Origin of the sequence: Paraburkholderia oxyphila NBRC 105797 (genome assembly GCF_000685075.1) — a bacterium.
Lineage (GTDB): Bacteria > Pseudomonadota > Gammaproteobacteria > Burkholderiales > Burkholderiaceae > Paraburkholderia > Paraburkholderia oxyphila.
Genome location: NZ_BAYD01000010.1, coordinates 57,281 through 114,951, shown reverse-complemented (window position 1 = coordinate 114,951; position 57,671 = coordinate 57,281). Strand labels below are relative to the sequence as shown.

Here is a 57,671-nt window from a genome sequence, read left to right as displayed (position 1 = left end):
CCGTTGGACATGGCGGCACCGGCGCGATGCGTATGTGACGGATGTGACGACGAACCAGCCAGTGTTAGGCTCTGCGCTTCTTTTCAACTCGTGCGTCAAGCGTAACGTCTGCCCAGAACCACAACTGCAAGGAAACTTCCAAACCCGGGTTTTTCGGGCACCGCTGCCGATGTCCTCGTCACCGGGGCGCGCCGGCACGACTTGCGTCATGGACATCGCGCCGGATTCGGTGCTCGACGCCGATTCACGCACACACGGTTGCCAATCGGTCGCGGAACTCAAAGTAACAGGCGGTCACAGCGGCCGGGGCCTGAACTTGCGGGTAGTGTCCGACGCCAGGCAATTCCGTGACATCGGAACGGGGCACCAGCTCGCGATAGCGCTCGACCATGTGGCTACCCGAGATAGGGTCAACAGGGCCGACGATCAGCTTGAGCGGAATCTCCGCCGCCTGGAGCGCGCCAACCCATCTTTCCCGATGCTCGATGCGATCAGGGATGTAATTGATGAGTTTGTGCATGATCCGCTCGCCATGCTGTTCACGCAGCACATCCCACATGGAGTCGAGCGTTTGCGCATCCGCCGGATATTGACTCCCGAATACCGCGCTCATGTTTTCAGACAGCTTTCTTCGGGTCGTCAGCAAGGAGACGAGCGGCCCGATCGGCGAAAGCAGGAGCGACTGAAAACGCACGCGCCTGTGCGTTTCAGGGAAAAGGCCACCATTGAGGAAACAAACACTCCGCAGTCGTGGTCGATCGGAGCATTCAATATCTCTGGCTAACATTTCCTGCGCCACCGAGTCCCCGTAGTCATGAGCCAGAATGTGGAATTCACCGACGCCACGCATTGCCAGGAATCGATCGTAAAGATCGGCCTGATCGAGGATCGAGTAGCGGTAATCACGCGGCTTGTCCGAATGACCGAAACCGATCATATCTAGCGTGAGCAATCTATAACGCTTGAGCAGATCCGGCCAGACGTGTAGCCAATCCCACGAAGCCGTCGGAAAGCCATGGATTAAAAGGAGAGCAGGGGCATCCGCTCTCCCTTCCTCGCGCCAGAAGATCTTGTGGCCACGGTAGGTAAAGTGGTCTCCCCTGGCTTTCCAGGCGTCTGTGCTTTGGGTCATGTCTCTTTCCTCGAACGGGCAAACTCGATGGGTTCGCCTTTATATTCTGGACTGCGTATCGTTGTTGCGGAGATCCGCCAATCGATGCGCGATCACGATTATCAGGTGGGCCATTTCAATGCGCGCTTCGGGTACATTCAGCGCGCGTATTCATCGAACGCGAGAATGGGAGAGCTCCCTCTCCCGAAAAATTCGTGTCCGCCCCGGACCGACTCCCTACGAACGATAACTGTCGTCAACCCGGTCGAGTTTGCGAATCAGCGCCGGCCACACAAACGAGCCTCCGACTCCGTCCGTCTGAACATCTTTCGCCGAAGCCGCTGTGGCCAGAATATCCCGGTCCACAAGCGTCAGTTCGCCTCCCGCCTGTGCTGACAACTGGATCTGGCACGCAGTCTCGAAGATGTACATGCTCAGAAATGCATCTGCAATGGTCCTTCCGACGGTCAGCAAGCCATGATTCCTGAGCATCAGATAGTTGGCGTGCCCAAGGTCGTCCTGAAGGCGCGGTTTTTCGTCATCTCGAAGCGCTACGCCCTCGTAATCGTGATATCCGAGTGAGTCGAGCACGAACGTCGATTGCTGGGAAATCGGCAACAGGCCGTTCTTCTGCGCACTGACGGCTACGCCCGCGCGGGTATGTGTGTGCAATACGCACTGCACGTCCTCGCGTGCAGCATGAATCGCGCTATGGATCACAAACCCAGCGCGATTGACCTCGAACTCCGAGTTCGACAGCCGCTGGCCTTCGGTATTGACCATGATGAGCGACGATGCGGTGACCTCTTCGAACAGGAGCCCGTACGGATTGATCAGGAAACGATGGTCGGGACCAGGCATTCGCGCGCTGATGTGCGTAAAGATCAGATCGGTCCAGCCATGCAGCGCCACGAGGCGATAACATGCCGCGAGGTCGCAGCGGAGTTGCCATTCGTCAGCACTGACGGTATTTTTCAGCGACGGGATTCGCATGATGTCTCCCTGAAATTGTGAAGGTTGGATCGGGAACCGTTGACGGATGCAACGTCGTTGCTTTGAGCGTCAACTTGACCACAGAGTACAAAAGCGCCTATCTTCAGACCGCAAGATATCTTCCAGTTCTCGCGTTTCTTCCGGCCGAATCGAGGTTTCAAATGACTTTCATCGCACAGGCATCTGACGAGATGCGCGCGAATCCCTGGTTCGGCTCGCTGGCTCGGGCCACGCAGCAGGCTCTGCTCGAGGGTTGCTGGACAGTTCAGCTCAAGTCCGGGGAATACCTGTTCCGGCGAGGAGATCGGCGAAACGGGTTCTATGGCGTCAACAAGGGACGTCTGAAGGCGTCCACGCTCAGGGAAAACGGCAGGGAGGCCATTCTTGCCGTTATTGAAGCGGGTAACTGGTTCGGCCAGATGTCGATGATCAGTGGCGCTCCCCACGCGCACGATGTCGTGGCCCTCGAGAATGCAACCGTCCTCGCGGCCAGGCCCCAGACATTCGAAACCCTGATGAACGATGCGGCTTTTGCCAAAGCCATTGCGCAGCTCCAGGCTATCCACACGAGCTGGCTCTATCGAATCATCGACGACTCGGCGGCCTATTCCACGCGGGCGCGTATAGCCAGGAGGCTGGTTCTGCTGGCTTCCGGCGACATGAGCGCGGCCTCGGCGAGTCGCGATGAGATTGCGCTGTCGCAGGAAATGCTGGCGATGATGCTGGATATCACTCGCCAGACTCTCGCTATCGAACTGAAGGCGATGGTTGCCAAAGGCGCGATTTCGCTTCACTACGGCCGCATACAAATACTTTCAAGAGAGGCCTTGCTGAAGCTCCAGGAGGATAACTGACAAACCGCTCAAGCGAGATCTGGCCTTCTTCTCTTTCCTTATCCACGCGGGTCGTCTTTCATGAAAAGCATGACAACGCTAGCAATCAGGAGAAGAACCGAGCAGGAATAGAGCCCGGCATCGAGGCTTCCTGTCGACGTTTTTATCAGGCCAATTGCGTACGGACAGATGATTCCGGAAACGGCGCCCAGGGTGGTAACGATTGCGATACCCACGGCCATTGATTCCCTGCGAAGCACCGACGTCGCCACGGCCCAGAAAACCGGGAACGAGGAGATCACTGCGGCCAGAGCAACGGAGACCAGTGCGATAGAGGTCCAAAGCGATCCTTGCGTCCAGTTGCTGAAGGAAAGCGCCACGGCACAAAGCAGCACGGCAAATGCAAAGTGCCATCGCCGCTCCCGGGTCCTGTCAGAGTGGCGGCTGTACCAGATCATTGCCACAATTCCGCAGGCGTAGGGAATGAGGGAGAGCAAACCAATTCGCTGCAGGCCCACGGCGCCGGCCCGTTCGATCATCGACGGCATCCAGAAGCTCAACGCATAAGCGGCGCAATTCATGGCGAAATAGAGCGCCGCAAGTCTGAAGACGCGCAAATCGCGCAAGACGTCACGAACATGAGTAGTTTCCGCCGGGGCGCTGCGTGAATTTTCTGCGAGGTCTCGCGCAATGGCATCTTTTTCCGCAGCAGAAAGCCATCTGGCAGCGGACGGCTGATCGACCAGCAAAAGATAAGTTGCGATGCCCAGGAAAACCGTCGGCAGGCCCTCCAGCAGAAACATCCACTGCCACCCGCGCAAGCCGTGAACACCGTTCATGTGTTGCAGCAAGTAGCCCGAAACGGGACCCGAAATCAAGCCGGCTGCAACTGTCGCAGCCATAAAGAAAGCAACGACGCGTGCCCGCCGGTCAGCCGGAAACCATAGCGTCAGGTAAAACAGGATACCGGGAAAGAAGCCCGCTTCGAACACACCAAGGAAGAACCTCGCCACATAGAATTCGAGCGGATTCGCTACGAACAGGGTGCCCATTGATACGACACCCCAGCATAGCATGATGCGAAGCATGGTTTTGCGCGCTCCGATTTTTTTCAGGAGCACGTTACTGGGTATCTCAAAGAGCATGTATCCGACAAAGAACATGCTGGCGCCCAAGCCATATATGGCATCCGAAAAATGCAGATCGAATCGCATCTGCAGTTGGGCATAGCCGATGTTGATTCGATCGAGATAGGCAAGCAGATAGCAGAGAAAGAGTAACGGCACAATTTTTCGCGTTACCTTCTGATATGTCCTTTCCAGATCCGTCGAGGAACTCGTGTACGGAAATGCGGCAATGTCTGACATCTGGAGTCCGTCGCTAAATGTGGGCCACGTACAACGTGCTTGTTGTATCGCTGCTTGCGCAGCACGCCCAGGCCGTCTGGCCGAGAAGGGAATTCGATCGCATATCGAATCCGAATACAGGAGCGTCTTGCAACGCACCGCTCAAATAGCCGTTGGCCTCGCCTTGGCCCTGACATCACTCCTCTTCCGTTTCGTAAGGCAAGGGTAATGGGTGCCTTACCGCGCAACTGCAAGATATTTTGCAATTCCGGGTTTATCTGGAATTTGGGGAGCGCGACCAGGGCGTCCGCGCGTATGCGGAGAACATCGTGTTGCCGTCGACGCTCCGATCGCGCCGCGGAAACCACCGATGGACTTCAAACGAAGCCGTTTAGCGGGTTGATTTTGAGAACAATTAGTCCTAATATCGACTCCATGGCTACCTCCGACAGTTCCCGAACCCACGCTCGCTCCCGCTCCGCTCGTCCCGCCGAACGCGGTCGACCGCGGGAATTCGATGTCGACCAGGCGATCGACACAGCTGCCCGCATCTTCTGGGAGCATGGCTACCACGCAACGCCTGTTGACGCGCTGTGCGACGCGACCGGCGTGTTCCGCGGCAGTCTGTACCGAACCTTCGGCGACAAGCACGGCTTGCTTGTCGCGGCGTTCGATCGCTATGCGGACGGCGCCGTCGCGCGGCTGAAGGAGCGACTGGCCGCCGACATGCCGCCGGCTGACGCGTTGCGCGCAGCGCTGCTGCATTACACGCTGGTCAGCGCGAATCTGCTGGATCGGCACGGCTGCTTCATCACAAACGCGGCCATCGAGTTGCTCCCGGACGACCAGGCCATGCGTTCCCACATCGAGTCGACTCTGCACCGCATCGCGACGCAGTTCAGTCTTGCAATCGCGCGCGGCCAACAAGCGGGCCAGTTCGATCGAAGCCTGGATGCAGAGGACGTCGGACGGTTTCTGCTCTGCATCGTTCAGGGGATGCGCGTACTCGGCAAGATCGACATGGATAAGTCTGCACTCACATCGATCGTGGACATGGCGATGCGAGCGCTGGTCTGAGACGAGCGCTCGCATCGGCTCGCGAACACGATTTCACGGGTGTCGGCAGCCGCCGGCATTTTTTTAGTCTATTTTGAGAACGATCAGTCATGAAATCAGACTCCACTTCATTCGCGTCGCCGATGCGTTATTGGAAGGGCGTCGCGTTGTGTCTGTCGGCTACCGCGCTGATGGGCGCGATGTTTCCCGTAATGACCAACGCGCTGACGCAGATCGATCCATTCACTTTCACGTCCCTGCGCTACCTGATAGCCGGGGTCGCATTCGCGATGCTGCTGCGGCATCGCGAAGGAGCCAACGCGTTCGGGGCGGACGGCCACTCGCTCGGGACTGCGTGGTTGCTCGGATCTGTCGGCTTTTGCGGATTCGGCTCGTTCGTATTTCTCGGACAGCAACTTGCCGGACCGGACGGCGCACTTGATGCTTCGATCATGATGGCGACACAACCGATGATGGGCTTGCTTCTTGGCGCGTGGCTACGACGCAGCGCACCGCCAGTGCTTTCGCTTGTCTTCGTCGCGGTATCGTTCTCAGGCGTCGCGCTGGTGATTACGGGCGGTGATCTGCAGGCCGCCATTCACGGCCCGCAGCACTACGCTGCCAGCGGGCTCATAGTGATCGGCGCGCTGTGTTGGGTGGTCTACACGTTCGGCTCTGCGCGGTTTGCACGCTGGTCAGCGTTGAAGTACACGACGATGACGAGCTGGCTCGGGCTGACTACCATTGTCACCGTCAACGTGATCTTGATTGCGCTGCACGCAGTGCCGGCACCGACGTTGTCAACGCTGCGCTCGATCGCGCCGCACCTGCTCTACATGGGACCCGTCGCCGGGTTCGGTGCGATCCTGTTCTGGGTCTCCGGAAATCGGATCCTCGGTCCGATGAATGGGGTACTGTTCATGGATGTGGTGCCGATCACCGCGTTCGTTGTGTCAGCGTTGACGGGAGTCGTGCCGATGTCGGCGCAGATCGCGGGGGCCACGCTGACCGCCGTCGCACTGATCATGAACAACGTATATTTGCGCCGCCGTTCGTTGAGGATCGCAGCGTCGGCCGCGGCGTGATGGCGGAGACTCCACGCTGCACATGATGACGGCAGCATGGCTCAAGGGCGTACTCGGCGAGCAGCGCTTCGGTAACAGCGTCGGCAGCAACGAATAGCTCGCAAGTTAATCCGTGGCGTCTCGGTGGAGGTTCGCCGCGTTGTCGCAGCGCATCTGCAGAGTGGCCACCGATGGACGCTATGTGCGCGGCTTGCGCGATTTGCTGGTCAGCACCATCGCGATGCCCCCAAGAATCGAAGCGGAAGCCGCGGCCAGGCGCGGCGTGATCGATTCCGACAGGAACGCCACGCCGCCAAATGCAGCGATCAGCGGCACCGACAACTGCACAGTGGCGGCTCGCATGGCGGTAAGCTTGCTCAGCGCCGCATACCAGATGACATACCCGATGCCGGACGTGAGCGCGCCGGAGGCAATCGCAAGGGCGACCCCGGCCTCGTTCGCGTAAGCGCGGGCGTTCGTGAGGAACAGCACGCTCAGCAAGAGGGCAATCGGCGCCGCCCTCGCGAAGTTTCCCGCCGTCGCTGCGAGCGGGTCGGCCACCCCGCGGCCGCGCAACGAGTACACGCCCCACGCGACACCCGCGATCGCCATCAACGCCGCGCCGAGGAACGGCGGTGCCGCGATACCCGGCGACACCAGGTAGACAAGCCCTGCGACTGCCAGTGCGAGACCGAGCCATGCGACGGATCCGAACTTCTCGCCGGAGCGCAAACCCACGCTGAACATCGTCAATTGAACTGCGCCGAACAGAATCAATGCGCCCGTGCCTGCGGACAAGGTGAGATACGCGAAGGAGAAGAAGGCGACGTAAGCAAACAGCATGGCGGCGGCGAGCCAGTCGGCATGGCCGGGCGCGGGCCGTTCTGACCTGAACCGCACGATGACGGCGAGCATGATCGCTCCCGAAACCAGCCTGATGCCGGCGAAGCTGACCGGATCGATTTCCCCCCGCAGCAGTGCGAGCCGGCACAGCAGCGAATTAGCCGCGAAGGCGAGCATCGCCACCGCGGTGAGGACGGTCGTTTGCAAGACGAGCAGGCCACCGCGTGCTTCATGCATGGGTCACGACCAGAACGACCGCCCACGCGAGCGCAATCAGCGCAGTCAGAACCGGCAGGAACACGTGAACATGGCGCGAGGCGCGCGACGGCGGTGGGCCTGCCATCGGGCTCATGCGTCGAAGACGAACGTGCTTTGCAGAGCGTTGGGGTTTTTGATGTCGAGGTCGATGCCGAGTGCGGGATTCTTCGATCGATAGGACGGGGCCTTGCCGACAAACACCGGAGCGCCGGGCACGTCGACATAAATCGCGGCAGTCCGGTTGCCTTGCAGGATGTTGCCGGGTACATGGGCGACAGCCGCGATGGTGTTGCCGCCTGCATCGACGCCGTCGACCGTTCCCTTGTCTATATGCCACGCGACAATGGTGGTGCAGGTACCGTTGTCAGGGTCCTCGCCGATCCAGCAGGGGCAAAGCACCTTGCCGTTGCAAACTTCGAGAAGACGACCTTCCAGGTGATAGCTCATACGAACCTCCATTGAAGGCACGCGAACACCGACTTGTCGCCGCGGGGTGCAGCCGCAATAAATTGTAATCTCCCCGCTGCGGGTTGCAACAAGTCAGGTTCGTTGACGGCCAAGCAGTTCGATAACGGTCTGGCCAGCGGTCGAATCGATGCCGAGCGTCCTTTAAGCCAGATTCACGCTGCAGAAGGGCCCGCTGACCGGATGGCAATACGCCGGTGGTGGACAGCCAGCGCTGCCTCGCCGCCGCTCGTGGCGTGAAAGAGTCCAAGCTGCTCGAACTCCTCTTGCTGCAGCGGCGTGATGGCGATATCCGTGTAGGCGTAACGATCCGGTGCCTTTATGACTTCCCTGAGCATGGCCTCTGTCCTGAGGTAGAAGCGCAGATATTTTGTCATCTTGAGAGCGGTCTCACTCAAGTAGCGCGGATAGAAGCGAAGCGGCGATTCGACCGGCAGCCCCCAACGGCGGTCACGGCGGTGTTTCATCCGCAGGGCACCCCCTTCGAGCGGATGCACACCCTCGTGCTCGATCATCAGTCTGAACCAGGCGATGGTGCGCATGATTGTCTTCGGTCGGCCGTTCGGGATCTGCGCTGCCCGCTTGACGATCGTGCGGATGTGGTCGTACGAGTAGAACGCGCTCCAGGCGCACCGATACGCTTCTTCCCATTCAGCGTCCGACATTTTCGGATGGTGCGTGACGCGGTGGTTGGTGTCGTATTTGTTGATGTCGGGGTCCATCCATTCAGCGTTCCTTACCATCGTCTGATGATCCTCGGAACCCGGAAGCGGCGTGAGCATGAAGAATTCGAGAATGTCGATCGGCAATTCACGCTTGATGATCTCGATGTCGCGCAGGATCGATTCTTTCGTGTCCGCCGGGAATCCGATGATATAGCCAGCGTAGGTAATCGCGCCGTGAGCGCGCCACATCTGCAGCATGGCGCGGTATTCGGTGATCTTGTTCTGCCGCTTCTTCGCCGCGATCAGATTCTCGGGATTGATATTCTCAAGCCCGATGAACACGCGACGCACACCCGCGCGCGTGGCCTTCTCGATGAAGCCTGGAATCTTGTGACAGAGCGTGTCGACCTGGATCGTGAAGCCGCAATGAATGCCTTCCTTTTCCCGAAGTTCGATGACGCGGTCGAGAAGGATCTCCCAGTCGTGGTTGCGGGCGAAATTATCATCCGTGACGAAGAACCGGTCGATGCCCTGCTTTGCGTTCTCGCGGATGATCTTCTCGAGATCGTCGGGAGTGCGAAAGCGGCTCTTGTGTCCCTGCACGTTGATGATGGTACAAAACGAGCACTGATACGGGCAACCACGACCGAGGTCGACCGAGGTATAGGTACCTGCCGTGCGTTCGATATGCTTGCGCGGCAAGAAGGGCTGGGGAGCCCCTTCGAGCGAGGGCAACGCGTCCATGAAATTGTACAAGGGCTTCATTGCACCATTCCACGCGTCGAGAAGGACTTCATCAAAACGCTGTTCCTCGGCCTCCCCAGCGAAGAGCGCCACCCCCATTGCTTGTGCTTCCTTCAGCTCAGTGGGCATCTTGGGCAGCATGGAGATGCAGCCAGAAACGTGGAAGCCACCGATCGCAACCGGCAAGCCTGCGGCGCGGAACTGGCGGGCGAGGTCGAGTGCGCGCGGGTACTGGTTCGACTGGACACCGACCAGACCAATCATTGATCTCCCGCCCTTTGCCTTCAGGTCACGAATGATGCGCTCTGGCCACACCCGCTGGTTGGTTTCGTCGCATGTTTCGATGTCGAAGTGAACATCAGGGCCCAGCAGCCTTCGCTTTCGCGCGTCATCAGCGAGCGCATACATACAAGCGAGTGTATTGGAAGGCATGACCGAGCGGAGCCACTGGATCGGATAGCCGTCGTCGTCGTAATGGGTCGGTTTGATGAGGACGAGAGAGAATCGGGAACTGTCAGGAATCGAGTACATCGTGTCCATTGTGTCCATGGTGTGCTCTGTAGCCCTGTCTGGAAGTCACAAAACCGTGAAGGTCGTCCGTCTTCAGAAAATCGGAGATGGATCGTGAACTGGCAAGCAGTACAACAACCCGCATCCTACCCGCCGGGCCGCCTGCTGTGTAAACAATGCCGCAGGCGCCTGGTTTTATGCCTTCCGCATGTGAGACGGCGATTTCGCGGATGGCTTCAGCCGATCACGGCCCGGCCGACTTTATGCAAAGCATCGCCGAGCGCATCAAGCGAAAGCGAGCCGATTGCCAATCGAAGTGCATGAGGCGCGTTCGGCATGGTCGAAAACGGCTCGGCCGTCGTCACCAGAACGCCGTCACGCTCCAGATCGGCCGCGACACGGTCGGCGCGCAGATCGTCGGGCAGCTCGAGCCACAGGTAATAAGACCTGGGGTGCGCGACGATCGATGCGCCGCGCAAGATGCGGCGCGCCAGCACCTGCCTGCGCCGCGCATCCTTGCGCTTTTGATCTTCGAGCGTATCGACGATCCCGCCTTCGATCCACTGACACGCCAAGGCGACGGTGAGCGAGGGCGTATTCCATGTCGACACGCGAATGGCCCGCTCGAGCGCCGGCATCAGGCGCTCCGGCGCCGCCACGAACCCCACCCTCAATCCCGATGCCACGCTCTTTGACAACCCCGATACGTAGACGGTCCGGTCGGGGGCGTGCGTGAAGACAGGCTTGGGTGCGGGTTCGGCAAGGAAAGCGTAGGCGCCGTCCTCGATGATGAGAAAGTCATGCCGCTCAGCGAGTTCAGCCAGGCGAACGCGGTCCGGCTCGCTCATCACCCAGCCTAGCGGGTTGTGCAGCGTCGGCATCGCATAGAGGGCGCGCACGGGACGTTTGCGGCACAGTGCGTCGAGCCGGTCCAGATCCAGACCGCCACCCATGCGCGGGGGCAGCGGCGCGAGGTCGAGCCGGTGCAACTGCGCCATCGCTTTCATCCCGGGGTAGGTCAACGCGTCAATCGCCAGGATGTCGCCGGGCTGGAGCAGCCCCATGACGGTCACGGCCAGTCCCTGTTGTGCACCGTTGACGATCAGGACCTGTGCGCCGGGCACCCGCATGCCGCGATTGCGCAGATGCCTGGCAATCGTCTGGCGTTCGTGACTGCGCCCGCCTTGCGGCGCGGAATGCAGCAGGGCATCGAGATCGCCGGAGGCCGCAAGGTTGCGCAACCCGGTACGCAGCAACTCGACCTGACCCGGCAGCGACGGGTAGTTGAAGGTCAGGTCGATTGCGCCGGAGGGTGCCGGATTCTGCTCCAGCCCCAGCCCGCGCGGCAGCGAGGTATCGCGCACGAACGTGCCTCTGCCCACTTCGCCGACCACCAGCCCGATGGCTTCAAGTTCGCCATACGCGCGCGAGGCGGTCGCCAGGGCGACGCCGTGCAGCTTCATCAGCGAGCGGATGGTGGGCAGCCGCGTGCCAGGCGGCAGTGCGCCCGCGCGAATGCGGGAGGCCAGATCGTCGACGATGGATTTGTACCGGGATTCGCCCATGGCATGTATCTAGAACAATTCTTTGTTTGTATCGCCGGCAAAGATTACTCTGCGACCTCCATCAACGCAAACGCCTCCCCGCATGATCGAGACATCCACCTTATTGGTCTTCGCGGCCGCCGTGATGGCGCTCTTGCTGTCTCCCGGCCCGAACATGGCTTTCGTGATGGTGCATGGCATGGCCTATGGGCCTGGAGGCGGCGCGGCGGCTGCGCTGGGCATTGGCCTGGCTGACCTGATCCTCACCGCGCTGACGGCGACCGGCGTGACCGCGGTGGTCGCGGCATGGCCACCGTCGTTCGACCTGATCCGCTACGCCGGTGCGGCTTACCTGCTGTGGATGGCCTGCAAGGCCGTGCGCCGGCCAGGTGAACTGGAGCAACTGGCCGCGTCCCAGTCAACGCTGCGCTCGGTCTTCGTGCGCGGCGCGCTGAACAGCCTGTTGAATCCGAAGGCATTGCTGTTCTTCATGGTCTTTCTGCCGCAATTCGCCGATCCTGGCAAAGGCCCGGTCGGGCAGCAGTTGGCCCTGCTCGGCTGTACCCTGACCGCTATCGCTACGGTTTTTCACACGCTGCTAGGTGCTGTTGGCGGCTCGGTGTCCCGCTTCCTGGCCCGCCACTCGGGAGCGGCCAGGCTCCAGTCCCGCGGCCTGGCCGCTTTACTGGTGCTGCTGGCGGTTCGGCTGGCCGTGATGTCCCGCCCCCTTTGAGTCGCCAGACGAAGCGGCGCCCAACCCCATCGCATGGAGAACCGTGAATGTACATCGCAGCCTTTATCTACAAGCCGGGCGAGGCCGACGAGGAGTTTCACCGCCTGAGCGCCATGATCGATGAAGTGGCGACCAGCCTGCCCGGCTTTGTCGGCGCGGAATCCTGGCGATCAGCCGACGGAAGCTTGGTGAACGCCAGTTATTACTGGCGAGACGAAGCATCGCTCAAGGCGTTTGCCACGGCTCCACAGCATCTGGACGCCAAGCGACAGTTCCGGAAATGGTACGGCGGATACCACGTCGTGATATCGAAAGTGGAGCGAGCGTATGGAGATGGGGCGTTTGAGCACTTCGTGCCCGACTCGAGGCAGCCGAAAATGCGTTGATTCAAATCGGTCACAATTTTAACGACTCCGGCCAAACACACCGGGCCGCAGCCGTCCATAAATAGCCATTGGACGGCTCGACCAAGAATTGATCGCCATCCAGTGGTCTAAACTTCGTGACAGTTGACGCCTGATTGCATCAGTGCGGGATCGGTCGAGTGCGGGAGCGAGAATGGGCAAGCCCTCCAGAACAGCGTTGTTCTCCGCAGTCCGCATCTGGGACTCGGCAACCGTCGCCGCATTATTGAGCGCGGCACCGGAGCTCGTCGCGGCAAGTGACCCCAATGGAAAAACGGCTCTGCATTGGGCGTGCTCGGTGAAGCCTGGCAGCAGCCCACAACTGGTCGAGCCGAATGGCATCAGGACCGTCAAGATCTTGCTCGATGCAGGTGCGGATCTCGAACAGGCCGTGCCGATGGATGAGGACGAAGGCGATTTTCGCGCCACGCCGCTATGGTATGCGGTTGCCCGTGGAGAGAATTTTCCTCTCGTCGAGTTCCTTCTGCAGCGTGGCGCCAACGCTAGCTATTCGCTTTGGGCGGCCGTATGGCGTGACGACGAACGCGTATGCCGCGCACTGTTGAAATCCAGACCCGAGCTGAATCTCAAGGCCCATGGCGAGACGCCGATCTTTTACGCCGCGAGGCTCAAGCGGCTCGCCACGCTGGCCCTGTTGATCGGCGCCGGGGCGGATCCGTCGATTCCCGATTCAGCAGGTCGCGACAGCGTGGCGATCGCTCGGGAACGCAAGCTACCGAATGAGATGATCGAACAGATGGTTTCGCTACTGCGGCGCAAGTCAGGCGGCCGTGCCTGATCGGTAAATGGCGATGGGCTGTTCATGGCCGGTAGCGGGCCGCTCACGCCATGACCCAACTGGGCGGGCTGTGCCGCTCAGTCGCTCGAAGCGCCAAAGCAGCGGCCGCACGAACGCGCCTGGCCCAAACGCAGGCGCCCGGCACTGACGGTCGCCTCTCCGCCGCATTCGCATCGGCAGACCCACAAGCCATTGCCAGCGTACCGCTCCGTCGTCAACTGGCCGAACACCTCGCCGCCGCGCAGCGCGGGCGAGCCCGGTCGCGACCGCCACACCCGACGCTGCTCGAGGCAGCCGCAATCCCGCGTCTGGCCGCGCTCCACCGCATCCAGCCTGGCGCTCACATAGCCGCCGCATTTGCACCTCCAGAGCCACACCTCAGCGCCGCAGTACTGAACCGCGACAAGTTCGCCGAACCTGCGGCCAGCGACATCGCGGCTCGGCGGGAAGGGCCATGCAGGCGGCAAAGGGGGAGGGATGCGCGGGTTCACGAGAGGTCAATGGGATTCGGCATTCTGCATTCAAGCATAACCGCTTTCGACTCCAGGGCTCGCGGCTGGGCAAAAATGGGGATAGAGCGCTCATGCAGGGTCGATGTGGGGCTGCATCGTTACGGGACGCGCGTGCGCATTATGGCACCGCGCGTATAGCCGCTGTGCCCATGGCGCGTGTCCGGCGTTACCCGCGTTCGCGCAGCGGCTCGAGCAAGCCCTTCAGGCCGTTGTGGTCCATCTCGTGCATCAGCGCGAGCAGGCGGCCGAGTTCGCCCCGTGGAAACCCCTCGCGTGCAAACCAGTTAAGGTAGTTGCCGGGCAGGTCGGCGATGAGTCGGCCTTTGTATTTGCCGAAGGGCATGGTGACGCTGACAAGGCGTTCAAGGTCTTGAGCTTGCATCGGCCTATTATGCCGGGCTTTCCGATTCCCGCGCGCCCGGCCCGGCGATCTACGGCATGCTGGCTGGTCCAGGAATCCCCCATCGGCGCAGGGCCCGAACTGTCGGTACGCCGCAGACAATGGACGGCGAAGCTGTCGGCGCGCCACCACCACTTCGCGGGTCATGGTCATGCGCGCGGCTACCGTGCAGGCCCGACTCGATCGTGCAATGCCGCGTCCCACCCGGGGCGCGGCACACGGCGCGAACATGGCACACCCTGTGCTAAAGGTTCTGTGGCCCCCCCGATATGCTAAGATTTTAAGCATCGCTGCGCGCAAATGTGGCGTGCGATCGATTGCTTTTCTCGGATGTATGAAGAGGAGAAGCGACCATGAAAATCCTATGGGTCGATGACCACGAAATTCTTTGTGTCGCGCTTTCCGAATATGTCCAAACACACGCGTCGGAGCTGAGCGCGACCCCCATCGACATCACGCCCGTCTTTACGCTTGCCAGCGCGCTTGAAGAAGTCAACAAGACGCCTCCACCGGACCTGGTATTCCTGGATCTCAATCTCGATGGCGAGAACCGTGGCGCCGCGACACTCGAGCATTTCCAGGCCGGAAATCCCTCCAACGTTCCCGTGGTCATCTGCACAGGACTGGCGCCTGGAAGCGATCATGAAGTGGAAATTTTGCGCATGTGCATGCGTGACTACGCCGCTCGAGGCATCCTGTTGAAAGGTGGCGCGCACAAAAAAATGTTCATTGGACTGAGCAGGATTCTGGGAGGGGAGCTCTGGATCCCGGAAGAAGTCTTGCTCCGCTTTGCCTGCTCGACACAAGCGCCCTCAGCTAGCCAGAATCAGCATCACCTTGGGCTTTCTCCGCGAGAGTGGGACTTGGCGCGTTGCATTGCACGTGGCCTCTCGGGGAAACAGATCGCAAGAGAGCTTGGCGTTTCCGAGGGACATGTCAGGCAGGTTTCTTGTGTTATTTACGACAAACTTCAAGTCAGAAACCGCGTTGAAGCGGCACTTCGAGTCAACGCCGAGCTAGCCCTTGGAAGAGGGCAAGCCGATACGCGACTGCCGTGACGATCTCTGCTACACCGCGCTCCCTGGTCCCCTGCCATCACCTTTACGCGCCTTCGGCCGACGTTTTGGGCTTGTGTTTTGCAAGTGTGGTCAATAAGGTCCGTTCAGAAACCGGTTTCGACAAAAGCTTCATGCCACTGACGGCGACTGTCTTGAGCACAGCTGACGAGGTGTCGCCCGACCACAGGATCGCAGGGATCGACGTGTCGGTAGCCGCGCGGACCGCCGTGATCGCAGCAATACCGTCCTCGTTTTCCAGCCGGTAGTCGGAGAGGATGAAGTGTGGGCCGCTTGCCAAAGTCGCGATGCGCAACTGCCCGATGACGTCGGATGACGATGCCCCTGCCACGACGTAGCAGCCATGCTCGATCAGGCGCATCGATATTTCGATCCTCAAGTCGCGATTGTCTTCGATGATCGCCACGACCATATTGGTCAAGTCCGGGTCGCCGTCTTCAACCGTTTGAACCTCGAGCAACTCCGGCGGTATGAGTCCCATGAACGGGACCGTAACCGAAAAGCGCGATCCCCGCCCGGGTGTCGAGTCCACCTCCAGTTTGTGACCCAGAAGGTTCGCGAGCCCCTGGACAATCGACAGACCCAGCCCGAAGCCTTTTTCGCGATTCCGCTCGGGATTACCGACCTGTACATAGCTCTTGAAGATATCCGCCTGCCTGCCTTCAGGAATACCGATCCCGTTGTCCCACACGCTTATCTTTACGCGGCTGTCTCGCCTCTGGCAACTCACCAGAACATGCCCCGTCTTGCCTCCCTGCCCGGAAGGCGTGTAACGGACCGCGTTGATCACCATATTCCGGACGATCCTGTCCAGCGCATGTCGATCGGTACGGACCAGATAGGGGCGGCTATGGAGTCTTAACTTCAGCCCCTTCGCCTCAGCCAGCGGTTGCATATCCACGACGATGCCGCGTAAGAGGGAAGGCAGCGCCACCTCCTGAACTTCTACATTCCAGGTGCCGGACTCGAGGCGGCAGATATCCAGGGCCCCGTTAATCATCCCTTCCATCGCATCCACTTGCCTTTGCGCAAGCGAGACGTCTTCAACCAGACGGGTCGATTTGATGCTCCGCTCGATGAAATTCAGCTTCAGGCCGAGCGTGGTGAGCGGTTGGCGCAAGTCATGGCTTATCGCCGCGATAAGCAGGTTCTTCTCCGCCTTTGCCGCTTCCGCCCGCTCTCGCGCCTCATCGAGAATGATCTCTTTAACACATGCACGTTTCTGCGTGTAGAAAATAAACCAGGCGAGGAAGCAATAGCCAACGAGCTGGGACGTATAAAAAACCAGCATTCCTGGCCGGTAAATCAATAGAGGGGGGGCCAGGCTAAATCCGAACGGGATAGCGCCGAGCAGGAATGAACCTAAATTCGCCCGAAGACTGGGGGCGAGCAGCAGCAAGGTGAATGTATGGCTGATTAGCGTGTACTCGAGGAAGCCAAGACTGGCCAATTTGATGTAAGGCGCATGGCTCGAAAAATCGGGTGGGGTTAGCCCAAAGCTACCCGTCGCCCACCAGAACGATGTCAATGTGACGGCTGCAGCCCATGTCCAGTGCATCTGCTCGACCGCGTTGACGCTGGCGTGCTTCGGGAGCGCCATGGTCTTTTTCAGTAAGTATGCTGCCAGAGGAGTGGCGATCCCCCACAGTCCCAGGACCCACGCGATACGGAACCAGCGATAGCTATCCGACGTTTTGATCCATGATCCATAGATGCACAGCAGCGAGGCTCCAACCGACACTAGCACGGTCCAACATAGCGCTCGACGGGACAGCGACTTCAATAATTTATGTTTGACTAATAGATTCTGCTCGGTGCTGAGTGTTGCAACGGGTCCCAGAAAGGGATTCACCATTTCTGCGAATCTGCGGAGCTCGACTTTGCGAGTCGTTTGACCCGCGCACAGCGACGTTCTGGCATCGGGATTTTCGCCCGCGTCAGAATCGCGAGGTATTCGAGTACAGGACGCCATAGCAGGCCTCCGCGAATCAAGTACAGCGATGCTCCGTTGCGCCGGTTTTGTGTTTCCTCTGCCATCTCTTTCACCGGCCTTCGGTCAATGTTCCTGGCTTATGTTCTGCAAGTATGGTCAATAAGGTTTGCTCCGAATCCGTTCCCGACAAAAGCTTCATGCCACTGGGGGCTATTTTTTTGAGCGCAGTTGACGAGGTATCCCTTGACCACAGGATCGCAGGGATCGAAGCGTCGGTCGCCGCGCGGACTGCCGCGATCGCAGCAGCACCGTCCTCGTTTTTCAGCCGGTAGCCGGAGAGGATGAAGTGTGGACCGCTTGCCAAAGTCTCGATGCGCAACTGCTCGATGACGTCGGATGATGATGCGCCCGCCACGACGTAGCAGCCATGCTCGATCAGGCACATCGATATTTCGATTCTTGAGTCGCTATTGTCCTCGATGATCGCCACGACCATATTGGTCAAGTCCGGGTCGCCGTCTTCAACCGTTTGAACCTCGCGCAACTCCGGCGGTATGTGACCCACAAAGGGAACCGTAATCGAAAAACGCGATCCCCGCCCGGGTGTCGAGTCCATGTCCAGTTTGTGACCCAGAAGGTTCGCGAGCCCCTGGACAATCGACAGACCCAGACCGAACCCTTTTTCGCGATTCCGCTCGGGATTATTGACCTGTACATAGCTCTTGAAGATATCGGCCTGTCTGCCTTCAGGAATACCGATCCCGTTGTCCCAGACGCTTATCCTTATGCGGCTGTCTCGCCTCTGGCAACTCACCAGAACATGCCCCTGCTTTCCGCGCTGCCCGGAAGGCGTGTAACGGACTGCGTTGATCACCATATTCCGGACGATCCTGTCCAGCGCATGCCGATCCGTACGAACCAGATAAGGGCGGCTATGAAGTCTTAACTTCAACTCCTTCTCCTGAGCCAGCGGCTGCATGTCCATGACGATGCCGCGCAAAAGGGAAGGCAGCGCCACCTCCTGAACTTCCACATTCCAGGTGCCGGACTCGAGGCGGCAGATATCCAGGGCCCCGTTAATCATCCCTTCCATCGCATCCACTTGTCTTTGCGCAAGCGCGACGTCTTCAACCAGATCGGTCGATTTGAGGCTGCGCTCGATATAGTCCAGCTTCAGGCCGAGTGTGGTGAGCGGTTGACGCAAGTCGTGGCTTATTGCAGCAATAAACTGGTTTTTCTCCGCCGTTGCCGCTACAGCCTGAGATCGCGCCTCCTCGAGAACAACCTCATTGACACATGTGCGTTGCTGATCGTTGCAAATGAACCATGCGATGACGCAATAGCCAATGACTTGAGCCGAATACCAGTCAAACATGCCTGGCCGGTGAACAAATAGCAGTGGCGCCAGGTTAAATGCGAATGGGACAGTGCCAATCACGATTGCACCTAACGCTGCACGAAAACTGGGTGCGAGCAACAGCAAGGTAAACGCCTGGCTGATCATCGTCATTTCCACGAAGCCATACCTGGCCAGTCTAAAGAAATAACCGTGGAGCATCACAAAGCTGGGTGGGGTTAGCCCAAAGCTGGCCGCCGCCCACCAGAACGATGTCAGCATGACCAGCGCAGCCCAGGCCCAGTGCATCTGCTCGATCGCGCTGACGTCGGCGTGCTTCGGGAGCGTCTTGGTTTTTTTCAGCAAGCAGGCGGCGAGGGGCGCGACCATCGCCCACAGTCCCAGTATCCAGACGATACGGAACAAGAGATATATGTCTGATGTTTTGATCCACGCTCCACATGCGAACCAGAACGGGCTTGCGGCCAACAGTAGCGCGATCCAATAGACCGATCGGCGGGACAGCAATTCCAATAACTCGCGTTTGACGAGGAGATGCTGCTCAGCACTGAGTGCTGCAATCGGTCCGACGAAAAGATTCATCCATTCAGCGAATTTGCGGAACCCGATAGTGTGAGCCGTTTCACCCGCGCACAGTGATGTTCTGGCCCCGGGTTTTTCGCCGGCGTCGCAATCATGTGATCGTCGAGTACAGGACGCCATAACCGGCCTCCGGGAATCAGGTGCAGCTATACCCCATTGTGCTAGCGGTCCGCCAGCAAGTCGATGGACAAGTGTTCTGTTTTTGGCCGAACAAAAGTTCTGGTTCTCGCGGGTGATCGCTACCTGAAACCCGACGTGTGTCACGCTCTCGACAAGTCGCGCTAGCGAATAATCGTCAATCGGCACCGAACATTTATTCGCCCGCAAAGGAACATTTAATGCCGAACATCAAATGATCGACGTCGTTACAACTGACGCGGTTACACGCCGTAATAATGCAACATAATTCGACACAAGGAGGGCGTCAATCACCGTACTTCAGGGAGTTTGACATGATCCGCAAACCGCCCCCGAGTTAAGCCAGCTGAGTCGCGGACGACTCCACACCCCATATCAACCACAACGTCCAGTTGGTCTGCAGACCTGGCTGCGGTGCACTATTAGGTATCCAGATTATTAAGCCAGCAGCAAATCAAGGAGATCCATGATGAAAACCCTTGCATGCCTTGTCATCGCCAGCTGTGCGCTTGCAAGCCCGGTCGTCAGCTTCGCTCAGAGCAGCGCGCCCGTCACCCGTGAGCAGGTGCGCGAAGAACTGATCCGTCTCGAGCAGGCCGGCTATCGCGTGGGCGACGGCGACCATACGACGTATCCCGAGAAAATTCAGGCTGCTGAAGCGAAGGTCGCTGCACAGGACGGCCAGAAGGCGGGCGACAGTGACGTTGGCGGCACGACGACCAACGGTACCTCGGCGTCCGGCGGTGCCATGCAGGTGTCGAAGCCCTCGCCATCGTCGTGCGTCGGTCCCGCCAGTTACTGCAACCTGTTCTTCGGCAATTGACCGCCGATCGCGCGCCCGACAGCGCCCCGACGATCCGGCTAACCCGCCTTCGTCATGGTGTGTCGGGCGCTCAATCGCCCTTGAGTTGATCCAGCAAATACCGAAGTCGTCTGGCCTGGGCGGGCACGATCTGCGGAGTGGACGCCATGCGCTCTACGCGATCGAGCCAATAGCGCCGACCGAATACGGCGATATTGTCATCGACGGCAACCGCGATCTCGAGGTGCGTAATGGCGCCATCGAGATTTTTCGCCGTATAGGGGTTTTCTTCCTGCGCCGCCGTTTTAGCGTTTTGGCGTGTCGTCACACGCTTCGCATTTTGATTGGCGCGCTTCGGTTGCTGAATGGTTTCTGGTTCAATGGCGATTATCATTATTTTGCCTTACGTTCGAATAGTGGCACCGTGCATACGAATTGCGTACTGCATCGCAACCCCGTCGTAATTTCGGCGCGAGCGTGTCGGCAAGAGATCAAGCAATGGTCGTGCCAGTGATCCACGGCCCGTGGCAGTGGGATAAGGCGGCGCGTGAGAGGGCGGCGCAGGACGATTCCGTCCGCGGAAATGGCGCGGAGTGGACGATTTCGACCACTCCGGCCTGACTATTGGCGTGGCCTGGCGGCGTACCTTAACGCCCTGCGGCGGGTGCCTGGACGTCCAGTCCGATAGAAGCTTCGTGGCGGAGTTCGGCTAGCAACGCTATGGCGTCCGCAATGCGGGTGGTCGAATCGGCCGATTGCTCCCGCAAGGCGCGTGCGAGCGTGTCGATCGCTTCGGCTTGGCGACCCGTGGCGCGCAAGAGGGCGGCGAGATGGCGTGCGGCATCCACGCGCGCGGGCACCGACCCCAACGCGAGCGCCGTTGAAAGGGCGGTGCGCAGTCCCTGCTCGGCGGACGTCAAATCTCCGAGCGCCCACTGCGCCCGCGCGCGGGTGACCAGCAATTCGCCAAGATGGGCGCGCTCCTGGCGGGCGATGGTTTCGTCTACCGCGGCGGCCAGCATCGTTTCGCATTGCTGCGCGCGACCGTATCGCAGCAGAATTTCGCCGTGCTGCCACATCTTGAAGGAATAGAAGAGCGTGCCGCCGTTGCAGACCAGGTGATTGTCGTAGCCGTCGAGCATGACGGCCTCGGCTTCCGCGTTCAAGCCTTGCGCGCTGAGATGGGTGCCGCGCAATATCTGGCCCACGCCGCGATAGAAAGCGAAGCCGTTGGCGATCGACACCGATTCGAGCTCGCTCGCCAGCGGCCCGCGCCGCGTTTGATCGTCGAACAGGCAGGCGAGCCACGCGGCCCCCTGCAGATTGACGGCGTGCGCCAATGCGTGCGTACCGGGCTCGCTGGCGCGCAGGATCAGCATTTCCATCGCGCGCCGGGCCTGCCCGAACTCGCCGATCTGGTAGGCGGCCAGGCCTTCGAAGGTCAACGCGAGGCTCGCAAGGTCGATGCCCTGCGAACCCGTGCGCACATCGTCTCGCGTCACGCCGAGCAGGTTGCCCCGCGCGAGGCAGGCGAGGGCTTCTTCGTTGTCGCCGAGCCAGTAGAGCGTGTTGGCCATGGCAACGTGCGCTTCGTCGAGCGACACGCGGTCCCCGCTGTTCTGGGCACGCTGCAGCATGTCCTGTGCGCTCGCGCGCGCCTGCTTGAGTTGGAGCGTCGTCAACTGGGTGGTCCAGATGCCGAACTGGATCGCCGCGAATTCGCCAGGCTCGCAAATCCCGGCGCCAATCTCGAGCGCCGTCGCGTAGCAGGTCGTGGCTTCGGCGTACAGCCAGCCGTGCACGCTGCGCAGGCTCATGCCGAGCAGCCGGTAGGCGTCGAACTGTGCGCGGCGCGTGGTGGCCTCGTCACGGCTGGTTTGCAGCACATCGACGCAACGCCTCAAATGAGGAATGGCCTCGGCGAAGCGCGATGCGTCGATCAGCGCGCGCGCATGTTCCAGACTCTTGTGGGCTTCGCGATGGTGTTCCTCACGCGACTTCAGGCGGCGCTCGACCGTCTTGCGCCCTACGCCGAGCAAGCTGGCGGCGGCGCTCTTGTTCCCCGCGGTGCGTTCCAGCGCGCGATCGATGAGGAGGTCTTCGGCGGCGGCGAGTTTGTCGCGTCCCTCGAGTTGCAGCAGCATGTCCGCGAGCGCCGCGCGCGAAACCTGTCCGGCCGTTTCGCTGAGGAGAAACGGGTCGAGTGTGTCTTCATCGATCAGAGACTTTTCGGCGAGCACGCTCAGCTGGCTGATCAGGTTGCGTAGTTGCCGGATATGACCGGGCCAGCTATGCCGGCCGAGCCGCCGGATGGCGGCCGGCGAAAACTCGATGCGGCGCGCCTGCTGGGAGGCGAAATGGGTGGCGAGCGCCGGGATGTCTTCGGCGCGCTGGTCGAGCCCGGGCACGGCCAGCACGAACACCGCAAGCCGGTAAAACAGGTCTTCGCGAAACAGGCCCAGGTGCGCCAGTTCGCGCAGATCGCGGTGAGTCGAAGCGACCACGCGCCCTTCGAAGCGCAGGCTCGACGAGGCGCCGACCGGTCGGAACGTCCGTGTTTCGAGCGCACGCAGCAGCTTGGGTTGCAGCGCGAGGGGCAACTCGCCAATCTCGTCGAGCAGCAGCGTGCCTTTGCCGACCTGCTGCAAGAGCCCCGGACGACTCTCGCCGGCGCCCGTGAAAGCGCCTTTGACGTGCCCGAAGAGTTCCGCTTCGACGAGATGTTCGGGAATGGCACCGCAATTCACGTCAACGAACGGTTGATCGTGGCGCAAGCTGCGCGTATGAACGCGGCGCGCGACCAGTTCCTTGCCCGACCCCGTTGGCCCGATGATGAGCAACGCGTGGTCGGTGGGCGCGACGCGATCGATCATCCTGACCAGTTGGCGAAACGCCGGCGCTTCGCCAATGAACGCGTCGTAATCCGCTTTTTCCCCTGTAAGGGAAACGAAGGGGAGCGTACTCATTGCCTCGTGATCTCCGGATAAACGCGTGGCATTTTTACTGTGGTTGTCGTGGCGTCGAATCCTTGAGCGCCATGTGAAGCCGGGTCACATTGTAGTCCTGACGCCAGGCTTCAATCTCGCGTATCGCTTCGGAGAGGGATGCGAAGCCGTGCAGGTTCAGGCATGCGTGGAGGAATGAGGGGTTGCCGTCCGGGACTCAACCGAAATATCGGCCCGTGCAGCTCCACAGGACCTGCATTCAACGGGTGCTCTCGGCCAACTGCCGTCACCCGGCAGCGCGCACGAACTGACACTCGAATGGCCGGTGTGCAGTAGCTAGCGGCCTGCCACTTATGGCCATACATCGCGTGCCACATTGGATAACTCAACGGGCGCTCCAGCCACGGCGCGCGCAGGGCGTCTATTAGCAACACCAGTTGCCGAGGCTCATCGACTTGATTGACGTCGCGCGGGAGAAATTTCCCGTCAACTTATCCAGACCAACTTCCCGGGCCGATATTCCCGATCACTGTTGACACGCTTGAGTCCTGAACCGTCCCGACCCTATGAGGCGTGGCGCACATCTTTCACCGCCGTTTAGGTGCATCCTTTCCGACAGTCCGCAGGTTCTTGTCGCGCTGGCAGAAGGATTGAACAAGATGAAGGCAGCTCAGGAAATGTGTGCACTCGTTCTGGTTGTGTCGTCCGCGTTCGGGACGATTCCAGCGTTTGGGCAATCCACCGTCGAGCCGGTTTCAACGGCGGAAAAGCCAATATTCCGGCTCGGTGACAGCTGGATATTCGGACCAACTCCACCGACGCCGGCCACTCCCGAGCAGATGTCGCATCAGAGAGTCATCGAGATGACGCCCCAGCAAACTAGAATCTCGAAGGCGGGGGGCCGTTTCGAAATAGATCTCGACAGTACCAGCAACATGACCCGAGACCATGATGTTGTGTTCAATCCTTCGCGAGACCTTTTGCATTTTCCGATGAAGGTCGGAGACTCATGGAGCGGGAACTACACATACTCGTCAGGCGACACCCATTGGGTCTCGCACCGGGCTTCCGTTGACGCCACTGAGGTCGTGCACGTGGTGGCCGGCGATTTTTTCGCTTTCAGGCTGACGGACTCGGGAACCGTTCAGCGCATGCATAACGGCATGCTCATTCGTGACTACACGTTCGAAGCCACCTGCTGGTATGCGCCATCCGTCAAGCGGGTCATCAAGTGGACGAGCAAAGGATATGCGGGAGCCCAGCCTCAGTACGACAGTCAATGGGAACTACACAGCTTCAGCCTGGCGCCCGATGCGCCCGTCGCTGCTTCTGCAGCGGCCCAACAGACAACAGGTGCTCAATGAATCTGTGGTGGCTCGATGACATCCCGACACGGCGAGCGCTAGCGAACCGGGAGGGAGAAAGACATGAGCGATCTCTCGAGCAAATGCCGAACGTTGCTGTATCGCATGATGTTGCAAACGCCAGACGGTACCCAACGGAGCCATGTTAGCCGTGTATCAACCGACCGCTAGGCGCTCAGGACCCGCCGTTCCGCAGAGACGAGGGTGAATGGCTGAGAAGGGTCGGGAAGACTCATTCGTTGATAAAGAGAGGAGACATTCGTCGGCACGGGTTTGCGATTGTCAGTGAAGCGACCTTCAGCCGCCACACAGCGGCTGATCGGCGACCGTCGGCAAAGGCAGAAATTTACCTGTAGGTCGTTGGGCAGCATTTTGTTGCGGAGCAGCCGCCCGGGCGAAGGCTCCGCTGGGTCGCTGATAGACAATACGAGGCCAGGCCGGGTGCGAACCTCGGTCTCCAAAGCGAGCGTCGAGATCGGGTACCACAATCGAACTCCCATCGTCCCTGTGGGAGACTGCGATGAAAGCCGATCAATCCCGTGAGGCATGGAACAAGGGCAAGCTGGTCGGTCAGAAGCCGCCGCTGAGGCCGAAGGACGTCTGGGCCATCCGGATCTACCTTCAGAACGCTCAGGCGGTCCGCGATCTCGCCCTGTTCAACCTTGCAATCGACAGCAAACTGCGTGGTTGTGATCTTGTCAGTCTGCGAGTCCGCGATGTCACGCATGGCAATCAGGTCCTGCCGCGGGCGCAAGTCATCCAGCGAAAGACTCAGCGGCCTGTCCAGTTTGAACTGACCGAGTCGACGCGGAACGCGGTCGGCGCGTGGCTTGAGAAGGCTGCCCTCAGATCCGAACAGTACCTCTTCCCAAGTCGGCTCTTGGCGTCCCCGCATCTTTCAACCCGGCAATATGCCCGGATGATACGTCGGTGGGCGGGTGCAGCAGGGTTTGATCCGACTGCGTACGGCACGCATTCGATGCGCCGCACCAAGGCAACCCTGATTTACAAACGCACGAAGAATCTCCGGGCAGTGCAGCTGCTGCTCGGCCATAGCAAGATCGAAAGCTCAATCCGTTACCTTGGCATCGAAGTCGACGACGCGCTTGAGATTTCGATCCGACACGCGATGCGATCTCGCCAAGTCGCAGATCGGTCTGCTCGAGTAGTTGAGCGGCAATGCCCATGCGCCAGCGCGTTAGATAGCTGTGCGGTGGTTCACCTACCGAATTGCTGAAGTTGCGGGCGAACGCAGCGCGCGACAACCCAGCTACTTTGGCAAGTTCCTCCAGTGTCCACGCACGTTCGGGTGCTTCGTGCATGCGCGCGAGAACCCGTGTCACGTGCGGCGTGCGCAGAGCCGAAAACCAGTCGTTTGTTGCGGGAGAGGCAGCGTCGGCCCAATCGCGTATGAAGTAGACGAACATGGACGAGAGAAGGTTACGAACCACGATCTGATTCCCGAAGTTCGGCGCCTCCACTTCATTACGAAGCATGCGCAGCGTGTCGCTTAGAGGTGAGCATCCGGGTTCCGTTCCAGCGCGGAGCGACACGGCTCGTGGTAACGCCCGCAGAGCGGGAAGCGCCAGGTGCTGGTCTATGTCGAACTGGCCGCAAATCAGCGTGGTGGCCTTTGGATTGCGGTCGACGACACCATCACGCATAGCCAGGAACACGTCTAGCGGCATGGCTTTGCCTTGCCCAGAAGTCGACATCTTCCGCTTCGATGCCGACGGCAAGATATTGGAGCACTGGGACGTGCTGCAGCCCGTGCCGAAGACGGCTAACAATGCGAATACGATGTTCTGAACCGGTAACCGGTAACCGGTAACCGATAACCGGGAGGCGGTTTCCAGGGATGACCGGATGCCCCAACGTCCGGACTCCGATGACAATGGATGACTTTTCCTGGCCGGTTGCACCCGCTGAGATTTGGCGTCGCAAAGCTGCCGCTAGCGTAGGCCTGATGTTTTCGACCGGCGGCATACGGCGCAGGGAGTGAAGGCGTACAGCAGGCCAGCAAGAGTCACCCGCGCACTGGGCGGCAGTTTCCTGTCTCATCGCTCGAATGCGTTGCTCCCTGAACATGAACGCTCACATTGAATTCCGGTTTCCGCTCGACTAGTCTGGACGAAACGCACTGGTGGAGTTTCCTCACCTGCACCATGTACTCGGAGCGTCATGGGTAACGATCTGGCGCGGAAGTCAGGCAGGGGCGGTCGGCCTTCGCGGCACGACGCGGAGGTTCGCGTGCAGGTCGTGCTCGACGTGGCAAAGGAAAAATTCCTTTCGGCCGGCTATCGGGAAACGAGCCTCGACGCGATCTCGCGCGACGCTGGAGTGGCGAAAAAGACGCTTTATTGCCACTTCGGCAGCAAAGCGGGACTGTTTGATGCCATCGTGCGGACGCTGGCTGATGCGTGGGTCGAGGAACTCCGGAAAATCGTTGCCAACGATAACGGGCCGGTTGCCGTGCTCGAAGCAGTGGCGCTGCGACTTCTCGACGTCGGCACGCAGAGTGACATGATCGAGCTGTACCGGACGCTCATCGTCGAGTCGCGCCGATTTCCGGCCCTTGTCGACGCTTATCTCGACCGCTGCGGCAACCTGGCGGGCGCGGAGCCGCTGACGGATTATCTGCGGCGCACCGTGGAGCGCGGCGAGTTCACGATTGCGGACGTCGATCTCGCCGTGGAGCAGTTCGTCTATCTGGTGCTCGGCGGCGTGCGTGCGCGGATGCTGCTCGGCTGTGCCCCCCGTCCGAACGCGGCAACCCGGCGGCGCATCGCGCGGCAGGCGGTCCGCATTTTCGTGTCTGGCTGCGCAACCTGATTCACCCTTTTGTAAGCTTTGACCTTTCAGTTATATAGGCATCCGAAATACATCATTCGCTTTGTCGGAGTTGCCGTGGATTCTGTAGAGATGCGCATGAAGCAAGATCCGCGCACCGAAGCCTTCGCAGCAAGTGGCACCGCGCGGCGAAGACGGCGGTACCTTCGCGGCGGCGCGCCACTCGTGCTCGCCGTCTGGCTCGCGGGCTGCATGGTCGGCCCCGACTATCGCAGGCCCGAGGTGCAGGTACCCGAGAGCTTCAAGGAAGGCGTGGACTGGCAGCGCGCCCAGGTCAATCCGACGGCCGCGCTCTCCAGCACGTGGTGGCACATGTATCAGGACGCGACGCTCGACGATCTCGTCGAACGCTCGCTGAAGGCGAATCAGTCGATCGCGGTGGCCGAGGCCGCGTATCGCGTCGCGCTCGCCACCGTCGAATCCAACACCGCAAGCCTCTTCCCGATTGTAACGGGCGACCTTTCGGCCTCGCGCACGGGCTTCGGCAAGGGCGTGACCCAGGTGCCCGGCAGCTCGTCGTCCGTTGCGGGCTCGGGCGGGGGCGTGGTCAACAGCGCGGTTGCACAGGTCTCAGCGAGCTGGGAAATCGACCTGTGGGGCTCGATTCGCCGTGAGATCGAATCCTCGCAGGAAAGCGCTCAGGCAAGCGACGCACAGCTGGCGGGCGAGCGGCTCTCGATCGAGGCGAGCGTGGCCGGGGATTACCTCGCGCTGCGCCAGGCCGACTACGATATCCGCTCGCTCACGAGGCAGCAGGAGATCGATGCCAGGATTCTCGAGATGACCCAGGCCTCATACAGCGCGGGCGCGGCTTCGAGCGACCAGGTGCTCGTGGCCCAGGACGACCTCGAAACCGTCGTCGCCCAGTTGCAGCTCACCAAAATATCCCGCGAGCAGGACGAGCATGCGCTGGCCGTGCTGATCGGCGTGCCGCCCGCGGGTTTCGAGATCGCCCCGGATCCGGACCACGTTTTCGTGATTCCGGACGTGCCACTCGGGCTGCCTTCAGAACTGCTCGAGCGGCGCTACGACGTGGTGAGCGCCGAACGCACGGCCGCAGCCGCGAATTCCAGAATCGGCGTAGCCGAGGCGGCGTTCTTTCCCAGCCTGACGCTGTCGGCGGAAGGCGGCTTCCAGCACAACACGTTCGCCCATCTTTTTTCGCTGCCGAGCCGCTTCTGGACGCTCGGCCCCGAGCTTGCCGAAACGATTTTCGATGCCGGCGCACGCACCGCCGCGGTGAGGCAGGCCCGTGCCACTTATGACGGGGACGTGGCGACCTATCGCAACACGGTGCTGACCGCCTTCGGCAGCGTGGAGGACAGTCTTTCAGCGGTCAACCATCTGCGCGTGCAGGCATCCTCGTACGCCGCTATCCTGCAGCGCAACCAGCAACTCTTCGCCAGCGTTCGGGCGCAGCGCGACGTTGGCTCGGCTAGCGAGCAGGATCTGCTCAACCAGCAGCTCACGTTGATCGAGGCGGAGCAGAACCTGCGCGACACCCAATCGTTGCTCGCCCAAAGCAGTGTCACGCTGGTCAAGAACCTCGGCGGCGGCTGGCAATGGGACGACAACAAGGCGGCCTCGGCGACGGGCCACCCCCTGTCGTCGACGGCGTTTTCGTCGATCGATTCGCAGGCGCGCCGGCAGGACGCCGGATCGCCTCCTAACTGAATGAAGTGCTTCTGACTGGAGTCTCCATTTCATGAAGTCACTGCCCGCCAGCGTGCCCGTGCTTTGCGCGAGTCTGTGCCTCATCGCACTCGCGGCCTGCACGAAGAGCAAGCCCCCAGCGCCGCCCCCGCCGCAGGTGGCCGTGACGACGGCGCATCCGCAGACCGTGCCGCTGACGCGCCAGTTCGTCGGACGCCTTTCGCCGTACTACAGCGCCAACGTCACCGCGCGCGTGTCGGGTGTGCTGGTCAGGCGGGTCTATGCCGAGGGCACCGAAGTCCGGCAGGGGCAAGTGCTGTTCGAGATCGATCCGTCGTACTACAAGGCCCAGCTCGACAACGACATCGCGCAGCAGGCGCTGGATCAGGCCACCTACGTCAACGACCGCATCACCGCGGAGCGCAACCGCAAGCTGCTACCCGTCGGTTCGGTGTCGCAGCAGACAGTCGACAACTCCGATGCGGCCGAGCGCAGTGCGGCGGCCAAGGTGCAGGCGGATCAGGCGCTAGTCCAGAGCGCACGCATCAGTCTCGGCTACACGCGGGTGACTTCGCCGATCAGCGGCATCGCGGGGCAGCAACAGGTGACCGTGGGCGCGGTGGTCGGCAGCAGCACGACTGACGCCGGGACGAGTGGCACGCTGCTGACCACCGTTCAGCAGGTCGACCCGGTGTACGTCAACTTTACGATCAGCGCGCCCGATCTGATCACGCTGCGGCAATCGCAGGGCAGTGGCTCCGTGGATCTTGCGCAGCAAGACTCGACGACCGTCCGGGTGAGCCTGCCCAACGGCACGCCTTACGACCACACCGGCAAGCTCGACTTTTCGGACCCCGCCGTCAACGCCACGACGGGCACCGTCAACCTGCGCGCGCTCCTTGCCAATCCGCAGCATCTGCTCCTGCCCGGCATGTACGTGACGCTGGTTGTCCGCTTCGGTCAACAGAACAACGTCTTCCTGATCCCGCAGCAGGCGCTGCTGCGGGATACGCAGGGAGCGTATCTGCTGGTAGTCGGGCAGGATGGCAAGGTGGTGCGCAAGGACGTCGAAACGAACGCCAGCTTCGGCAATGACTGGATCGTCACGAAAGGCATCGCCGAGGGCGACAAGGTGATCGTCACAGGTGTGCAGGTCGCGCATGAGGGGATGCAGGTCAACGCCAGTCCGTGGCAGCCGCCCGCTCAGCCGCTGGCGGCGGCGCCCGACAGCCCGCCCGCCAGCGCCGCGCACTAGGAGATCCCCCCATGCCGAGCTTTTTCATTGAACGGCCGATATTCGCGTGGGTGGTCGCGATCCTGATCTCGCTGTTCGGCATCATCTCCATGCGCAGCATGGGCATCGATTCGTATCCAGACATTGCGCCACCGCAGGTGACGATTACCTCGACCTATCCGGGCGCGAGCGCCGCGACGATGGAATCGACGGTGACCCAGGTCATCGAGCAGCAGCTCACCGGCATCGACAACCTCCTGTACTTCAGCTCGAATTCGAGTTCCAACGGCCAGAGTGTCATCACGCTCAGCTTTGCGATCGGCACCAACCCGGACATTGCGCAGGTGCAGGTGCAGAACAAGGTTCAGATCGCCGAGCCGTTGCTGCCCTCGCAGGTGACGCAGCAAGGCGTGGTGGTCGCGAAGTCGAGCCCGGACATCCTGTTGTTCGTCGCGCTGCGCTCGAACAGTCCGGGCATTGACGCGGCGCGACTTTCGGACATCGTTGCGTCACAGATCCAGCCGGTGATCGGGCGCATCAGCGGTGTCGGCAATACCACGCTGCTCGGCTCCGAATACGCAGTGCGCATCTGGATCGACCCCGACAAGCTGCAGGGCTACGGACTCTCGACCACCCAGGTCCTCAACGCAGTGAATGACCAGAATGCGCAGTTCGCGGCCGGCTCTCTCGGTGCGGATCCGGCGGTGAAGGGGCAAGTCTTCACAGCGACGGTGTCCGGCGACATGCGGTTCTCTTCGCTGCAGCAGTTCCGCGACATCATTTTGCTGGCGAACAGCAACGGCACGACGGTACGGCTCTCGGACGTCGCGCGTGTCAGTTTCGGTCCGCAGACCAATGGCCTGGCGTCGGTCTACGACGGCAAGCCCGCAGGCGGCATGGGCGTGTTCCTGCTGCCGGGCGCCAACGCGCTCAAGGTGGCCAACGTCGTCAAGTCCACCATGGCGGATCTCGCGAAGGACCTGCCGCCGGGCGTGACATGGGACATCCCGTACGACACCACGCCGTTCATCACGGCTTCCATCACCGACGTGGTCAAGACACTGATCGAAGCCGTCGTGCTGGTGTTCTTCGTGATGCTGATCTTCCTGCAGAACTTCCGGGCCACGCTCATCCCGACCCTCGTGATTCCGGTTGCGCTGCTCGGCACTTTCATCGGGCTTGCGGCGCTGAATTTCACGCTAAACCAGCTGACGCTGTTCGGGATGGTGCTTGCGATCGGCATCGTCGTGGACGACGCGATTGTGGTGATCGAGAACGTCGAGCGGATCATGAGCGAGGAGCATCTGGAGCCGAAAGCGGCCACGCGCAAGGCCATGGCGCAGATCACGGGCGCCATCGTCGCGATCACGGTCGTGCTGTCGGCCGTATTCGTGCCGTCCGCGCTGCAACCCGGTGCGAACGGCATCATCTATGCGCAGTTCGCGCTCACCATCGCGGTCTCGATGGTGTTCTCCGCGTTTCTGGCAATGTCGTTCACGCCGTCGCTCTGCGCGGCCATCCTGAAGCCGGTTCACGAGCATGAGAAGGGCGTGCTTTTCCGCTGGTTCGACCGCGGCTTCGACCGGATGTCCCACACCTATCTGGGACACGTCGGACGGGCCGTGCGTCATGCGCCCCGCTGGATGATGGCCTTCGTGCTCGTGGTCGTGCTGACCGGATTCCTCTACACGAAATTGCCGACGGGCTTCGTGCCCGACGAAGACCAGGGTTTCATGCTGGCGCTCGTGAACCTGCCGCCGGGCTCGACGCTGCAGAGTACGAACCGCGTGATGGGCGAAGTGCGCGACAAGCTGGTCCATAGCGACATCGGCAGGGATATCTACGCCATGTTCCAGCCGGAAGGCTACAGCTTCGTCGGTACCAACGAAAATGTCGGTATGACGTTCATCAAGCTCGTCGATTGGAGCAAGCGTGGGCGAACGGCGATGGATCTGATCCCGCAGGCCAACAAAATCCTGCACAGCATTCCGGACGCCCAACTGTTCGTTGTGAATCTGCCGACGATCCGCGGGCTGAGCCAGTTCGGTGGCGTCGACATGTATCTTCAGGCGCGCGCAGGCCAGTCGCGCGCGGAACTGGGTGCCGCCGAAGCGACGCTGCTCGAGAACGCCAGCAAGAACGACGTTCTTTTCGGCGTCCGACCGAACTCGCTACCCAACGCGCCGCAACTGCAGATCGCGGTGGATCGCCCTCAGGCACAGTCGATGGGGCTGTCGCTGACGGATGTCTACCAGACGATCGGCGCGGAGCTGGCGCCGTTCTACGTGAACCAGTTTACCTACGGCGGTCGCGTGAAGAAGGTGTTCCTCCAGGCGGATGCGCCGTACCGAATGGGCCTCGATGCATTCCAGCACCTCTATACGCCGTCGGGTATCACCAACGCCGCGTCGGGCACTGCCAGCACCGCAGGGACGGTGACCAACACGAGTGGTTATCTGACCCAGGTTGACCCGTCGGTGGCGAACACGTCGATCAGCCCGTACAACATGGTGCCGCTGTCGAGCGTCGTCACGACCAACTGGTACAACGGGCCGACCGTGCTGCCGCGCTACAACGGCTATTCCGCAGTCGAAGTCGTCGGCAATTCGGCGCCCGGCTATTCAACGGGCCAGGCGATGCAGGCGCTGCAGGGCATCGTCAATCAAAAGCTGCCGCACGGATTCGATGCGGATTGGACCGGGCAGTCCTATCAGGAAATACTGTCGGGAAGCTCGGCGACAGCACTCATGGCGTTGTCGATCCTGGTGGTCTTTCTGTGTCTGGCGGCGCTCTATGAGAGCTGGTCGATTCCGGCTGCGGTGCTGCTCGTGGTCCCTCTCGGGATGCTCGGCATGCTGGCGTTCTGTCTGTGGCGCAACGTGCCTAACGACATCTACTTCAAGATCGGTCTCGTCACGGTGATCGGCCTGGCCGCGAAGAACGCTATTCTGATCGTCGAATTCGCGGTCGAAGGGCAGGCGAACGGGATGACGCTCTACGATGCGGTCACGACCGCGGCACGGCTGCGCTTGCGCCCGATCCTGATGACTTCGATGGCCTTTATTCTGGGCGTGTTCCCACTCGTCATCTCCACCGGGGCCGGCGCTTCGTCCCGGCACGAGATCGGCACTGGCGTAATTGGCGGGATGTTCTTCGCGACGTTCTTCGGGCTGCTGCTGATTCCGGTGTTCTATGTGACGGTGCGACGACTGCTCGGTGACAAGCTCGATGAGGTCACGCACAAACTGAAGCATCATGCCGGCGGGGCAACGGCGGCACATGCCCCCGCGCGCGAGGGCGGCGGCGATATCGGTCAATATCGGTGATCGGGACCGCGACCCGAACAGGCCTCATTGTGTCGCGCTGCCGAGGCACCGAAGGATACGCAGATGAGACGGACAACGCAGCAGGCTGAAGCGACGCGCGACCGGATTCTCGACGCGGCCGAGAAGGTGTTTCTGGCCAACGGCGTTTCGCATGCGTCACTCGAGGCGATCGCAGTGGCTGCAGGGCTGACACGCGGCGCGGTCTACGGCCACTTCCGCAACAAGGGTGACCTGTTCGCCGCGATGACCGATCGCGTGCTACTGCCGATGGAAATGCTCGTCGCGGCATCACGGGAGGCCGGCGAACAGGATCCGCTCGGCCGCATGCACAAGCTCTTCGTGTTCTGTTTCAGCAAGGCGGCAACCGAACCACATAACCGGCGGGTGCTGGAAGTGCTGTTTACAAAGTGCGAATACACGTGCGATATGGACCGCGTGCGCGAGCGTTTGCGCAACGCGGCGCGCGATGGGCACGAGATGCTTGAACGCGGTCTGCGCAACGCAATCGACAAAGGGCAGTTGTCGCAGGACCTTGATACGGCGCGCGCGGCGGATGTGGTCCATGCGTTCCTCGGCGGGGTGCTGCGCGACTGGCTACTGGGTCAAGGCTCGATCGTTCTGCCTCGCGATGCGGAGTATCTTGCCGACTTCTGCATCGGTTCGTTGCGAATTTCGCCTTCGCTTCATCGTCGAGGGACCGGAGCCTGATGAGGACAACAGCCCGCAGCTCGATACCTGGCGGATCTTGTGACGCTCGGTGGAATTCCCTGGAAACAGAAGCGGTCAAGGGCTGTGGTGCAAATTACGGACACGCGCGAAAAGCGGTGTGTTCACCATTACCTCATCATGCTGAAAGTCCGGCCTTCCAAACAGCTGGCGCAGTGGTATCTTTGAGGCGCAATCGGGTGAGGTTGAACTGACCCTTGCGAATGCGATGCATCAGCTCGACGCCCGATATCGTAATGGCCGCATTCCTGAAATGACGGCGCGGAATGACCGTTCCGCACTGATACCTGTCCGCGGAACTGCGACGGCTCGACCGGCAGCAACGGGTCGGCTACTGCCGACCGGATCGAACATCTGCCGGCCAGGGAAGGCGGCCTGCATCGTTGTCAACTGTCCGTCGTCCCCGATTTCATTCGGGGGCACGTCGTTCCTTCCATATCAGAAAAGGAGCCGCACCGCCCATCAGGGAAGTATGTGTCTGCGCGATTAGCGCCGAGTTAGATGAAATGCCGTGTTTCAGCGGGCCGGTATGCACAAAGGTCCGCGACGCCCAATGTAACGGGCAACCTGACTGCACGCTCTACAATCGGCTACGCAATATTGCGGGGCCCTGCGCAACATACGCCTGCAGCAAATGATGGGCGATGGCGAATGGCTTGGGCGCGGAAAGTCCGCTCGTATGCGTGCCCGCGAGCATCGCCGCAACTTCGGAGCGGGAGAACCAGCGCGCGTCTTCGAGTTCCGCGGTATCGACGACGATTTCCGTATCGCTCGCCTGAGTGAAGCAGCCGATCATTAGCGACGAAGGAAACGGCCACGGTTGCGACGCGAAGTAGACAACCTGTGTGCATTTCACGCGAGTTTCCTCGAGCACCTCGCGGCGTACCGCGTCTTCCACCGTCTCGCCCGGCTCGACGAAGCCCGCAAGCGCCGAGTACATCCCAGGGGCGAATTGCGGTTGACGTCCGAGCAGGCACCGTTCGCCGTCAATTCCCAGCATGATCACGACCGGGTCGACCCGCGGAAAGTGGCGGGCGCCACAGGCATCGCAAATTCGCTGCCAGCCTGCCGCCGCGGCGCGGCTCATTGAGCCGCAGTTGGCGCAGAAGGCGTGGCGGCGATGCCAGTCGAGCATCGACTTCGCCTGGCCCAGCACGCCCAGGACCGCGGGAGAGACGAGGCCTTGCAGGGCGATCGAGCGCAGGTCGACCCGATGGTGGACCGTCCCTGGCGATGGGTCCGCCAGTTGGAGGCCGAGCTTGAACCCGAGCGCGAAACGTCCGCTGCCATCGCTCTCCTGCCCGAGGAAGACGCTGTGAAGCGGTTCGCCAAAGGTGGTCGCTTCGCTGGCCAGAAACCACGCGTCGTGCTCACTGCCGCGTTTGAGCAAGGGGATATCGGCTTCGAACACGAGAAAGCGCGCGGACGGGGCGCCGCGGAGAGACTCGATGAAGGCGTGATCGTCGCGCTTTTCGGAGCGACGATCGAGCGGGTTGCAGTTAAAACCGATGGATGCGGAAGATGCAGTCATCATCAACGTGGCGTTGCGGGTAGAGACGAACTGAAAGTATGGCACGGCGTCCCGCCTGGCGCCGCAAGACCGGTCGAATATGGGACTTCGGGACTGGACGGGACCGATCAACCACTGGCCGACGGCGAATTCACGGGTACGACAGGAAAGGAGACGATTGGCAACATCTGTAGATTGGCTCAAAAGGGTCGACGGCGACGGTCGAGCGCATCGGGTAGCAGTCGGCCACGAACGGTCATCGGACCTCGTCGAAGCCTTGACGCCGGCACGTCTCCTTGACCCCTCCGAGGCGACATTCGATCCATACGCCACTTGCCCTGCAAGTCTGTTCATTCACAAATGAACGTCTGCGGGATTGGTGAGCAAGGTCTCCCGAGTCGCAGGATAGAATATCCAGTACAGACTATCCCTTATCCTCGGAGCCGGGCCACTCCAGCCAGTCTCTGGTAGACAGAATCAATGCGAACCCCGACAGCGGAAAAATCCATCCCGATCGGCGCACTCAACTCGCTGCCAGCGGTCATGCGCGAGCACGGCACCGACCCCTGGCAACTGCTCGAATCGTTCGGCGTGAACCGGAAGGCGATGGCGTCGCCGCTCAATCCGCTGTCGACTGTGACACACGGCCGGATTCTCGAAGCGGCGGCAAAAAAGATCGGCTGCGAACATCTCGGCCTGCTGCTTGGACAGAAGGCTGCGCTCGGGAATATTGGGCCGCTGCGCTTTCTTGTGCTCAATGCGCCCACTGTGCGCGAAGCCGTGGAAAACCTCATCGAGTTCTGTGGCGTGTGGTATCGCGGGCTGCATGTGCGCATGACCGAGGAGGACGGTTATGCGTGCATCTCGCTCTCTGTCGACAGTGGCATTCCGGGCGCGAAGCATCTGCTCACCGCGTACCTTGCCGCGAATATCCGCATTCTGGAGCTGATTCTCGGCCGCTCGTGGCATCCAACCTTGGTGAGAATCGCGTACCGTAAGCCGAAGTCGAGTGCGCTCTACGAACGCTATTTCCAGGCTCCGGTCTGGTTCGGTCAGTCGCAATACGAGGTGCTGTTCCCGCAGGGGCTGCTCGATCAGACGAGGAAGAGTCACGATCAGGAACTCGGTCGCTTCCTGCGTCAGCATATGACCGAGTTGCGCTCGCGGCAGGCCGATGATTTCAGTTCGCGTGTACGTCATGTCATCGAAACGCTCTTGCCGGACGGCTGCACATCGACAAAGGTCGCCGAATTTTTTGCGATCCATCGCTTCACGCTTTATCGCCGTCTCGATGAACAGGGAACGAGCTACGAGATGTTGATCGAGGACGTGAGGCGCAATCACGCGGATCAATTGCTCGCGCAAACCGACCTGCCGATCGCCGATGTCGCGATGCGGCTGGGCTACGATAGCCAGAGCAACTTCACGCGTGCATTCAAACGCTGGCACGGCGAGACGCCGAGTCACTGGCGCAAGCGGCCACACGCCGCGCGATGACCTGTGAATGTCCTCGCGCGGCGTGGAGGTGCGCTATCGAACGATCAGAAGTTGTGACGCATGCCCATCATGACGGCCGTGGTCCCGTTCCCGGGCGCGACGGGCTGACCGTAGGTGATGGTCTGCGTCATGTCGCCGTGATTGTTGACCCAGCCCACCTGCGCATAGACCAGCGTCTGCTTCGAAAGGCTGTATTCGGCGCCGGCAGCCAATTCGAGCGAGTTGTTCGTCGAGTGATTCTTGTCCGTGATGTAGTAAGCGCCGCTCGTGATCCGGAAAGCAGGCGTGAAGCGATAGCCCAGACCCAGCGAATAGAGGTCAAGATTGACCATGTTGCGATGGGCGGGATTGGACCCATTGCTATACGAGCCGGAAATCGAGAAGTCGTGGACCGTATAGAGCGCGCCAAAATACCAATAGCGGTTATTGTTCAAGCCCGTTGGTACGGAGTTGGCGCCCGGATTGGTATCGTGCCCGTTGTAGTAGACCGCGGCAAGCTTGAGCCCGTAGCCCGAGTATTTCAGCACAGCGGACTCGCGCGTGTTGCCCTGCAACTGCCCGGCGACTCCACCCGGCGCATATTCCAGCTCGGCCGTGACGCCGTGAAATGCGGGCGAACGATAGACGAGCGCATTGGAATCGTACAGCGCGCCAATCGGGCCGTTCGTGCTCGTGCCAGGCCACCCCGCCGCGGTGTTCAGGCCGAGCCATGCGCCGAGTATGCTGCCGAAATACTGCGAGGCACGAACATCCGTGTCCGCCATCGCGTAGATCATCGGCACGATCTGGCGGCCCGCCGTGAGGGAGCCGAACGGGCCGCTCACCCCCACGCTCGCGATCTGGTTGAAGAAGCCCGGCACGCCCGCCGTGTCCGAGAGCCCCAGTTTGCCGGTGCCGGAATCGAACACGCCCTGAAGCTTGAAGTTGACCTTGTAGCCTCCCCCGATATCCTCCACGCCCTGCATGCCCCAGATGCTCGAATAAATGCCGGCGTCCTTGTAACGCCAGATCGCGCCTTGATTCTTCGCCGCCGGGCTGAACGAGGCTGCCGAGGTGCTCTGGTAAAGCAGTCCCCCGTCGATCGCGCCGTACAACGTGACTGACGATTGGGCTTGGGCTGCGGCTGCGCACGTCGCTGCCGTCATCGCGATCATCAACTGCTTTTTCATGTCGTCTCCTTTGTTATGGTGATGCCACTGCGTTTGAATCGGTGATCCACGTCGTTCGGCATTTCGCGTCGGCTTACTGCGGCGCAGCAGCGCCCCTGCGCCCGACGAGGGCGCATGGAGTCGTCGCTGAGGAGTTGAAGACGCGGTGTGCGAAGACCTACCTGCGGCGCTCACGCAGTGCGCTCGCCGGAATACCGGCCAGCACGACGACTGCGCCGACGATCAACATCGCGCCGATGAGGTCAAATGCGAAATAAAGGCTGCCCGTGGACGCGCGGATCGCGCCCACAGCCATCGGGCTCACCAGCGCCGCAAACGAGCCCACGCTGCTCACGAGTGCGATTCCGGCCGCCGCCAGGCGGGTGCTGAAATACGCTGGAGGGATCGTCCAGAAAACGGGAACCGCCGCGAGGCACGCGCCTGCGCCAAGCGCCATGCAGATCATCGACAGCACGAGATGCGCACTCAGCAGATGCATGAGGAGAAAGCCGAGCGCCGCCGCGAACATCGTCACCGCAAGGTGCCAGCGGCGTTCCAGCCAGCGATCGGAACTGCGGCCGATCAGGTACATCGCGAGCGCGCCGATCCCATACGGCGCACTCGATACGAGGCCGATGCGATGCATGTCGTGCAGGCCTGCGCCTTGCAGCAGAGAAGGCATCCAGTACGCCACGGTGTTGGTGCCCGAGTAGATCGTGAAGAACACGATGCCCGGCAACCACGCGCGAACATCGCGAATCACCGTGCGCAGCGAAGGGCCGCGCGGCGCATCGTGCACTTCGTCGTTTTGAAGATTGGCAATCACGATGGTCTTTTGGCGCTCATTGAGCCAGTTCACGTGAGCGGGCTGATCGTCGAGCCAGAACCATGCGAGCGCGCCCAGCAGGACGGCAGGAATGCCTTCGAGGAGAAAGAGCGCCTGCCAGCCCTTGAACATGTGCCAGCCGTCGAGCCTCGTCATGATGAGGCCCGCGATCGGCCCGCTCACCATGCCCGCGACAAAGCCCGCCATGAAGAAGATGGACGTGACCCGGCCTCGCTTCCACGACGGAAACCAGTAGCTCAGGTAGAGAATCACGCCCGGAAAGAAGCCCGCCTCGGCGATGCCGAGCGCGAAGCGCGATACGTAAAGCTGCGTCGGCGTGGAGACGAAACAGGTCAGCATCGTGACGATGCCCCACATGACCATGATGCGCGTGAGCGTGGCGCGCGCGCCGACACGCTGCATGTACAGGTTGCCAGGAATCTCGAACAGGATGTAACCCACGAAGAAGGCAGTAGTGCCGATTGCGTAGGCGGCATCGCCAAGGGCGAGGTCCTGCGCCATGCGCAGCTTTGCGAACGAGATGTTGATGCGGTCGATTGAGTTGACCGCATAAGCGAGGAACAGGAAGGGCAACAGGCGCCATGCGATCTTTCGATACGCCAGTCGTGATTCTTCCGACGAGACCGACTCGTTCGCGGCCTCGGCCTCGATGGCCGCTTGACTCATGATTTCTCCGACTACAGCAATGGGACGACGGCACTGCGCCGCGAGGATTGAAGTCCCGCACGCCCGTTCTTGCCGACGTGTCGCGCGGGAGGCACGGTCCCTTCAAAAGATCAGCGCTTTGTGTGCGCGTGCTCCAGGCATTCGGCCTCGAGCAACGGCACGGCAAGCTCACAGGCCTCGATACCCTGCAGGCTCACGATCTTCAGCACTTCGAGAATCTGCCCGCGCGTGGCGCCCAGTTCCAGCGCAGCCTTGATGTGCCGCTGCGTGCCATGCGAATAGAGATGGGTGATCGCCGCGTCGCCCGCAACGCAGAGCAATTCGATCCACAGCGGCGGAAGAATGTTGTCCCGCCACAGGCCAAGACCCATCGCCAGAAATTTCTCCAGATACTGCGGGTCCCAACGATAGATCGTTTCCCAGAGCGGATTGAACATGCCGCTCTCGCGTACCCTGTCGCACACCGGCGTATAGGCGAGCGGAGCGGGTTCGTCGGGCAAGCCCGCGAGGGCCAGTTCGTCTTCGAGAATCGGTACGCCGAGCGCGCAGGCGTGGATCCCCACCACGCTCGCGAGCTTGAACACCTCGAGGATCTGCGCGCGCGTCACGCCGAGCTTCAACGCGGCGCGCACATGCCGGCGCACACCGGGCGCATACAGGTGCGTGGCCGTGACGTCGATGTTAAGACGGATCAACGCGACGAGCTTCGGGTCCAGCACATCGTTCGTCTGCGTGTCCACGCTCAATGCCATGAATGATTCGATCCATGCGGGGTCCCACTGCGCGAGCGGATCGAGCGCCGCATCGGCGAGGGCCGCCGCACGCATCGCATCGTAGTGAGGCGTGCCTTGTGACTTTTCCATAACGTGTCGGGTAGAGTGATGACAGGTTCAGATCACCGAGCCGCCATCGGGGCTGATGATCTGACCGACCAGATAGTGTTCGCCCGCAAGATATACGACGGTGGACGCGTACTCCTCGACTGTGCCGAAACGACCCAGCGGACAGTTCTGCCACAGCCGGTTGCGGCCGTCCTCGCCTATCCTGTCGAGATAGTCGTTGAAGGCCGGCGTGGCGACGCCGCCGGGCGCCATGGCATTCACGAAGATGTTGGCGCCCGCAACCTCGAACGCCACCGAGCGCGTGAAGGCGATCACCGCACCCTTCGTCGCGCAGTAGTGCGGGCTATGGGCGCTGCGCGTCGACAGGCCGGCAATCGACGCGATGTTGATGATCTTGCCGTCGCGTTGCGGCTCCATCAGCTTCAACGCCTCGCGCGTGCAATAGAACACGCCGTGCACGTTGACGCCCCAGTAGCGATGCCACTCGTCGTCGCTGATCTCGCTCGTGAAGGCCAGCGACTGACGCGGCATGGGCGTCTGCATGTAGGCGTAGAGCTTGTTGCGGCGCTCGGTGTCGACCGGTCGGTTCGGCGTGAGCGCGGCGTTGTTGACGAGAACGTGCAAGGTGCCGAAGCGCGCGACGATCTGCGCGAATAGCCTGCTTACCTCCTCGCTCGACGACACATCGCATCGCACTGCCAGGCACTGTGCGCCGCGTGACGTGACCACCTTGTGGGCCGCGTCAATCGCGTTCTCGTCGATATCGCATACGACGACATGTGCGCCTTCGTCCGCGAGTGCCACCGCGCACGCAAGACCGAGACCAGGACCAACACCCGTCACCAGCGCTACCTTGTTCCGCAATTTCATGACCATGCTTTCAACTCGCAAAGGATCAATACGCGAAGGGGCTCAGGCGTGGCCTGGCACGGTGAAGCCGCGCTGCGCCGGCTTGCGGTTGGGCGCCATGCCGAGCGCCGCAATGGTTTCGTCGGCGCTGTCGTACCACTCGCCGATACGGTAGATGCGCTTCGCGTCCGCGCCGGTCGCGATGTCACGGCCCAGTTCGCGCGCGAGCCGCACCGTCTGCTCGATCTGCTGTACCGACGTCATGCGCTCTCCCTTGCGGCCCCAGAGGTTGTCTTCGATGCCCACGCGAACATGCAACCCCATCGCGATGGCAATGGCATTCATCGGCAGCACGGCACGCATGGCGCTCTCGATGGTGAGTACCGCACCATCGGGCGTGCGGCGCGCGAATTCGATCAGGTCGGCCGGATGCAGCCCTGCCGCGCCGCCGCCAATTGCGACGTAGTTGAGGATCAGCGGACCGGTGTACAGGCCGCGGCGAATCAGACGCTCGACGCTTTCAAGCTGATGCACGTGACCGAGCATGAAATGCGGTTGGATGCCCGAACGGTGAAGGCGGCGAAGATGCTCGATGAAAAACGACGGCTTCGCATCGACCACCATTTCTGAGTAGGCGTTGAAATATTCCGGCTTCTCCAGGATCGTACCGGCGACGTCATCTGCGCTCAGCAGCTCGCAGATGTTCATCTGGCTGGAGTTGATCGTGATGGTGACCTGGTCGGGTTTCGGATCGAGCTCGGCGAGCATGTGGCGCGTATCGTAATCGAGCCATTGCGCCTCCTGTCCCTCGCCTTCCGGCGCGAACGAGATCGACCCGCCAACCTGCAGCACCATATTGGGCACCGCTTCGCGCAGCAGACCCAGCATTTCGTTGAATTTCGACAGCCGTTTCGAACCCTTCCCGTCTTCCTCACGGACGTGGACGTGAAGCACGGTGGCGCCAGCGTTGTAGCAGTCCACCGCCTTCTGGATCTGCGCGTCCATGCTGACGGGAATATCGTCCGAATCGCTCGGAAGCCATTGCGGGCCGTAGGGGGCCACCTGGATCACGAGTTTTTCCTGGTGTTCGGGAAAAAGGCTGTCGTCAAGAAAATTCATTGGGTGTCTCCAACGTGAGTGATGGTCTTTCGCACAGGGGCGATCCGTTGGAAACACTTTAAAGACTATGATTTTTTTGAATTTATCATCTTGTCACTCCAATTTATCATTTTGTCATTCTGGGGATCAGGCTTAACCCTCTATGGGCGCGACGATGCGTCCGCGTACAGCGACGCTTCGCCAGATGAAGATCTATCGGGGCTCGGCGGCTGAAGCCAGGCGACTATCTCTCCCCGCGTCGTGTGCATGCGTCTCCACATATCTCGACGAGGCAGTATTCGCGGCTGGTCCACCGGTGGGTCGCCTCCATCGGGCTCGACGACACGGCGTATGGCACGCACACGATGCGTCGCACAAAGGCCCCGTTGATTTACCGTCGCACGAAGAACCTTCGAGCTGTGCAGTCGTTGCTCGGCCATAGCAAGCTTGAGAGCACGGTTCGCTACCTCGGCGTAGAGGTCGACGACGCCCTTGAAATGGCGGAACAAACTGAAGTTTGACAGCGAGCAGGCCGGTGAGCGGTCGCTTGCCGGCCAGGAAGGGACGCTCGAGTGAGACTCACAGGTGTCAGCAGCCGCTCCAAAAGCGGCTACCAGAAAGACTCCGCGTGTTGCCGCTTTGATGTGCTAGCCTCAACATGAAGCTACCGTGAGACAACCATTTTCCAACTCGGGGCGCCGCTCTGCGAAGCAAGGGCGTATGTGCCGTCATCCGACTTGAGCACAGATCTGCACCAGTCAGTGACGTTTTTGGGCCATTCAATGCGAGCACAAAATTTGCCCTCATCGGAAACGCGCCATGTACCGCGGCCAACCATACTGTGGTGGTGACTGTCGCCACTTTCTGGACCGTTACGCCAAGTCGCTTCGAGCGTGCCGTCCGCCTCATTGGTCCAGCGAACGGAATTTCCGCTTTCGTAGGTAACCTGAACGGTTGCACCTGGCAGTATCTGGCGAAGTTCATCAACCGATAGTGGCTGAGTGTCTTCAGCAAATGCGGAGACGCATGCCGCCAATACCAAGAACGCCAAAGCTGTCTGATGGTGTGTTCTCATGGCCGACACCTCCAATGCACCGGAGATGGAGCTACGCGATTCCCGTGTTGCTCTGGTTTCGACGCACTCCGTGGTGACACCGGGTTTGAGACCCACCGGGAAGAGGGCGGGCAGATTCCCTTCGCATATCACGAAGGTCGCCCAACGATCCGGGCAAAGAGGAACCTTCGTCTGTGTCAGATTACGATACTTGACGTATCTCCAGACTTTGGATGTGCGCTGACGCACATTTCTCTATAGCTCGAATCTCGTCGACTCTATTCAACCGCGAAGCGGACAATCAACAATTTTGTTTGGCTGACTCAAACGGGGCGACATGACCCATTCAGTTTGCGCTGGCGCGGCGCGCCCCTGCTCAGCCAACAGCACGCAGTATCAGGAATCCGTCAATGCCTATGCAACCGGTGGGCTAAGCTCGACGCCGGGCGACATGATGAATCTCGCGCAGATGTTTCCTGGCGGCGTGCTGTCCGCGCTGAAGGAGATCGTTCGCAATCTTGCGCAGCCGCTCCAGAAGTAGCCGCCGGAACTGGCACGAGATCACCCGTTGTTGGCCATGCGCGAACACTTTGAGTATGTTTGATAGGGCACGAAACTGCAGCGACGTCCGAGGGAACATGGTCGTGCGCTTGGCCTGGACGCCATGGCGCCGCTGCCTTTGGGTGTTCGCATGTTTTGCCGGCCAGGAGGTTACCCCATGAGAACGCTCGTCGTGGCGGCATACCTGTCGATGTTTGTGAAGCCGTCTTGCTATGCCGCAATGCTGCTCGGCTGCCTGACAAGCCCCGTCGTGGCTCAAGAGCCAGCAAGTGCGCCCACTACGCCAAGTGCGCCCACGACTGCTGCCCCGATCTACAAGGTTGGGGACACGTGGACACTTCTATGGGAAAGAGCCGACTCCAAGCCCGGAACCCCCCTTGTTCTGAGGGTGGTAGCAGTCACGGAGAAACAAACGACGTTGTCGTCTTCGTGGAACGGTGCCCCCCCAAAAGAAATAGATTACGACAATCAGGCAAACATGACGCGAGATGGTAACGGGACAACGTATGAACCAAGCAACGGATACCTTAGCTTTCCAATGACGGTCGGAAAAAGTTGGGACTTTCATCATGTCCGGCGTTTCACGTCCGGAACCCTTGACGTGAGCGGGCACGCCGAAGTTGTTGCATTCGGGCGCGTTCAGGTCCCTGCGGGATCATTTGACGCCTACAAAATAGAGAGCCGGGGGACGAATGCAAAGCAGCTTGATCGCCTGTACAGTGCGCCATTCAGCGCGACCTATTGGTATGCGCCCAGTGTAAAGAAAATCATTAAGGAGGTTTACACGTTGTACCTCAATAACCAGGCTGAGACCCATAACATCGAATTGGCTGCGTTCAAACTTGCGCCCTGATGGATGGGGACTCTGCAAGCACCGAATAACGCTAGTGCCAGCGTTCTCACAAGAGACAAAAAGCAACCCGCGGCCGGCGACCCTGGCTGACCCGCAGGAGATCGGAGATGTCTTTGCAAGCAGGTGTGTCAATCGCGCTGGGCAAGATTGCCGTAGCGCTTGCGTTTGCAGGTATGGCAGTAACGGTACACGCCGACACGGTCCGGATCACCGTTTCGCACTACAGTGACGCAACCGGCCCCTACTTCAACAAGATGGCTCAGGAGTTCGAGAAAGCTAACCCTGGTACGACGATCAAGATCGAAGAAGTCAATTGGGACACGCTGCAACAGAAGCTCCAGACGGACATCATCGGTGGCGCGAACTCGGACCTGGCGATCGTCGGTACCCGCTGGTTGCTGGACTTCGTGAGCGACGACGTCGCCGAGCCCCTTGATGGCTACATGGACACGAGCTTCAAGGACCGCTTCATTGGCCAGATGCTGACGCCGGGTGAAATCAAGGGCAAGGTGTATGGCTTGCCGATCGCTGCTTCAACACGCGCCCTGTACTACAACAAGGACCTGCTTTCGAAAGTGGGTTATCCGAATGGTCCGAAGACCTGGAGCGACGTAATCGATGCGTCCAGGAAGCTGAAAGCAATGGGAATCGCCGGCTTTGGTCTTCAAGGCAAAGAGATCGAGACGGATGTTTATTTCTATTATGGACTCTGGAGCTACGGCGGAGACGTGATCGGCAAGGACGGCAAGGCTGCTTTCAATTCGCAGGCCGGCGTGAAGGCCGCAACGATGTATCAAACGATGATAGACGAACGTCTGACCGAACCGGGGGTCACCGGGTATAGCCGTGAAGGCGTACAGAACCTGTTCAAGCAGGGGCGTGTGGCGATGGTTATCTCCTTGCCTGTCCTGTCGAAGCAGATCGCGAAGGAGGCGCCAAATCTGAAGTACGGTATCGATCCCATTCCGACCGGAACGACGCAAGCCACCTATGCGGTGACCGATTCAATCATGATGTTCAAGAACTCCAGGGTCAAGAAGAGCGCCTGGAAGTTTCTGGATTTCCTCTTCACAAAGGGCCCGCGCGTCGAATTCTCGAAGTCGGAAGGCTTTCTGCCCACGACGAAGGCCGAAGCCAGCGATCCGGCATTCAATAGCCCAGACACCAAGGCGTTCATCGCATTGTTGCCGAACGCGCGCTTCGCACCGACTGTCGCTGGGTGGGAAGACATCGGGAAGGCAGTGTCGGATGCTATGCAATCCGTCTACCTGGGAAAGGCTCAACCCGCCGCGGCACTGAACGCGGCAGCCGAAAAGGCAAACCAGGCGCTAGGAAAGTAAGTAATGCGACTCGGGTAATCGAGATGCCAGCGCGCGAACGGTTCGCGGCGAACGGTGCGAGGCGAAATGAGGTTCTACCAGACCATGGGGTTTCATGCCCGTTTCCCGGCAAAGCGAGCTGGCCTCTGCTACGTGTTGCTCGGCCAATGCTTCATTGCCGTCGATCTTTTTGCAGCCGAGAAAGTCCGTTCAGGCACTGTGCCCGCAACGGAAGCATTCCAAGGTCTTGGGCGATCGTCAACGCCACGCGATAGTGTTTGTGAGCTTCCTCGATCCGAGGTGGGGTAGCGTTGCGGTCCGAGACAAGGTCCCCCAACAGGCACCAGGCCCAGGCTTCGTTGCCTCGTTCGCCGGAGGCTCGAGCAAGATCAATGGCGTCATGTGCGTGAGTGATGGCTTCATCTTGTCGACCAGCGAGCTGGCACACCCGACCGAAAATTGAGAGCACTAGCGACTGTCCGAACGTTAAATTACTCGCCGTCGCTTGGCGAACTGCCTCTTCCAGCAAAACCAGTGCCTCATCGGTCCGGCCCAGTGAGGCATACGCCGCCCCCAGACAGGAGGCTATCCGGGGAACGTAGATTGGAAACTCAGCGCTCTTGCACATGGCCAGTGCTGGCTCAAGTGCCCCAACAGCGACGTCGGGATTGCCTTGAATAAGGTGCATCCGTCCGACACCGTGACCAGCAAAGATCAGCTCCTCTGGCTCATTCATCCCTCGGGCCAGGTCGGTCGCCTCCTGCCCAAGGACGGCAGCCTCGTCGAATCGGCCGAGCTCGGCAAGACACAGTACCAACCAGATACGAGCGTTGACGCGCGTGAATCTTGCGTAAGCCTCATGGGAGCCGAGGCCCTGGCTTTCATCGAGGAGATCTAGCGCCTGTCGAGCATGAACCATCGCGCGTTCATAGTCTCCGCGGCCATACCGTGACCTTGCCATCATCATGGCAGCCCATGCCTTCGCATCGGGGTCGTTTCGCCGCTCCGCCAACGCCAGGGCGCGTTCGCCTGCCTCGACGGCACCGACCAAATCGCCTAACGAACCGAGCGTGAAAGCCAATCTTGATAGAACGCGCGATATGCGTACCTCGTCGCCAAGTCCTTCGGCAAGCTGTTTCGCGTTCTCCAGATTCGCCCGGTCACGTGCCAATTCTCCGAGCGGATACAGCGAGTGATTAAGTTCCCATCGGATGTCGATGATTTCACCTTGTATCGCGGCTGAGGACGGCAGGTCCGCGTAGGCACTCAGGGCTTTCTCGAACAAGACCGACGCCTCGCGATGAGCGGCGCGTTTTGCAGTATTGTGACCGGCACGCCACCACAGCCGGGCCGCCTTTTCCGTCAATCCGGCCTGGGCGCAGTGTTCAGCCAGGATTTCCGGTTGTTGCTCCGCTACGTCAAAAAAATGATTCTCGAGCGCCATTGCGATGCGGGCATGCAGTTGCTGTCGCCTGTCCCGCAGCAAGGAGCCGTACGCGGCGTCTTGCACCAGGGCGTGCTTGAAGGTGTATTCCGCATCCGGTGGGGCCCCGTGCCGAAAAACCAGCTCGGCACTGACGAGATGATCCAATGCTTCGTCGAGGCGCTCCTTGGGCATCGACGCGACCGCGCTGATGAGCTCATAAGAAAATCGCCGGCCGATTGCAGCGGCAATTTGTGCTATATCCCGCGCCGGGGCCAGGCGATCGAGACGCGCCATCAGCGAAGCGTGCAGCGTCATCGGGATTGCCAGTGGTGGCAGCGGACCATCGAGGACGTAGCGCCCGTTCTGCTCGCGCAGTACGCCGCTCTCCAGCACGGTCTTGGTCAGTTCCTCGACAAATAGCGGTATTCCATCCGTATGCTCGATGATCCGGTCTGTAACCTCTTTCGGCAGTGCCTTGCCGAGGGCTATCCGCCCGATCATCTCGGCACGTTGCCGAGGGTGCAGACGATTGAGAGTAAGGAGCATCACCCCTGGGCGGCCGATCCACGGAGAGGCGAACTCGGGCCGGAAGGTCACAATCAGCAGGACACGCAGGGTTGCAATATGATCGACAAGATGGTCCAGCGCTTCGAGCGAGCTGGGGTCGGCCCACTGCACATCTTCGAACAATATCAGCAGCGGCTGGCGCTTTGCGAGGCCTTCGATTTGCGCAATTATCGTGCTAAGCGTCTTATCCTTGTACTGTTGGGGCGTGAGGTTGAGTGCTGAGTATCGACTTTCCGTCGAGATCGATAGCAACGCCGCCACCAGCGGAGCCGCTTCGCGCAAATTGTCGGCGGCGAACGCAAGCACCGCCTCAAGCTTGTCGAGGCGTTGTTCAGCGGTATCGTCCCGCCGCAAACCGGCCGCACGCTCGAACTGGGAAATGAACGGATAGAAGGCGCTGTCTTGATGGTGGCGCGAGCAGAAATACCGCAAGCGGGCGTTCGGCTCGAATTGGAGCCGCTCTTCAAGAGCGGTGGTCAGCCGCGATTTTCCGATACCCGGCTCGCCCGAAAGCAGCACAACCTGCCCCTCGCCATTTTTCGCCTGATGCCATCGGCGGAGCAACAGTTCGATTTCTTCGTCGCGTCCGACAATGGGCGTCAACGTGGTCGCGTGCAACGCCTCGGAGCGGCTTTCGACCCCGCTGGGGCCGAGCACTTGCCAAACCTGTAGTGGGTCGTCAAAACCCTTCACGGTGCCCAGCCCCATGTCGCGATAGTCAAACAGCGCGCCGGTAAGCCGCTGCGTGCTCGTAGAAATCACCACCGCTCCGGCCTCGGCCAAGGTCTGCAGCCGGGCAGCGAGATTGGGCGTCTCGCCGACGACGCCACGCTCCTGGGCTTCGCCGTCACCTGTGAGATCTCCGACTACCACTTCACCGGTAGCAATCCCTATCCGCACGCGCAGATTTTCGTCGACCCCGGAATCGAGTTTGCCGATGGTTCGCACCAGCGTCAGTCCAGCACGTACAGCCCGCTCCGCATCGTCCTCATGCGCCTGAGGATATCCAAAATAGGCCAGCACACCATCACCCAAGTACTGGGCAATGAAGCCACCAGCCTTGGTAATGACATCGGCGCAACCCCGGTAATAGGCGCCGAGGATCTTCCGCATGTCTTCCGGATCGAGCCGCTTCGAGAGGGCAGTCGAGCCGACGAGGTCGCAAAACATGACGGTGAGCTGGCGTCGGTCCGCGTCCTCGCGTGCCAGGTGCGTGGCCATGGTCGGAGCAACGGCGCTTTCGCCAAGTTGGGCGATCGCGCGCAGCATTTTTCGGCGATGCCCAAGCAAGACGCCAAGATCCTTGAGATCCTGGTCCGTTAGATCGCGAAGGACCGACTTATCGATACCATTCTCGGCAAAGAGCTGAACATACTCGGACAAGCCGAGTGATGCCAACCACTCTCCAATGCTTCCCACCGCTTGCCTCCCGAGGTCGGCTGCCTCATGCAATGGTAGGAAAAATATTTGTTCCGCGCATGGCGACTCCGCGACCGGGCAGCGGACGCCCACTCGTCACCCAAGGCCGTTCGGCAGTTGAGCTGCGATCAGCAACAGAGGAACCGCTTCGGACACGGACCCACCCGGCGGCAATGCCATTGCGATTACTGCGGCCTGCAATTGCGATAGCGGCATTCCCCAGGTTGAGCCGTTCGCAAATCCTCATACCTTGGAGGTTGTGTGATCCTCATTGGCGCCGAGCACGACACGTTGCAACGTCCCTGGATTGGAAGGCGAGGGCCTCTTGGGTGGCAATGGTGCACCCCACAGACGCGTCAACATGCGACGCAAGGGTTCCCTAAGAGGCACGATAACCTTTTCCTGGAGAAGAACCGACGCAAAGAGAATCATGACGAGATAGGCCGGATAGGCCGAAAAATGCAGCGGCATTATACGTGCCGCGTCGGCGCATAAATGAAATCGATGAAAGCAGGACAGAAGCGGGTACGGAATTTCCAACGCCTTCTGAACTTTCAGAAATAAAGTAAAAAGCGGTATTTGCAGAGCGAAGATAGACAAAGAAGCGTTTCCGAGCCGCCTGGCCCATCTGGCAGCACGCGCCGAGGCACCTTGTAGCACGCTGGCGGCAACGAATATCAAGGCGATTTGCGCGGGCAAAATTGCACCGTTATGGAGGAGCACCTCCCAGGATTGCGGAGCATCCGCGAACAGATAAGCGGCGCCAACGTAAAATGCTGCTAGCGTGAGTATCACGATGCGCCGGTTGCGTGCGACGAACCCCGTGATCTGCTCAGCGTGTCCGGCGAATATGCCGTATGCGAGAATGCCCGCCAGAAATTCCGGAAGACGCAGCAGTGGATTATTATGGAGCATCCCTATCGCCCACACTCCATACCAGCGGTTCGCGACAATGATGATCGCTGGGAGAAGGCAGGCAGCCCACATTGCAATTAGCATCGTCCACTTGCGACGCATGGAGACCAGGCGGGGGGCGAGTATCGGAAAGAACAAATAGAAGAAAAACAGCGCCGACAAGGACCACGCCGGAACGTTGAATGCCAAATAAAAAGGATTCCATGCCTGAAGTAACAGAACTTGCAAAACCGCATTGACTTCGACTTCCGCGGCGCTCATGGCGTGTATCATCCCAGGTGCAGAACCAAGCTTATTCATTTCAACGTCATATGGGTGAGAACTCACGGCCATCAATGCAATTGCCAGCAGTAACGTAATAATGTGTATGGGATAAAGATTGGTGAACCGATTGATAAAAAATATCGATGGGGAAATGGTTATGCTTTCACCGCGCCTCGTTCCAACGTAAACATGCGACAGAATGAATCCGGATAAGATAAAAAAGATACTGGTCGCACAGCCGCCGAATCTAAACACTTGAGCCAGTGGCATCGCGTTGGCCTCCGCGTAATAATAGAGCGTGTGGTACAGAACCAGATAGCATGCAAGAAAAAAACGCAGAACGTCCAGGCCAGGAAGCATTTTCTTCATCTTTATTTCCTTAGCGTAGCGGGCTAATGCGTTGGTCTCGCAACCGCCCGCCGCTTTCATTTTCGTGACAAAATATTTCTACGTGAAAGCTTGGTGAGACACGACTGCATTGCAAGATTTTGTCGTTATAAAATGTGCAGTCTGTACGGTTTCATACCTTGTTACATCACAACCGTAACTTCTCAGCTACTGGCTCAACTTTCAGGTTGTGGCTTTCGAGGACCATACGATTGCGAGTTTGCTAACTGAAAGGGCTTTGCATAAGGCCGATCGCCTGCCGACCGCCTCAAGCCAATGCCTCTTCGCGAAGCCGGAACTGCGCCACCGCTTCATTGAGCCTCGCGCTCTGTTCCTCGAGCGAGAGCGCGACGGCCGCCGCCTCCTCGACCAGCGCGGTATTGCGCTGCATCGTCTGTTCCATTTGCGTGACCGTCGCGTTCACCTGCTCGATGCCTGCAGACTGCTCTGCGGACGCCACGCTGATGTCGCTGATGATCGCGTTCACGCGCTCGACCGCGGTAACGAGCTCGACCATCGTCGAGCCCGCGAGCGCGACGAGGCCGTTGCCGTCTTCTACGCGCCGCCCGGCGTTCCCGATCAATGCCTTGATTTCCTTCGCGGCCGACCCGCAGCGCTGCGCGAGCCCGCGAACCTCCGTCGCGACCACTGCGAAGCCGCGTCCTTGCTCGCCCGCGCGCGCAGCCTCGACGGCCGCGTTCAACGCGAGAATGTTGGTCTGAAACGCAATGCTCTCAATGACGCCGACGATGCCCGAGATCCGCGCGGAACTCTCCGAGATTGCCGACATCGTCTCGACGACGCGCTGCATGGCCTCCTTGCCACGCGTCGCAATGCCGGCCGCGCCCTCGACATAACTGCGTGCGTCGCGGGCGTTGGCCGCATTCTGGCTCACTGCCGCGGTCAATTGCTCGATGCTCGCCGCGGCCTGCTGCAGCGATGCCGACTGTTGCTCGGTGCGCGCGGAGAGGTCGACATTGCCGCTCGCGATCACGCGGACGTCGCCGACGATCGTCTGCGTGCTCGCGCGCACCTGGCTCACGGTGCCGATCAGGCCGGACTGCATCTGCTTGAGGGCGTTCAATAGCCAGGCCATCTCGTTCTCGCGGGACGTCACCACAGTGCCCGTCAAATCGCCTTTCGCGATTCTTTCGAAGTGCTCGACAGCCAGATTGATCGGCTCGACGATCGCCTTCGCGAGCTTGCGCTGGGCGATCAAGCCGAGCACGACCGCGAGCGCGGCCACTGCGGCCATCCCCCAGACGATCCGTTGGAAATGCGCAGCGGCAGCATCGAAGCGGGCCTTTTCACGTGCGACCTGGAACGTTTCGAGCGCGCCGATCGCGTTCTGGTACGCGACGAAAAGCGCTGGCGGCGCAGCCCGCTGCGTGTCGAGGAAATTGAATGCGTCGTCGTGGTCGAGCTGTGACATCGCCTTCAGGAAGACCTGGTCAAGCAGCGCCTGGCGGTTTTTCTGCAGCGTTTCGAAGAGGGCCTGTTCATCGGCGTCGCGCGGGTGCAGGCGCGAGTAGGCCTCCAGTTCATCGTTGCTCTGCGCAAGCAGGGTATGGAGCTCGGCGATCTCGGCTTTGGCGGACTGGCCGGCGCTGATGATCTGTGCGACGTCGCTCAGGCGCTCACGCAGGACGAGCATGCGCTCGGAGCTGGTCTTCAGGTGCAAGAGCGACGCGGTGTCGTCGCGGTACATGGCCTCGAGCGAACCATTGCTCACGTAAAGGCCGGCGATGCACGCGCCCACCACGAGCACGAGCAGCGCCGTATAGGCGGCGATGGTCGCAAAGAGCCCGCCGCGTATCGTGAGTTGTTTTCGCATGTGCGTTCCCTTTGCCATGGCTGGGCAAGGCCAGCGGCCGATGTGGTTTGCGGATCGACGCAAGACGGGCGCCGCCGCACAATGCGTGGCGATCCTCGCTTACGAACGCGTTAACGGCCGGGCGGATGGGAAGGTTTTATCGTCACGCGACGCGGATATACACGATTGCGACAGGGGAGATTTACTGGAAATACGTCTGCCTCACGACCCATCCAGCAACGCGCGCGTCTCCTCCGAAGGCTCCGACACGAGCACGTTCTCGAAGCTGTCCATCAAGCTGGACACCGCATAGCCGGGCGACCAGAGCCGCCCCGGCTCGCCACCGTCGCGGCTCGCCTCCCACGCCGCCAGCGCGGCATTGCCATAGATGCCCACGAGCGAGAGCCGGTGGTCGATGATGGCCGGCGGAAGCTGGGGCAGCAGGTCACGCAGCAGCGCGTTGCAGCGCTGATAGCCCACGTTCCACTTGTTTTCCAGCGCCTCGCGCAGGAACGCGCGGTTGTTCAACTGCAGATTGGCGATCATGCGGATGTAAGTCGCCTGGCCCGTCCGATCGGCCAGATCGAACATCGGCATCAGTAGCGCGCCCAATACCGCGCGCACCGTCATCCCTCCCTCTGCTTCCAGCCGGTCGACCCGCGCCTGGCGATCCTCGTCGATCAGGCGCGCGCCGTCGACGATCAATTCGCGCGCGAGCTCCTGCTTGTTCCCGAAGTAGTAGCGCAGTGAGGCGCTATTGCGCTGTCCCGCCGCCGAAATGATGTCCTGGACCGACACGCCGTCGAGTCCTCGCAGCGCGAACAGCCGCTGGGCTTCCTCTTTCAGGCGCGTTCGCGTCTCGGCGCCATCCGAACGAAGGGTTTTTCCTGGTGTGGTCATTACTTTACCGTATCGAGATAACTAACTACACTGGGTTAACTAACCCGGTAGGAGAAACTTAGCATGAAAGTTGTTATCGCTGGAGGCGGCATTGGCGGCCTCACAACCGCTCTGGCGCTGCTGCGCCACGGAATCGAGCCGATTGTACTGGAGCGTGCCCCGCAATTGACCGAGGTGGGGGCGGGGGTGCAGATCGCCGCCAACGGCACCATCGTGCTGCGCGAGCTGGGCCTCGAGCCCGCGCTGGCGAGCATTGCCACGGTGCCGTCGGGCTTCGACTACCTCGAGTTGTCGACGGGCCGGCGCCTCTATTACGCCCCGCTCGGCGAGGCGGCCGTCGCGCGTTATGGCGCGCTGCTCTACAACGTCCACCGCGCCGATCTGATCGACCTGCTCGCGAAAGCGCTGCCGCCCGGCGTGGTGCGGCTGGGCGCGGAGTGCGAATCGGTCTCGCAGGACGCGGACAGCGCCTGGGTCACGCTCAAGAGCGGCGAGGTGATTCGCGGCGACGTGGTGATAGGCGCGGACGGCATTCACTCGGCCGTGCGCACGGCCCTGCGGGGGCCGGAGGAGAAGCAGTTTGCGAACATCCTGATGTGGCGCTCGCTGATTCCCGCGGAGCGGCTCAAGGGGCTCGATCTGCCGGTGGCGGGGAACAACTGGTTCGGCATCGGCCGCAATATCGTTTCGTACTGGGTGCGCAAGGACCTCTACAGCATTCTCGCCTCGGTGCCGGCCACCGAAGTGAGCCGCGAGTCGTGGACGCAGTCGGGCGACGTCAATCAGCTACGCCGCTCGTTCGAAGGCTGCGAGCCGACCGTCCAGCGGATGCTGGACGAAGTGGACTCGGCCTTCATCACGGGCATGTATCACCGCGATCCGATCGAGAATTGGGCGGTTGGCCGGATCGCGCTGCTCGGCGACGCCGCGCATGCGATGGTGCCGTATCTCGCGCAAGGCGCCTGCCAGTCGATCGAAGACGCCTGGGTGCTCGCGAGCTGCCTCGACAAGCACGGCAAGGCTGGCGTGCAGGTCGCGCTCACCGAATACGAAGCCCGGCGCCAGCCGCGCACGCGGCGTATCCAGGCCGGGGCGCGCTACGTGGTCGACTGGGCGCACGAGCCCGATGAGGCGCGCGTGCGTCAGCGCAACGGGCGCCTGAAGGGGCTCTCGCGCATCGATCCGCTGGCCGAGATTTCGTGGTCGTTCGCGTGGGGCCACGATATTCTCGAGGCGGCCAAACTGCCGCCGGGCGAGGTCGTGGGGCTGAGCGCGGCGCGCGAAGGCAAGCGCATGGCGCGCGCCGAAAGCCAGCGCGCCTTCGATCTCTGGAAAGGCTTGTTCACGCCCGACGACGTCGCGCGCGGCGACCGTGGGCAACGCGCGGCCTACGAGCGCTTCCTGCTCACGCAGTTCCCCGCGCCGGCCAGCACCGAGGTGAGCCCGGTCGATCTCGATGGCGTGAGCACCTTGCGGGTGACGGCCGCCGGCGCCGGCGCCGGGCGAGGCGCCACCGTCCTGCATTTCCATGGCGGCGGCTACGTGCTCGGGTCGGCGCAGAGCTCGGTCGAATACGCGAGCCGTCTGTCGCGCGCGCTGAACGGCCCGTGTTACACGGCCGACTATCGCCTCGCGCCCGAGCATCCGTATCCGGCGGCCATCGACGATGCATTCAGTGCCTGGCGCGGCCTGCTCGCAACGGGCGTGGATCCTGCCACGGTCTTCCTGAGCGGCGAGTCGTCCGGGGGCGGGCTCGCGCTCGCGCTGGCGGCCGCGTTGCGCCGCGCGGGCCTGCCGTTGCCGGCGGGCGTGATCGCCATCTGCCCGATGACCGACCTCACGCTCGAGGGCCCCACGATTCTGGCGAACTCGGGCGACGACCCGGCCGCGAACCGCGAGACGCTGGCCAACCTCGTAGCGTCCTACTTCCAGGGCCACGAGCCGACCGATCCGATGGTGTCGCCGCTCTTTGCCGATCTCGCGGATCTTCCGCCGGTGTATCTCGCCGCCGTGCGCGGCGAGGTGCTGGAAAGCGACACGACGCGCTTCGCGGAGCGGGCCACGGCGGCGGGCGCGAATGTGACGTTGAAGATGGTGGACGATTCGGTCCACGTCTTCACGCTGTTCCCGTTCTTGCCCGAGTCGGCCGCCACGCTGGAGGAAATCGGCCTGTGGAGCCGCAAGCTGCTGCGCAAATGATGGACGGCAGCCGCGCCGGGTCTGTGCCCGGCGCGGCTTGGGCGAGCGCGTTCGCCGTTCCCGGTGCCGGCTAGCCGAATCTGCAAATGTAAATTTTCTGACTGTCCGTGCTTTTTTTCCCGTGCAAAGTATCGTCGTGGGCGCAACGCTCACGCCAGGAGACGGGAAAACCATCAAGGACGCTCAGGTCGGAAGACGCGCCTCGCCAGGCAGCGGGACTTCAAACGCGACTGAAGCGGGCAGGCCCAAAAAGCCATTGATGTGATTCATATGTTTTGGAGTACGACATAACCATAAGATGGAGTCATTTCATGAGGAAGGTAAGGAGATTGCCTGGATCGCGCGCGCGTAAATCGATATTGCGCGGCCCGGGAAAGACGGGATTGCTAGCCGGCGTCATTTCAACGGTGACGCTGTATTCCGTGCCGGTATTCGCGCAATCGTCGGTGACGCTTTACGGACTTGTTGATGCCGGCGTGCGCTATACGACGCACGCGAATCCGGCGGGTGATTCGCAGTTCCAGATGGAGAGCGGCGCAAGCGAGAGCTATTTCGGCATCAAGGGCGTGGAGGATATCGGGGGCGGCACGAAGGTGGTGTTCAATATGGAGGACCGCTTCTTTCCGAACTCGGGGGCGACCGATCCGGCTTATCCGTTCTTCAATACGGCCTTTGTGGGCCTGCAATCGAACACCTTCGGCAAGCTCACGATGGGGCGCCAGCTCAATCCGCTTTCCGACGCCGTGCTCAGCGCCTATGTGACGAACCGCTGGCTGCCGACGTTCTATCAGTTCCGGCCCGAAGTCATGATGGCCCAGGGCGTGTGGACGAGCAACATGGTCAAGTACGCCGCGCGCTGGCAATACCTCACGGCCGAGGTCTCGTACGCATTTGGCGGCAACGCGGGCCAGTTTGGCGCGGGCAGCCAGATTGGCGCGTCCATTCTCTATTTGCCGGCCGCGCCGCTGACTCTCGCCGCGGCCTATCTCGACTCGCGCGATGCGGTGAACTCATCGGCGCACCTCAAATCGTGGACCGCCGGCGGGACCTACACGTTCGGCTCGACGACCGTGACGGCGGGCTGGGCGGTCAATCGCGAGGACGCCGGCTTTGTCGGCAATTTCCCCAACGGGCCGTTCTCCGAGCCCGCATTGACGGCGCTGAAATTCAACACGTTCAGCCAGCGGCAGATGTTCTATGGGGGCGTGACGCAGCAGATCGGCTTTGCGACCCATCTTTCGGCCAACGTATGGCGCACGACCCAGACCGGC

The 57,671-nt window shown here is 60.9% G+C and carries 43 protein-coding genes and 6 pseudogenes (1 of these 49 cut by a window edge); 23 read left to right on the top strand and 26 right to left on the bottom strand.

From position 1 onward, the window contains the following. Positions 1–244: 244 nt before the first annotated feature. Both BO1_RS09380 and BO1_RS09375 read right to left on the bottom strand, forming a co-directional pair. Positions 245–1,132, bottom strand: a complete 888-nt coding sequence (locus BO1_RS09380; protein ID WP_028217335.1) for an alpha/beta fold hydrolase — start codon at positions 1,130–1,132, stop codon at positions 245–247. A 216-nt stretch (positions 1,133–1,348) separates the two neighbouring features. Continuing rightward, on the bottom strand, positions 1,349–2,104 hold the full coding sequence (locus BO1_RS09375; RefSeq protein WP_028217334.1) for a class II aldolase/adducin family protein: 756 nt from the start codon (positions 2,102–2,104) through the stop codon (positions 1,349–1,351). Positions 2,105–2,265: 161 nt separating this feature from the next. Here BO1_RS09375 and BO1_RS09370 point away from each other — a divergent pair, with 161 nt between their 5' ends. Next, positions 2,266–2,958 (top strand): Crp/Fnr family transcriptional regulator, encoded by a 693-nt coding sequence (locus BO1_RS09370; RefSeq protein WP_043284277.1) that lies wholly within the window; start codon positions 2,266–2,268, stop codon positions 2,956–2,958. Positions 2,959–2,996: 38 nt separating this feature from the next. Here BO1_RS09370 and BO1_RS09365 read toward each other — a convergent pair whose 3' ends face one another. After that, positions 2,997–4,304 carry an MFS transporter gene (locus tag BO1_RS09365; protein WP_028217332.1) on the bottom strand — a complete coding sequence of 436 codons (1,308 nt, stop codon included), beginning with the start codon at positions 4,302–4,304 and terminating at the stop codon, positions 2,997–2,999. Positions 4,305–4,718: 414 nt separating this feature from the next. Between BO1_RS09365 and BO1_RS09360 the strand changes: the two genes are divergently transcribed. Continuing rightward, a complete protein-coding gene (locus BO1_RS09360) occupies positions 4,719–5,360 on the top strand; it encodes a TetR/AcrR family transcriptional regulator (protein ID WP_028217331.1) in 642 nt (213 codons plus the stop codon). An 89-nt stretch (positions 5,361–5,449) separates the two neighbouring features. After that, positions 5,450–6,424, top strand: coding sequence for a DMT family transporter (locus BO1_RS09355; RefSeq protein ID WP_043284275.1), 975 nt, complete (start codon positions 5,450–5,452; stop codon positions 6,422–6,424). A gap of 177 nt (positions 6,425–6,601) precedes the next feature. On the opposite strand, the gene BO1_RS09350 is transcribed toward BO1_RS09355, so the two are convergent. The 4 genes from BO1_RS09350 to BO1_RS09330 form a co-directional block, all read right to left on the bottom strand. Continuing rightward, on the bottom strand, positions 6,602–7,483 hold the full coding sequence (locus tag BO1_RS09350) for a DMT family transporter (protein ID WP_028217329.1): 882 nt from the start codon (positions 7,481–7,483) through the stop codon (positions 6,602–6,604). A gap of 111 nt (positions 7,484–7,594) precedes the next feature. Then, the gene (locus tag BO1_RS09340; protein WP_028217328.1) at positions 7,595–7,951 is read right to left on the bottom strand and encodes a DUF1326 domain-containing protein; all 357 of its coding nucleotides are present in this window, start codon (positions 7,949–7,951) and stop codon (positions 7,595–7,597) included. Positions 7,952–8,124: 173 nt separating this feature from the next. Continuing rightward, a complete protein-coding gene (locus tag BO1_RS50330; protein WP_218002795.1) occupies positions 8,125–9,927 on the bottom strand; it encodes a B12-binding domain-containing radical SAM protein in 1,803 nt (600 codons plus the stop codon). 197 nt (positions 9,928–10,124) lie between these two features. Continuing rightward, positions 10,125–11,453 (bottom strand): aminotransferase-like domain-containing protein, encoded by a 1,329-nt coding sequence (locus BO1_RS09330; protein ID WP_028217327.1) that lies wholly within the window; start codon positions 11,451–11,453, stop codon positions 10,125–10,127. An 82-nt stretch (positions 11,454–11,535) separates the two neighbouring features. Here BO1_RS09330 and BO1_RS09325 point away from each other — a divergent pair, with 82 nt between their 5' ends. The 3 genes from BO1_RS09325 (at position 11,536) to BO1_RS09315 (ending at position 13,368) form a co-directional block, all read left to right on the top strand. Continuing rightward, positions 11,536–12,165 (top strand): LysE family translocator, encoded by a 630-nt coding sequence (locus tag BO1_RS09325; protein ID WP_028217326.1) that lies wholly within the window; start codon positions 11,536–11,538, stop codon positions 12,163–12,165. Positions 12,166–12,212: 47 nt separating this feature from the next. Then, complete coding sequence (locus tag BO1_RS09320) at positions 12,213–12,551, top strand: antibiotic biosynthesis monooxygenase family protein (RefSeq protein ID WP_028217325.1); 339 nt, start codon at positions 12,213–12,215, stop codon at positions 12,549–12,551. A gap of 172 nt (positions 12,552–12,723) precedes the next feature. Then, positions 12,724–13,368: an ankyrin repeat domain-containing protein gene (locus BO1_RS09315; RefSeq protein ID WP_084687849.1), complete on the top strand. Its 645-nt coding sequence runs from the start codon at positions 12,724–12,726 to the stop codon at positions 13,366–13,368. Positions 13,369–14,046: 678 nt separating this feature from the next. Here the strand turns inward: BO1_RS09315 and BO1_RS09305 are convergent. Continuing rightward, complete coding sequence (locus BO1_RS09305) at positions 14,047–14,262, bottom strand: DUF3820 family protein (protein WP_028217322.1); 216 nt, start codon at positions 14,260–14,262, stop codon at positions 14,047–14,049. 371 nt (positions 14,263–14,633) lie between these two features. On the opposite strand from BO1_RS09305, the gene BO1_RS57265 reads away from it, so the two are divergent. Continuing rightward, positions 14,634–15,338: a LuxR C-terminal-related transcriptional regulator gene (locus BO1_RS57265; protein ID WP_028217321.1), complete on the top strand. Its 705-nt coding sequence runs from the start codon at positions 14,634–14,636 to the stop codon at positions 15,336–15,338. A gap of 43 nt (positions 15,339–15,381) precedes the next feature. Here BO1_RS57265 and BO1_RS09295 read toward each other — a convergent pair whose 3' ends face one another. Continuing rightward, positions 15,382–17,211, bottom strand: a complete 1,830-nt coding sequence (locus tag BO1_RS09295) for an ATP-binding response regulator (protein ID WP_167338323.1) — start codon at positions 17,209–17,211, stop codon at positions 15,382–15,384. 187 nt (positions 17,212–17,398) lie between these two features. After that, entirely contained in the window at positions 17,399–19,228 is a 1,830-nt protein-coding gene (locus tag BO1_RS56265; protein WP_028217319.1) for a sensor histidine kinase, read from the bottom strand. Between the two features lie 607 nt (positions 19,229–19,835). On the opposite strand from BO1_RS56265, the gene BO1_RS09285 reads away from it, so the two are divergent. Beyond that, on the top strand, positions 19,836–20,189 hold the full coding sequence (locus BO1_RS09285) for a DUF4148 domain-containing protein (protein ID WP_156992186.1): 354 nt from the start codon (positions 19,836–19,838) through the stop codon (positions 20,187–20,189). Between the two features lie 70 nt (positions 20,190–20,259). Here the strand turns inward: BO1_RS09285 and BO1_RS56260 are convergent, their stop codons facing one another. The 3 genes and pseudogenes from BO1_RS56260 to BO1_RS57260 form a co-directional block, all read right to left on the bottom strand. Next, the gene (locus tag BO1_RS56260; protein ID WP_052409405.1) at positions 20,260–20,562 is read right to left on the bottom strand and encodes a hypothetical protein; all 303 of its coding nucleotides are present in this window, start codon (positions 20,560–20,562) and stop codon (positions 20,260–20,262) included. A gap of 253 nt (positions 20,563–20,815) precedes the next feature. Continuing rightward, positions 20,816–23,134, bottom strand: coding sequence for a sigma-54-dependent transcriptional regulator (locus tag BO1_RS09275; protein ID WP_028217317.1), 2,319 nt, complete (start codon positions 23,132–23,134; stop codon positions 20,816–20,818). 34 nt (positions 23,135–23,168) lie between these two features. After that, positions 23,169–23,303: pseudogene (locus BO1_RS57260) on the bottom strand (integrase core domain-containing protein); the annotation flags it as partial. 469 nt (positions 23,304–23,772) lie between these two features. On the opposite strand from BO1_RS57260, the gene BO1_RS09270 reads away from it, so the two are divergent. Then, complete coding sequence (locus BO1_RS09270) at positions 23,773–24,477, top strand: hypothetical protein (protein WP_028217316.1); 705 nt, start codon at positions 23,773–23,775, stop codon at positions 24,475–24,477. A 520-nt stretch (positions 24,478–24,997) separates the two neighbouring features. Beyond that, positions 24,998–25,594 (top strand): annotated as a pseudogene (locus BO1_RS50310) (tyrosine-type recombinase/integrase); the annotation flags it as partial. A gap of 46 nt (positions 25,595–25,640) precedes the next feature. On the opposite strand, the pseudogene BO1_RS60995 reads toward BO1_RS50310, so the two are convergent. After that, positions 25,641–26,141, bottom strand: a pseudogene (locus tag BO1_RS60995) (cupin domain-containing protein); the annotation flags it as partial. Positions 26,142–26,184: 43 nt separating this feature from the next. Between BO1_RS60995 and BO1_RS62270 the strand changes: the two are divergent. The 6 genes and pseudogenes from BO1_RS62270 to BO1_RS09235 all read left to right on the top strand — a co-directional run. Beyond that, a pseudogene (locus BO1_RS62270) lies at positions 26,185–26,286 on the top strand (nuclear transport factor 2 family protein); the annotation flags it as partial. Between the two features lie 441 nt (positions 26,287–26,727). Then, positions 26,728–27,309 (top strand): TetR/AcrR family transcriptional regulator, encoded by a 582-nt coding sequence (locus tag BO1_RS09255; protein WP_245643749.1) that lies wholly within the window; start codon positions 26,728–26,730, stop codon positions 27,307–27,309. Between the two features lie 96 nt (positions 27,310–27,405). Next, positions 27,406–29,001, top strand: coding sequence for an efflux transporter outer membrane subunit (locus BO1_RS50305; RefSeq protein WP_043284330.1), 1,596 nt, complete (start codon positions 27,406–27,408; stop codon positions 28,999–29,001). Between the two features lie 31 nt (positions 29,002–29,032). Further along, complete coding sequence (locus BO1_RS50300) at positions 29,033–30,235, top strand: efflux RND transporter periplasmic adaptor subunit (RefSeq protein WP_043284268.1); 1,203 nt, start codon at positions 29,033–29,035, stop codon at positions 30,233–30,235. Between the two features lie 11 nt (positions 30,236–30,246). Continuing rightward, a complete protein-coding gene (locus tag BO1_RS50295; RefSeq protein ID WP_043284265.1) occupies positions 30,247–33,540 on the top strand; it encodes an efflux RND transporter permease subunit in 3,294 nt (1,097 codons plus the stop codon). Between the two features lie 63 nt (positions 33,541–33,603). Further along, positions 33,604–34,248 (top strand): TetR family transcriptional regulator, encoded by a 645-nt coding sequence (locus tag BO1_RS09235; RefSeq protein WP_028217314.1) that lies wholly within the window; start codon positions 33,604–33,606, stop codon positions 34,246–34,248. 136 nt (positions 34,249–34,384) lie between these two features. On the opposite strand, the pseudogene BO1_RS62265 reads toward BO1_RS09235, so the two are convergent. Continuing rightward, positions 34,385–34,519 (bottom strand): annotated as a pseudogene (locus BO1_RS62265) (IS6 family transposase); the annotation flags it as partial. A 327-nt stretch (positions 34,520–34,846) separates the two neighbouring features. Beyond that, positions 34,847–35,797: an NAD(+) diphosphatase gene (gene nudC, locus BO1_RS09230; RefSeq protein ID WP_028217313.1), complete on the bottom strand. Its 951-nt coding sequence runs from the start codon at positions 35,795–35,797 to the stop codon at positions 34,847–34,849. 459 nt (positions 35,798–36,256) lie between these two features. Here nudC and BO1_RS09225 point away from each other — a divergent pair, with 459 nt between their 5' ends. Beyond that, on the top strand, positions 36,257–37,273 hold the full coding sequence (locus BO1_RS09225; protein WP_028217312.1) for an AraC family transcriptional regulator: 1,017 nt from the start codon (positions 36,257–36,259) through the stop codon (positions 37,271–37,273). Between the two features lie 44 nt (positions 37,274–37,317). On the opposite strand, the gene BO1_RS09220 is transcribed toward BO1_RS09225, so the two are convergent. The 5 genes from BO1_RS09220 to BO1_RS09200 form a co-directional block, all read right to left on the bottom strand. Further along, entirely contained in the window at positions 37,318–38,442 is a 1,125-nt protein-coding gene (locus tag BO1_RS09220; RefSeq protein WP_028217311.1) for a porin, read from the bottom strand. Positions 38,443–38,599: 157 nt separating this feature from the next. Then, the gene (locus tag BO1_RS09215; protein WP_043284263.1) at positions 38,600–39,934 is read right to left on the bottom strand and encodes an MFS transporter; all 1,335 of its coding nucleotides are present in this window, start codon (positions 39,932–39,934) and stop codon (positions 38,600–38,602) included. 110 nt (positions 39,935–40,044) lie between these two features. Then, the gene (locus tag BO1_RS09210; protein ID WP_028217309.1) at positions 40,045–40,797 is read right to left on the bottom strand and encodes a carboxymuconolactone decarboxylase family protein; all 753 of its coding nucleotides are present in this window, start codon (positions 40,795–40,797) and stop codon (positions 40,045–40,047) included. Between the two features lie 27 nt (positions 40,798–40,824). Beyond that, positions 40,825–41,646: an SDR family NAD(P)-dependent oxidoreductase gene (locus BO1_RS09205; RefSeq protein ID WP_028217308.1), complete on the bottom strand. Its 822-nt coding sequence runs from the start codon at positions 41,644–41,646 to the stop codon at positions 40,825–40,827. Between the two features lie 42 nt (positions 41,647–41,688). Further along, complete coding sequence (locus BO1_RS09200) at positions 41,689–42,744, bottom strand: BKACE family enzyme (RefSeq protein ID WP_028217307.1); 1,056 nt, start codon at positions 42,742–42,744, stop codon at positions 41,689–41,691. 194 nt (positions 42,745–42,938) lie between these two features. Here BO1_RS09200 and BO1_RS50290 point away from each other — a divergent pair. Continuing rightward, a pseudogene (locus tag BO1_RS50290) lies at positions 42,939–43,244 on the top strand (tyrosine-type recombinase/integrase); the annotation flags it as partial. 143 nt (positions 43,245–43,387) lie between these two features. On the opposite strand, the gene BO1_RS61960 reads toward BO1_RS50290, so the two are convergent. Continuing rightward, on the bottom strand, positions 43,388–43,798 hold the full coding sequence (locus BO1_RS61960) for a DUF995 domain-containing protein (RefSeq protein WP_084687845.1): 411 nt from the start codon (positions 43,796–43,798) through the stop codon (positions 43,388–43,390). Positions 43,799–44,114: 316 nt separating this feature from the next. On the opposite strand from BO1_RS61960, the gene BO1_RS57245 reads away from it, so the two are divergent. The 3 genes from BO1_RS57245 to BO1_RS09180 all read left to right on the top strand — a co-directional run bounded on the left by BO1_RS57245 (position 44,115) and on the right by BO1_RS09180 (position 46,531). Further along, complete coding sequence (locus BO1_RS57245) at positions 44,115–44,318, top strand: hypothetical protein (protein WP_084687844.1); 204 nt, start codon at positions 44,115–44,117, stop codon at positions 44,316–44,318. Between the two features lie 177 nt (positions 44,319–44,495). Then, the gene (locus BO1_RS09185; protein ID WP_028217306.1) at positions 44,496–45,191 is read left to right on the top strand and encodes a hypothetical protein; all 696 of its coding nucleotides are present in this window, start codon (positions 44,496–44,498) and stop codon (positions 45,189–45,191) included. A gap of 107 nt (positions 45,192–45,298) precedes the next feature. Beyond that, positions 45,299–46,531, top strand: a complete 1,233-nt coding sequence (locus tag BO1_RS09180) for an ABC transporter substrate-binding protein (protein WP_028217305.1) — start codon at positions 45,299–45,301, stop codon at positions 46,529–46,531. A 151-nt stretch (positions 46,532–46,682) separates the two neighbouring features. Here the strand turns inward: BO1_RS09180 and BO1_RS09175 are convergent, their stop codons facing one another. From BO1_RS09175 to BO1_RS09160, 4 genes are all read right to left on the bottom strand, one after another. Then, positions 46,683–49,901 (bottom strand): AAA family ATPase, encoded by a 3,219-nt coding sequence (locus BO1_RS09175; protein ID WP_245643747.1) that lies wholly within the window; start codon positions 49,899–49,901, stop codon positions 46,683–46,685. A gap of 264 nt (positions 49,902–50,165) precedes the next feature. After that, a complete protein-coding gene (locus BO1_RS50285) occupies positions 50,166–51,470 on the bottom strand; it encodes an acyltransferase family protein (protein ID WP_052409404.1) in 1,305 nt (434 codons plus the stop codon). Positions 51,471–51,756: 286 nt separating this feature from the next. Beyond that, on the bottom strand, positions 51,757–53,322 hold the full coding sequence (locus tag BO1_RS09165; protein ID WP_028217303.1) for a methyl-accepting chemotaxis protein: 1,566 nt from the start codon (positions 53,320–53,322) through the stop codon (positions 51,757–51,759). Between the two features lie 201 nt (positions 53,323–53,523). Then, on the bottom strand, positions 53,524–54,201 hold the full coding sequence (locus tag BO1_RS09160) for a TetR/AcrR family transcriptional regulator (RefSeq protein WP_028217302.1): 678 nt from the start codon (positions 54,199–54,201) through the stop codon (positions 53,524–53,526). 63 nt (positions 54,202–54,264) lie between these two features. Between BO1_RS09160 and BO1_RS09155 the strand changes: the two genes are divergently transcribed. Continuing rightward, on the top strand, positions 54,265–56,400 hold the full coding sequence (locus BO1_RS09155; RefSeq protein ID WP_028217301.1) for an alpha/beta hydrolase fold domain-containing protein: 2,136 nt from the start codon (positions 54,265–54,267) through the stop codon (positions 56,398–56,400). Positions 56,401–56,807: 407 nt separating this feature from the next. Then, on the top strand, positions 56,808–57,671 hold the 5' portion of the coding sequence (locus BO1_RS09150) for a porin (RefSeq protein WP_245643746.1). It continues 210 nt past the right edge of the window; 864 of the gene's 1,074 nt are visible here — the first part of the coding sequence; it begins with the start codon at positions 56,808–56,810; its stop codon lies off the right edge, out of view.

What these genes read in the sequence shown, in the direction of transcription:
- BO1_RS57265 (WP_028217321.1), top strand. Translation starts at nt 14,634, where the DNA reads ATGAAAATCCTATGGGTCGATGACCACGAAATTCTTTGTGTCGCGCTT.
- BO1_RS09340 (WP_028217328.1), bottom strand. Translation starts at nt 7,951, where the DNA reads ATGAGCTATCACCTGGAAGGTCGTCTTCTCGAAGTTTGCAACGGCAAG.
- BO1_RS09375 (WP_028217334.1), bottom strand. Translation starts at nt 2,104, where the DNA reads ATGCGAATCCCGTCGCTGAAAAATACCGTCAGTGCTGACGAATGGCAA.
- BO1_RS09295 (WP_167338323.1), bottom strand. Translation starts at nt 17,211, where the DNA reads ATGGTGAATCCCTTTCTGGGACCCGTTGCAACACTCAGCACCGAGCAG.
- BO1_RS09165 (WP_028217303.1), bottom strand. Translation starts at nt 53,322, where the DNA reads ATGCGAAAACAACTCACGATACGCGGCGGGCTCTTTGCGACCATCGCC.
- BO1_RS09320 (WP_028217325.1), top strand. Translation starts at nt 12,213, where the DNA reads ATGTACATCGCAGCCTTTATCTACAAGCCGGGCGAGGCCGACGAGGAG.
- BO1_RS09355 (WP_043284275.1), top strand. Translation starts at nt 5,450, where the DNA reads ATGAAATCAGACTCCACTTCATTCGCGTCGCCGATGCGTTATTGGAAG.
- BO1_RS09160 (WP_028217302.1), bottom strand. Translation starts at nt 54,201, where the DNA reads ATGACCACACCAGGAAAAACCCTTCGTTCGGATGGCGCCGAGACGCGA.
- BO1_RS50305 (WP_043284330.1), top strand. Translation starts at nt 27,406, where the DNA reads ATGAAGCAAGATCCGCGCACCGAAGCCTTCGCAGCAAGTGGCACCGCG.
- BO1_RS09200 (WP_028217307.1), bottom strand. Translation starts at nt 42,744, where the DNA reads ATGAATTTTCTTGACGACAGCCTTTTTCCCGAACACCAGGAAAAACTC.
- BO1_RS50300 (WP_043284268.1), top strand. Translation starts at nt 29,033, where the DNA reads ATGAAGTCACTGCCCGCCAGCGTGCCCGTGCTTTGCGCGAGTCTGTGC.
- BO1_RS09210 (WP_028217309.1), bottom strand. Translation starts at nt 40,797, where the DNA reads ATGGAAAAGTCACAAGGCACGCCTCACTACGATGCGATGCGTGCGGCG.
- BO1_RS09285 (WP_156992186.1), top strand. Translation starts at nt 19,836, where the DNA reads ATGAAAACCCTTGCATGCCTTGTCATCGCCAGCTGTGCGCTTGCAAGC.
- BO1_RS09215 (WP_043284263.1), bottom strand. Translation starts at nt 39,934, where the DNA reads ATGAGTCAAGCGGCCATCGAGGCCGAGGCCGCGAACGAGTCGGTCTCG.
- BO1_RS09315 (WP_084687849.1), top strand. Translation starts at nt 12,724, where the DNA reads ATGGGCAAGCCCTCCAGAACAGCGTTGTTCTCCGCAGTCCGCATCTGG.
- BO1_RS50285 (WP_052409404.1), bottom strand. Translation starts at nt 51,470, where the DNA reads ATGAAGAAAATGCTTCCTGGCCTGGACGTTCTGCGTTTTTTTCTTGCA.
- BO1_RS57245 (WP_084687844.1), top strand. Translation starts at nt 44,115, where the DNA reads ATGACCCATTCAGTTTGCGCTGGCGCGGCGCGCCCCTGCTCAGCCAAC.
- BO1_RS09350 (WP_028217329.1), bottom strand. Translation starts at nt 7,483, where the DNA reads ATGCATGAAGCACGCGGTGGCCTGCTCGTCTTGCAAACGACCGTCCTC.
- BO1_RS09235 (WP_028217314.1), top strand. Translation starts at nt 33,604, where the DNA reads ATGAGACGGACAACGCAGCAGGCTGAAGCGACGCGCGACCGGATTCTC.
- BO1_RS50330 (WP_218002795.1), bottom strand. Translation starts at nt 9,927, where the DNA reads ATGGACACAATGGACACGATGTACTCGATTCCTGACAGTTCCCGATTC.
- BO1_RS09325 (WP_028217326.1), top strand. Translation starts at nt 11,536, where the DNA reads ATGATCGAGACATCCACCTTATTGGTCTTCGCGGCCGCCGTGATGGCG.
- BO1_RS09205 (WP_028217308.1), bottom strand. Translation starts at nt 41,646, where the DNA reads ATGAAATTGCGGAACAAGGTAGCGCTGGTGACGGGTGTTGGTCCTGGT.
- BO1_RS50295 (WP_043284265.1), top strand. Translation starts at nt 30,247, where the DNA reads ATGCCGAGCTTTTTCATTGAACGGCCGATATTCGCGTGGGTGGTCGCG.
- BO1_RS09360 (WP_028217331.1), top strand. Translation starts at nt 4,719, where the DNA reads ATGGCTACCTCCGACAGTTCCCGAACCCACGCTCGCTCCCGCTCCGCT.
- BO1_RS09180 (WP_028217305.1), top strand. Translation starts at nt 45,299, where the DNA reads ATGTCTTTGCAAGCAGGTGTGTCAATCGCGCTGGGCAAGATTGCCGTA.
- BO1_RS09380 (WP_028217335.1), bottom strand. Translation starts at nt 1,132, where the DNA reads ATGACCCAAAGCACAGACGCCTGGAAAGCCAGGGGAGACCACTTTACC.
- BO1_RS56260 (WP_052409405.1), bottom strand. Translation starts at nt 20,562, where the DNA reads ATGATAATCGCCATTGAACCAGAAACCATTCAGCAACCGAAGCGCGCC.
- BO1_RS56265 (WP_028217319.1), bottom strand. Translation starts at nt 19,228, where the DNA reads ATGAATCTTTTCGTCGGACCGATTGCAGCACTCAGTGCTGAGCAGCAT.
- BO1_RS09270 (WP_028217316.1), top strand. Translation starts at nt 23,773, where the DNA reads ATGAAGGCAGCTCAGGAAATGTGTGCACTCGTTCTGGTTGTGTCGTCC.
- BO1_RS09305 (WP_028217322.1), bottom strand. Translation starts at nt 14,262, where the DNA reads ATGCAAGCTCAAGACCTTGAACGCCTTGTCAGCGTCACCATGCCCTTC.
- BO1_RS09370 (WP_043284277.1), top strand. Translation starts at nt 2,266, where the DNA reads ATGACTTTCATCGCACAGGCATCTGACGAGATGCGCGCGAATCCCTGG.
- BO1_RS61960 (WP_084687845.1), bottom strand. Translation starts at nt 43,798, where the DNA reads ATGAGAACACACCATCAGACAGCTTTGGCGTTCTTGGTATTGGCGGCA.
- BO1_RS09225 (WP_028217312.1), top strand. Translation starts at nt 36,257, where the DNA reads ATGCGAACCCCGACAGCGGAAAAATCCATCCCGATCGGCGCACTCAAC.
- BO1_RS09275 (WP_028217317.1), bottom strand. Translation starts at nt 23,134, where the DNA reads ATGAGTACGCTCCCCTTCGTTTCCCTTACAGGGGAAAAAGCGGATTAC.
- nudC (WP_028217313.1), bottom strand. Translation starts at nt 35,797, where the DNA reads ATGACTGCATCTTCCGCATCCATCGGTTTTAACTGCAACCCGCTCGAT.
- BO1_RS09330 (WP_028217327.1), bottom strand. Translation starts at nt 11,453, where the DNA reads ATGGGCGAATCCCGGTACAAATCCATCGTCGACGATCTGGCCTCCCGC.
- BO1_RS09185 (WP_028217306.1), top strand. Translation starts at nt 44,496, where the DNA reads ATGAGAACGCTCGTCGTGGCGGCATACCTGTCGATGTTTGTGAAGCCG.
- BO1_RS09155 (WP_028217301.1), top strand. Translation starts at nt 54,265, where the DNA reads ATGAAAGTTGTTATCGCTGGAGGCGGCATTGGCGGCCTCACAACCGCT.
- BO1_RS09220 (WP_028217311.1), bottom strand. Translation starts at nt 38,442, where the DNA reads ATGAAAAAGCAGTTGATGATCGCGATGACGGCAGCGACGTGCGCAGCC.
- BO1_RS09365 (WP_028217332.1), bottom strand. Translation starts at nt 4,304, where the DNA reads ATGTCAGACATTGCCGCATTTCCGTACACGAGTTCCTCGACGGATCTG.